Source organism: Arsenicicoccus sp. UBA2120, from assembly GCF_002330965.1.
Lineage (GTDB): Bacteria > Actinomycetota > Actinomycetes > Actinomycetales > Dermatophilaceae > Arsenicicoccus > Arsenicicoccus bolidensis.
The window spans coordinates 113830-171323 of record NZ_DCYC01000073.1; the positions used below are offsets into that span (position 1 = coordinate 113830).

The window sequence follows — 57494 nt, forward strand, 5'->3', positions numbered from 1 at the left end:
GGCGGCGCGGCACATCTGCAGCGCCTCGGTGAAGCTCTCGCGCTGGTCCGGGTCGAGGTCCTTGACCATGTGCGCCTCGAGCTCAGCCACGGGCTCGGCCTGGCGCCGCAGCAGGGCGCGGCCGTCCTCGGTGAGGCTGATCAGGCGGCGGCGCCGGTTGGTCGGGTCCGGGTCGCGCCGGATGAGACCACGACGCTCGAGCCCTCCCACCAGGTCGGCGGCCGACTGGGCCCGCACGAAGGAGTGTCGGGCGAGGTCGGCGGAGGTCATGCCCTCCCGCCGCTCGAGCACCGTCAGTGCGGTGTACTGCAGGGCCGTGACACCGGACTCGCGGACGATCGCGTCCAGGTGCGCGCGCGTGACGAGCTCGAGCTGCTTGACGACGTACAGCAGCGACGGGGCCGGCGAGCGATCACGGTGAGTCACCCCGCCATTCAACCTCATCACGGAGCGCAGAATTCACCGCCGCACCCTTGCGCGCCGCCTGGCCGTCATGTCAGTATCAGGAAACCTGCTATTCAGCGACGAACAGGGAGAGCCCATGAGTTCCGGTGTCGTGCACGACGGTTGCGAGTTCCCAGAGACCCTGTCGCTGCGTCGGGAGGGTGCCGTCGGCATCATCACCCTGAGCCGCCCCGCCAAGCGGAACGCCCTGTCCGACCGCACGATCCTCGGCCTGGAGCGCGTCTTCACCAACCTGGCCCCCGAGGTCCGTGCGATCGTGCTGGACGCCGAGGGCGACCACTTCTGCGCCGGCCTGGACCTCGCCGAGATGGCCGAGCGGGACACCCTGGCGGGCGTGGCGCACTCGCGGATGTGGCACCGCGCCTTCGATACGATCGAGGGCTCCGCCGTCCCCGTCGTCTCCGTGCTCAAGGGCGCGGTCGTCGGCGGCGGCCTCGAGCTCGCTTCGGCCACCCACGTGCGCGTCGCGGAGCGCTCCACCTTCTACGCCCTCCCCGAGGGCCAGCGCGGGCTCTTCGTGGGCGGCGGCGGCTCCGTGCGGATCCCCCGCTTGGTCGGGGCGCACCGCATGGTCGACATGATGCTGACCGGGCGCCGCTACGACGCGGCCGAGGGCCACGCGGTGGGCTTCGCGCAGTATCTCGTCGACGACGGCGTCGGCCTGGACCACGCGCTGGGCCTCGCCGCGCGCATCGCGGACAACGCGCCGCAGACGAACTTCGCCGTCGTGCAGGCACTTCCACGGATCGCGGAGGCCAACCCGCGCGAGGGCTACCTGATGGAGTCGCTCATGGCCGCGATCGCGCAGGGCACCGACGACGCCAAGGGCCGCATGCGCGACTTCCTCGAGGGCCGCGCCGCCAAGGTCACCGAGGACGCGCGATGACCTGGCGCACCTGGGACCCCGGCACCCCCGTCCAGCAGGGCGACATCGTCTGGACACCCCCGGTCGACGTCCTCGAGACGAGCCAGGTCGGGCAATACCTCACCTGGCTGGCCCGCGAGCGCGGCCACCGCTTCACCACGCACGACGAGCTGTGGCGCTGGTCGGTCACCGACCTCGACGGCTTCTGGGGATCGGTGTGGGACTACTTCGAGGTCCAGGCCCGTATGCCGCACCGCGCGGTCCTCGGACGACGCGAGATGCCCGGCGCCGAGTGGTTCCCCGGCGCGACGCTCAGCTATGTCGACCACGCGCTGGGCCGACCCGAGGACGCGAGCACGGTTGCGGTCATGGGGCGTTCGCAGACGCGCAAGGACGTCGACCTGACCTTCGGCGAGCTGCGGGAGCAGGTCGCAGCAGCGCGGGACGCCCTGCAGCGCCTGGGCGTCCGCCGCGGTGACCGGGTCGTCGGCTACGTGCCCAACGTCCCCGAGTCGCTCGTCGCCTTCCTCGCGACGGCGAGCCTCGGCGCCATCTGGGCGAGCTGCGCCACCGAGTTCGGGCCCCGGGCGGTCATCGACCGGTTCGCCCAGGTCGACCCCACCGTCCTGCTCGTCGTCGGCGGCTACCGCTACGGCAGCAAGGACGTCGACCGGTCCGCCGAGGTCGCCGAGATCCGCGCCGCCCTGCCGACGGTGCAGCACGTCGTCGACCTGGAGTACGGCCCGTGGCGCGTCGAGGACGCCCGGTCCTGGCGCGAGCTGCTCGACGCCGCACCGGAGCCCGAGCGCGTCGACGGACTCGCGCAGGTGCCGACGGAGGCCGTCGCCTTCGACCACCCGCTCGTCGTGCTCTTCTCCTCGGGCACCACCGGGCAGCCCAAGGCCATCGTGCACGGGCACGGCGGCATCCTGCTGGAGCACCTCAAGAACCACGCGTTCTCCTGGGACATGCGCCCCGGCGACCGGATGCTGTGGTTCTCCACGACGGCCTGGATGATGTGGAACGCCCTCATCAGCTCGCTGCTCGTGCGCGCCGGGATCGTCATGATCGACGGCAACCCGCTGTGGCCCGACCTGGAGTGGCAGTGGCGGCTCGCGGAGGAGACCGGCGCCACGATCATGGGCGCCAGCCCCGGCTACCTGATGGCCTGCCGCAAGGAGGGGGTCGACCTGCGTGACCGCCGAGACCGCCTGTCGCTGCGCGTGATCGGCTCCGCCGGCGCGCCGCTGCCGCCCGAGGGCTACGCCTGGGTCGCCAAGCAGCTCGGCCCCGACGTGCAGCTCAACGTGGGCTCCGGCGGCACCGACGTGTGCTCCGGCCTCGTGCAGAACTCCCCGCTCGTGCCCGTGTGGGCCGGCGAGATCTCCGCGCGCTGCCTCGGCGCCGACGTCCACGCCTGGTCCGAGACCGGCGAGGATCTCGTCGGCGAGCTCGGCGAGCTGGTCGTCACCTCCCCCATGCCGTCCATGCCGGTCGGGTTCTGGGGCGACGACGACGGCGAGCGCCTGCGCTCGACCTACTTCGACCACTACCCGGGCGTGTGGCGGCACGGCGACTGGATCGTGTTCGCCGACAACGGTTCCTGCCATGTGGCCGGCCGCTCGGACGCCACCCTCAACCGTGGCGGCGTCCGCCTCGGCACCGCCGAGTTCTATCGCGTCGTCGAGGCGCTCCCGGGCGTCGCCGACTCCCTGGTCGTGCACCTGGAGGACCCAGAGGGCGGCAACGGGCACCTGCTGCTGCTCGTGAGCCTCGAGGACGGGGTCGACCTCGACGACGCTCTGCGCGGCACCATCGCCCGGGCGTTGCGAACTGCCTTGTCCCCCAGGCATGTCCCCGACGAGGTCCTCCAGCTTCCCGTCATACCGCGCAATCTCACCGGCAAGAAGCTCGAGCTCCCCGTCAAGCGGATCCTGCAGGGGCAGTCCCTGGAGCAGGTCGCCAGCCGCGACGCCCTCGCGGTGCCGACCTCGCTGGATCCCGTCGTGGCGCTGGCCGACTCGCGCCGCGCCACCGACCCGGAGGAGGGCCGATGAGCCCGTATGTCGCTCCCGGCGCCATCACGCGCGTCGCCGTCGTCGGCGCCGGCGCCATCGGCGCGGCCTGGGCAACCCTGGCCACCGCCCGCGGCCTGGACGTCGTCGTCGCCGACCCCGCGCCGGACGCCGAGGAGCGTCTGCGCAGCACCGTCGACCGCCAGCGCGAGCAGCTCCCGTCACGCGAGACCGGCGGCAGGACAGGCGATCTCACGCTCGTGCGGGAGGTGGCCGAGGCCGTCCGCGACGCCGACCTGGTCATCGAGGCCGGGCCCGAGCGGCTCGACGTCAAGCGCGAGATCTTCGCCGCGGCCGACGCCGCGGCCCGGCCCGACGTGCTCCTCACCAGCAGCTCGTCCGGACTGACCCCCAGCTCCTTCCAGGACGCGTGCACGCACCACCCCGAGCGCGTGCTCGTGGCCCACCCGTTCAACCCGCCGCACCTGGTGCCGCTGATCGAGATCGTCGGTGGCTCAAGGACGGACGCGGCTGCGGTCGACGCGGCCATGGCCACCTTCGCCCACCTCGGCAAGCACCCGATCCGCATCAACGCCGAGCTGCCCGGCCACGTCACCAACCGGCTCCAGGCGGCGCTGTGGCGCGAGGGCTACGACCTCGTCGCCCGGGGCGTCGTCACCGTCGCGGACGTGGACACGGCCATCGCCTCCGGGCCCGGGCTGCGGTGGGCGCTCTACGGCCCTTTCGCCACCCAGCACCTGTCGGGCGGGCCGGGCGGGATCGGCCACGTGCTCGAGCACCTCGGGCCACCGATGCTGGACTGGTGGGCCGACCTGGGGCAGCCCGAGCTCACCCCCGAGCTGTGCCGCACCATCGCCGCCCAGACCGACGACGCGATGGCCGGCCAGGACCTCGACGAGGTGACCCGCCGCCGCGACGAGGCGCTGCAGGCGCTGCTCGCCCTCAAGGCCGCGTCGGGCATCGACGCGCCCGCCGACACCCACCCGGCTGCCGGACCAGCTGCTGGATCAGCTGCCGGGCCAGGTCCCGGATCAGCTGCAGGACAAGGAGGTTCGCATGCGTGACGCCGGCATGGGCTCCTGGGCGCGTCGTCGTGCCCGGATGTCGCCCGACCAGGTCGCCTTCGTCCATCGGGGCGTGCGGACGACATACGGCCAGGTCCAGGACCGCTCCAACCGCCTCGCCCACGGGCTGCGCGCCCTGGGCGTCGAGCGCGGCGACCGGGTCGCCTATCTCGGGCTGAACTCCGTCGAGCTGGTCCTGACCATGCTGGCCACGGCCAAGCTCGGCGCGGTCACCGTGCCGCTCAACACGCGGCTGGCCCCACCCGAGACGGCCTTCGTCCTGCAGGACTCGGCCCCGCGAGTCCTGGTGTGGGACGAGGGTTTCGAGCAGGTCGTCGGCTCCGAGGACGTCGCCTCCCTGGGCGTCCTGACCGTGAGCGTGGCCGGCGCCGAGGGTCACCCGTCGTTCGCCGAGGTCCTCGAGAGCGGCTCGGACGAGGTGCTGGACGAGCCGGTGTCGCTGGACGACCTGTTCATGATCCAGTACACGTCGGGCACGAGCGGGCGCCCCAAGGGCGTGATGATGACGCACGCCAACATCTCCTGGAACGTCTACAACCTGATCGTCGACCTCGACCTCACCTCCCACGAGCGGTGCCTGCTCAGCGCGCCGCTGTTCCACACCGCGGCGCTCAACCAGCTGATGTTCCCCTGCTTCCTCAAGGGCGGCACGAGCTACATCGAGTCCTCGTGGGACGCCGACCGGGCGCTCGAGCTGATCGAGACCGAGGGCATCACCTGGATCTTCGGCGTCACGACCATGCTGCTGTCGCTCCTGCGCCACCCGCAGTGGGAGACCCGCGACCTGTCCAGCCTGCGCATCGTCCAGTCCGGCGGGGCGCCCCTGCCCGAGTCGCTGCTGCAGGCCTACCTCGACCGCGGGCTCATGATCATCCAGGGCTACGGGCTGACCGAGTCCTCCCCCGGCGCGACGATGCTGCGCGCCCACGAGGGCGTCACCCGCATCGGTTCCGCCGGCACGCCGTGCTTCTTCAGCGACGTGCGGGTCGTGACGCCGACCCTCGAGGACGCCGAGACCGGCACCCCCGGCGAGGTCCTCGTGCAGGGACCCAACGTCACCCCGGGCTACTGGCAGCGCGACGACGCCACCGCCGAGACCTTCGTCGACGAGGGCTGGCTGCGCACCGGCGACCTCGGGACGATGGACGACGACGGCTACCTGCGCATCGTCGACCGGCTCAAGGACATGATCATCTCGGGCGGGGAGAACATCTATCCCGCCGAGGTGGAACAGGCGATCTACACCCACCCCGCCGTCGCGGAGGTCGCCGTCATCGGGGTGCCCGACGCGCACTGGGGCGAGGTCGGTCGAGCGGTCGTCAGCCTCCGCGCCGGCCAGTCCGCCTCGGAGGCAGAGCTGCTCGCGCACCTGGACGGCCGGCTCGCGCGCTACAAGATCCCCAAGTCGGTCGTCATCATCGAGGAGCTGCCGCACAACGCCTCCGGCAAGCTCGTCAAGAACCGCGTGAAGGAGCAGTGGGGCCACCATGACTGAGCTCAGCATCGACCTCGACACGATCACCGCGATCGACGTGCACGTCCACGTCGAGTCCGACGGGCACGGTTGCCTGTCGCTCGACCAGGAGCTGATGGACGCCTCGGCGGCGTACTTCCGCTCGTCGGACAACCGCACCCCCACGGTCGAGTTCCTCGCCGACCGCTATCGCGAGCACGCCATGGCCGCCGTGGTGTTCACCGTCGACGCCACGACCAACCTCGGCCACCCGGGGATCTCGAGCGTGGAGCTCTGCGACCGCGCCGCGCATCACCCCGACGTGCTCATCCCCTTCGGCTCGGTCGACCCGCTCCAGGGCGCGGCCGCCGTGGACCTCGCGCGACGGCTGGTCCGCGAGCACGGGGCGCGGGGCTTCAAGTTCCACCCGTCGCTGCAGGGCTTCTCCCCCGACCACGAGGCGTTCTACCCCTTGTGGGAGGCCATCGAGGAGCTCGGCGTGCCCGCGCTGTTCCACACCGGGCAGAACGGCATCGGCGCCGGGCTGCCCGGCGGCCGCGGCATCAAGCTGCGCTACTCCAACCCGATCCTGCTCGACGACGTCGCCGCGGACTTCCCTGCGCTGCAGGTGATCCTGGCGCACCCGTCCGTGCCCTGGCAGGCCGAGGCGATCTCGATGGCCACCCACAAGGCCAACGTCCACATCGACCTGTCGGGCTGGTCGCCGCGCTACTTCCCGCCCGAGCTGGTCAAGGCGGGCGGCGGCATGCTGCGCCGCAAGGTGCTGTTCGGCAGCGACTACCCCCTGATCTCGCCCGAGCGGTGGATCGCCGACGCCGAGCAGCTCGGCCTCAAGCCGGAGGTCATGCCGGGGATCCTCAAGGACAACGCCGCCCGGCTGCTCGGTCTGCGCTGACCCGGCGACCCCGCTTCCGTCATACCGCCGATCCCCCTGGAGGACAACGATGTTCCGGTTGGACGAGGACCACGAGGAGCTGCGGGCCCTGGCCCGCGAGATCGCGACCGAGCAGGTCGCGCCGCACGCCGCAGCGGTGGACGCCGAGGGGCGCTTCCCCCGCGAGTCGGTCGAGGCGCTCACGCGAGCAGGGCTGCACGCCATCGGGATTCCCGAGCAGTATGGCGGTCAGGGTGCGAGCCTGCTCGGGTCCGCGGTCGTGGCCGAGGAGATCGCCCGGGCGTGCACCACGACCCAGCAGGTCATCGGGGGCAACGAGCTGTTCACCTGGCCGCTGCTGCTCGGCGGGTCCGAGGAGGTCAAGCAGCGCTACCTGACGCGGATCGCCGCGGGCGAGTGCCTCGGGGCGTTCGCGCTGTCCGAGCCCGAGGCCGGCAGCGACGTCGCCGCGATGACGACGCAGGCCCGGCGCGAGGGCGACCACTACGTCCTCAAGGGCACCAAGCGCTGGATCACCAACGCGGGCGAGGCGGGGCTCTACGTCGTCTTCGCGGTCACCGACCCGCAGGCGGGGGCGCGCGGCATCTCGGCCTTCGTCCTGGAGGCCACGGACGAGGGCATCGAGCTCGGTGGCCTGGAGCGCAAGATGGGGCTCAAGGGCTCCCCCACCCGCGAGGTCGTGATGCGCGACGTCCGCATCCCCGCCGACCGGATCGTCGGCGAGGAGGGGCAGGGGCTGCGGCTGGCCCTCGGGACGCTGGACCGCACCCGCGCGATCGTCGCCGCGCAGGCCGTCGGCGTGGCCCAGGGCGCGCTCGACGTGGCCGTCCGCTACGCCCGCGAGCGCCGCCAGTTCGGTCGACCGATCGGCGAGTTCCAAGGCGTGGCCTTCATGCTCGCCGACATGGAGATGCGGCTGCGCGCCGCGCGCCTGCTGACCTACGCCGCCGCGGAGGAGGCCGAGGCCGCCGGCCCCGACATGAGCGTCGCGGGCGCCACCGCCAAGTGCTTCGCCTCGGACGCGGCCATGGCCATCACCGTCGACGCGGTCCAGGTGCTGGGCGGGGCGGGCTACACCGCGGACTTCCCCGTCGAGCGGATGATGCGCGACGCCAAGATCACCCAGATCTACGAAGGAACCAACCAGGTCCAGCGGATCGTCGTCTCGCGGGCGCTCCTCGGCGCCCGGTGACAGACTGCACCCACGACCAGCAAGGAGGCTCGTCAATGACCGTCAGCACCACGCCCGTCGCGATCGTCGGGGCAGGACCCGCCGGGCTCATGCTCTCCCACCTGCTCGCCCAGCGCGGGATCGAGTCCGTGGCGATCGACACCCGCACCCGCCAGGAGATCGAGACCACCCACCGTGCGGGGATCCTCGAGGCGGACAGCGCGCGGATGCTCCTCGACGGGGTCTCCGACCGGATCCTGCGCGACGGCTACGAGCACGAAGGGGTCGAGCTGCGGCTGCACGGCCAGGGGCACCGCATCGACTTCCAGGAGCTCGTGGGCGCCTCGGTCTGGCTCTACCCCCAGACGGACGTCTTCATCGACCTGGCCGACGCCCGCGCCCGCGACGGCGGGGACGTGCGGTTCGGGGTCACCGAGGTGGAGGTCGACGGCGTCGAGACCGACTCTCCCACCGTGCGGTTCACCGACGCCGAGGGCGAGCGCCAGGAGCTGCGGGCCACCTACGTCGTCGGCTCGGACGGTTCGCGCAGCCAGTGCCGCCGGCTCGTGCCCGAGGCCCGCCGCACGGTCTACGGCAAGGAGTATCCCTTCGCCTGGTTCGGCATCCTGTGCGAGGCGCCGATGAGCGCCTCCGAGCTGATCTACGCCCAGTCCGACCGGGGCTTCGCCCTGATCAGCCAGCGCACCGACACCGTCCAGCGGATGTACCTGCAGTGCGAGCCCGACGAGGACGTGCACGCGTGGAGCGAGGACCAGATCTGGTCGGAGCTGCAGGCGCGCGTCGCCGGGGACGGCTTCGAGCTCAAGACCGGCCCGATCTTCGAGCGAGCCCGCCTCAACTTCCGCTCCTTCGTGCAGGAGCCGATGAGCCACGGCCGGCTCGTGCTGGCCGGGGACGCCGCGCACACCGTGCCGCCCACCGGCGCCAAGGGCCTCAACCTCGCCCTGGCCGACGTCAAGGTGCTGGCGGAGGTGCTCGAGCAGGCCCTCGACACCCAGGACGTCCAGGTGCTCGAGACCTACGGCCCGCGGGCCCTCGCGCGCGTATGGCGCTCGCAGAACTTCTCCTACTGGATGACCCAGATGCTGCACACGCCGCCCGGTGCGGACGCGTTCGACGTGCGCCGCCAGATGGGCGAGCTCGAGACCGTGACCTCGACCAAGCAGGGCCGCGCCTACGTCGCCGAGTGCTACACCGGCTGGCCCAACCACCCCATCGGAGGATGACGAGACGATGACGAGCGCGACGACGCCCTGGGAGGGCAAGGTCTGGTCCGGCGGCTGGGTCGACGGCTCCGGCCGGCCCGCCGACGTGACCGACAAGGCGACCGGCGAGACCCTCGGGCAGGTCGGGACCGCCACCACCGAGGACCTCGGCCGTGCCGTCGAGCAGGCCCGGGACGCCCAGCGAGAGTGGGCGGCGCTGCCCTATCCCGCGCGAGCCGCCGTGATGCACAAGGCCGCTCAGCTCCTCGAGGCGGCGCCGGACCGGCTCGCGCCGTGGCTGGTGCGCGAGGCGGGGTCGGGTCAGGGCAAGGCGGCCTTCGAGGTCGGGCTCGTCGTCGCCGAGCTCCAGGAGGCCGCCGCGACGGCCGCGGCGCCCTACGGCGAGGGGCTGCGCTCGGCCAAGCCCCGCCTGTCGATCGCCCGCTACGTCCCCTACGGCGTCGTCGGGGTCGTGTCACCGTTCAACTTCCCGGCGATCCTGTCGATGCGCTCGGTCGCACCCGCCCTCGCCCTCGGCAACGCCGTGGTCCTCAAGCCCGACCCGCGCACCACGGTCGCCGGCGGTATGGCGCTCGCCCAGCTCTTCGCCGACGCCGGTCTCCCGGCGGGCGTGCTGCACGTGCTGCCCGGCGGTGGCGACCTCGGTGAGGCCCTCGTGGCGCACCCGGACGTGCCGTGCCTGTCGTTCACCGGCTCGACGGCCGTGGGCCGCCGGATCGGCGCGACGGCGGGCGGACTGCTCAAGCAGGTGCACCTCGAGCTGGGCGGCAACAACGCCCTGCTGGTGCTGCCCGACGCCGACGTCGAGGCCGCCGCCTCGGCCGGCGCGTGGGGATCCTTCCTGCACCAGGGCCAGATCTGCATGACGACCGGGCGGCACCTCGTGCCCGCGTCCCTGGCCGAGGACTACGCCCGGGCCCTCGCCACCCGCGCCGAGCGGCTGACCATCGGCGACCCGACCGACCCGTCCAACGCGCTGGGGCCGATCATCGACGAGCGCCAGCGCGACCGCGTGCACGACGTGGTCACGCGCGCGGTCGACGCCGGCGCGCGGCTGGACGCCGGCGGCACCTACGACGGGCTCTTCTACCGCCCCACCGTCCTGTCGGGGGTGGCGGCGCAGAGCCCGGCGTTCACCGACGAGATCTTCGGCCCGGTCGCCCCGATCACGACCTACGAGTCCGTGCACGAGGCGATCGACCTGATCAATGCGAGCGAGTACGGCCTGTCGGTGGGCGTCCTCACGGGTGACGCGCTGGCGGCATACGAGCTCTCCGACCGCATCGAGACCGGCATGCTGCACATCAACGACCAGACGGTCGACGACGAGGCGGTGATCCCCTTCGGCGGGGTCAAGGCCTCCGGCAGCGGCGGCCACTTCGGCGGCGCCCGGGCCAACCTCGAGACCTTCTGCCACCTGCAGTGGGTGACCCTGCAGAGCCGGATCGCGACCTACCCCTTCTGACCGCGCTGGACGTGGTGGATCCGGCTGCGCCAAGCGCGCCACCCCCGCGCTCCCAGCGCGCACCCTGCACACTCCCCACCCATCCCCGTGCCACCCCCGCGCTCCCAGCGCGCACCCTGCACACCGGGTCGCCGCGCGGGCCCTGCTCGGCAGCAGCGAGCCCCGGCCTGCCGCTCAGCCCGCCGCTCAGCCGCTGCGCCATCGGCCGAGCACCGTGCGGCGGTCGGAGTCGCGCAGCAGTCGGCGAGCCACCTCGGGGTCGGCCACCTCGGGGTGGGGCGGGTCCAGCGCTGCGTCCACGGCGATCAGCTCGGGCGAGTGCTCGCGCACCAGAGCGTCGGTCACGAGGTAGCCGTGCCGCTCGAGCACCATCTGCTCCCCCGGCGTGAACGCGTCGAGGTCGGTGCGGATCGCGTTGACGAGCTCGACCACGTCGGGTGGATAGCCCACGACCTCGTCCAGCGCCCAGGTGGCGCCGGCGAGCTCGCCCGCGCTCATCGAGGAGTGCAGCCACCGCAGCCGCACCGAGGTGCCCCCGTCCGACGCGATTGACATGGTGCGCAGCATCTGGCCGAGCGGGGTGCGGGTCGTGCGGGCGCGGAAGACGCCGCCGCCGTCCGAGACGAGGACGGCGGCGTGGTCCTTCCACACCGGCTCGAGCCCGAGGTTGTCGTAGACGCCGCCGTCGGACAGCGGGATGCTGCGGCGGATCGCGTCGCGGGTCTCGGCCGCCTCGCGCCCCGCCACCCCGCCGCGCAGGTCGAGCCCGCGCCCGTCGAGGCGCCACGGCCCGAAGACGGGCGGGAACGCGCAGGACGTCGCCACCACGTCCGCCACCCGCAACCAGGGCGGAGGCGGGCCGAAGCCGAGCCGGTAGTCGCCCATCCAGCCCGCCGGGCGCACCGCGGTGGGGTCGTAGAACCGCCAGTCCACGCCGTAGGCCACGTCGGTCGCCCCCGTCACCGTCGAGGCGCCGACGACGCCCAGGTCACGCAGCGGCGTTGCCCACCAGTCGATCTCGCGCGCGAACCCGTCGGCCATGGCGCGCACGGCCCCGTCCTGGACCAGCCACCGGTCGGGCCGCAGCCGACTCAGCAGCGCGGGCGTGCGCACGTTGGTCGAGGCCAGCCGGCGCGCCGGTCCGGCCACCAGCTCCTCGAAGCCCTCGATGCGCGTGGCCCCGCCGTCCCCGCCGGCCCCGCTCGGCCACCCGAGCCGCGGGTCGCACAGCAGGTTGGCGATGATCGAGCCCCCGGACACCCCGGACACGGTGCGAAGGCGCCCGAGGATGCCCAGCTCGTCCAGCCGCCGCGTCGACCCGAGGTGGAACATCGCAGCCCGGAAGCCGCCGCCCGACAGGCACAGGCCCGTGCCGTGACGGTCGGCCCAGGGCACCTCGACGGGCTTGCCGAGGTCGATGCCCGGCCGCTGGTGCTTGCCCGCGTCGAGCTGGTCGGAGGCGGCGCGACCGGCCTGCGGTGGCGGGTCGAGGGGCGTGCGCCACGAGGAGGATTCGTTCACGGGCCCACCCCATCACAGACCACCGACAGACCGTGCCAGGCGCCGCCCTCGCGGCCACGGCCGAGCGGACGCTACCGCTCCCCTCACCGCCGGCGGGCGGTCACCAGCACGTATGGCGTGCTCCACCGCACCGCGCCGTCACCGTCGAGGTGCTCGGTGAAGGCATCGACGAAGCGACCCCGCAGGGCGGCCCGCTCGGCGGGCGCCAGCCCCTCCACGACGGCCACGTGCAGCGGCGACACGTGCAGGACCCAGTCCGCCGCACCGCGCGCCGACGCGAACTCCCAGTCGTGGCGCCGGTGCTCGACCCGGACGTCGTCGAAGAAGGGGGCCAGCCGAGACTCGGCGACCTGCTCGTCCGCCCAGGCGAACGGCATACGCTCCGGGGAGCACACCGACACGTAGGGGGCCAGGGGGCGGCCGAAGGGGTCGTCCGGCCACCGCTCCCAGGCGGTGTAGGCGAACAGCCCGCCGGAGCGGAGCATCTGCGCGATGGCGGCCGTGCAGGCCGCGGTGTCGGGCACGAAGGCGTGGCCGGCGCACGACGCGACCACGTCGGCGGGCCCCCGTGACGTGGCGCGGTCGGCCGTCGCCGGGTCCGCGAGATCCCCTGCCACCCAGTCGATCTGGTGGCCGGCGCGATCCGCGCGATCGGCGGCGAGCGCCAGCAGCTCGGGTGTGAGGTCGACACCGGTGACGGTGGCGCCGCGGGCCGCCGCCTGCAGGGCGACGTTGCCCACCCCGCAGGCGGCGTCCACGAGACGCGTGGCGGTCAGCCCACCGACCGCACGTTCGCACGCATCCAGCAGCGCCGCCCCCATCGGCAGCAGCCGCTCCCCCACCTGCGTGTAGTCGCCTCGTGCCCACATGCTGACGACCCTAGGCCAATTTGATAATAATTCTCAAACGAGGCCGAGCGGCAGGCCCGTCGCGTACTCGCCATCGACCACCGGACCGAGGTCGTCCTCGATCCCCAGCCGGCGGGCGAGACCGGTGAGCGAGGGCCCCAGCGGCGCATCCAGCTGCCAGGTCGCCTGGTCGTCCCCACGGGTGCGACCCCGGGTGATGATGCCGACGGGCAGCCCGAGCGCGTCCGCCCGCCGCACGAACCGGTAGCCGCTCATCACCTGCAGGCTCGACCCGAGCACGAGCAGCGCCGAGGCGGCCTCGACCCGGCGATAGGCCTCGTCGACCCGCTCCCGCGGCACGGACTCGCCGAAGAAGACGACGTCGGGCTTGAGCGCGTCCGACCCGCACACGACGCAGTGGGCCAGGTGGAACCGCTGGACGACGTCGTCGGGCAGGGCGATGTCCCCGTCCGGACGCACCTCGTCGCTGTGGACCTGGAAGTCGGGGTTGGCCTCGGCGAGGCGGCGCTGCACCTCCTCGCGGGAGGTGCGGTCCTCGCAGGTCAGGCAGCGCACGACCGTGAGGGTGCCGTGCAGCTCGAGCACGTCCCGGGTGCCCGCCTCCTGGTGCAGCCCGTCGACGTTCTGGGTGATCACGCCGTCCACCAGACCGGCCCGCTGCAGCGCGGCCAGCGCCCGGTGGCCGGCGTTGGGGCTGGCGCCGGTGAACCGCTCCCAGCCGACGTACGCCCGCGCCCAGTAGCGACGCCGCGCCTCGGGACCGCTCAGCAGCTCGGAGTACTGCATCGGCTGGACCCGCCGACGCCCGTCCGGCCCGCGATAGTCCGGGATCCCCGACTCGGTGCTCATCCCGGCACCCGTGAGGGCGACGACGCCGCCGTCGTGGACGAGCCGGGCGAGCTGGTCGAGGATCATGGACTGCACCCACCAAGTATGACGTCCGGCCCCGCCGCACGAGCCATAGGCGAAGCCGTACCAACCTCGACATTCAATAACATCAGGTTATAGGATGAGCCCATGATCGACGCCGCTGGACTCCGTGTCATGAAGGCCATCGCCGACGAGGGCAGCTTCACCGGGGCCGCTGCCGCGCTCGGCTACACCCAGCCCGCCATCTCGCAGATGGTGCGGCGCCTCGAGCAGCGCACCGGCACCGTCCTGATCGACCGCGTGGGCCGACAGGTGCGCCTGACCGAGGCCGGGCAGGTGCTCGCGCGCCACGCCGGTGGCGTTCTGGCCGCGCTCGACGCCGCCGAGGAGGAGGTCGCCGCCATCGCCGGGCTGCGCGCCGGCCGGGTGCGGATCATGTCCTTCCCGTCCGCGACCGCGACGATCGTGCCGCCCGCCCTCGCGGCGCTGCACCGCCAGCACCCCGACCTGACGGTGACCTTCAGCGAGAACGAGCCCCCCGAGGCCATCGCCGCCCTGCGCGAGGGCGAGTGCGACCTGGTCGTCGGCTTCTCCTACGAGAGCGGCTCGACGCCGACCGACGAGACCGACCTCGACCTGCTCGTCACCACTCCCCTGCTCGTCGACGAGGTGCGCCTGGCCCTGCCGGTCGACCACCCGCTGGCCGCGCACGAGACCGTGAGCATGGCCGACCTCGCCACCGAGGCCTGGGTCGCGGGCTGCCCCCGGTGCCGCGTCCACATGGTTGGGCTGGCGGCGGACTCGGGCTTCGTCCCCAACCTGGCCTTCGAGACCGAGGACTATGTCGCCCAGCTCGGCCTGGTCGGCGCCGGCCTCGGCGTCGCCCTCATCCCCGACCTGATGCTGCGCCGAGCGGTCAACCCGCACACCGCGATCCGCGACATCACGCCGTGGTCGCGACGCCACATCGTGGCCGTCACCACCCCCGACCTGCAGAAGGTCCCCGCCGTGCAGGCCACCATCGACGCACTCAAGACCAGCGCGTGCGAGTTCAAGCAGTCCTGACCCAGGTCACCGGCCCCGACGGGCGACCCGCAGCTCGGCGCCGTGGCCGAGCACGGCGAGATCACCGGACTCGTCCGTGCGCTCGATGTGAAACCCGTTGCGCTGCAGCGTGGTCAGCGCGGATGCCGCCGGCTGGCCGTAGTCGTTGTCGAGCCCCACGCTGATCAGCGCCAACGGGGCGTCGAGGTCGGCGAGCAGGTGGGGGTCCTGCTTGGCCGACCCGTGGTGGGCGACCTTGAGGACGTCGACCTGCGGGTGGACGGCCAAGCGGGACAGCGTCGTTCGCGCGTCGGCCGCGAGCTCGGGCTCGGCGTCGCCGGTCAGCAGCGCGGTGGTGCCGCCCACGTCGGCGAGCAGCACCAGGCTCGCGTTGTTGGGCACCGACCCGTCGCGGATCTCCCGCGTCGGGGCGACGACCTCGGCGCTCACCTCGCCGTAGGCCAGCCGGTCCCCCGCCACCAGGGTCTGCGGTCGCAGGTGATGGTCGGACGAGAGCCGGTCGACCCTGGTGGCCTGCGCGGCGGGGTCGCGCGTGGCGGTGACCAGCACGGCGCCCACCGGCCAGCCGTCCAGCACCTCCTCGAGCCCACCGACGTGGTCGTCGTGGAAGTGGGACAGGACGACGGCGTCGATCCGGTCGATCCCCAGGCGGGACAGACAGGGTCGTATGCCGGGGTCGGCCGGCCCGACGTCGACGACGACCGCTCGCCCGGGTCCGGACGACAGGGCGATCCCGTCGCCCTGACCGACGTCGCAGACCACGATCCGCCACCCGGCCACCGGCCACGCGGCCGAGCCGACGGGCACGACGAGGGAGAGGGCGAGGACCACGACCGCGAGCGCCGCCAGGGGGCGGGCCCGGGTCCACCACGCCAGGCGCGGGCCGCTGACCACGAGGACCAGGGTGAGCATGGCGAGCAGCAGGGCACCGCGTCCTCCGTCGGGCCAGGGCATCGCGCCGTAGGGCACGTCAGCCGCCACACGCGCCACGCGGGCGATGAGCCAGGCCGGCACGGCGGCCGCCCACGCGACCAGGTGAGCCACCGGCACGCTCACGACGGCGACCGCCGCCGTGACGATCCCGAGCACGGTGGTCGGTCCCACGAAGGGAGCCGCCGCGAGGTTGGCGGGGACCCCGACCAGGCTCACCGACGGTTGGAGCATGATCGTCACGGGTCCGCAGGCCACCTGCGCGGCGACCGGGATCGCGAGCGCCGGCCCCCACGAACGGATCCGGTGCGGCAGCACCCTGCCGATGCGCTCGCCCCACGGCGTCGCGAACAGCAGCAGCCCGAGCGTCGCGAGCGAGGACAGCGCAAAGCCGTAGGACCGCGCGAGCCACGGGTCGTAGCAGAGCAGCACGACGATCGCGGCGCCGAGCGCGGGCAGGGCCGACCGGCGCCGCGAGGTGGAGACGCCGAGCAGGCCCACGGCCCCCATCACGGCGGCCCGGATGACGTTGGGCTCGGGGCGGGCCAGCACGACGAAGCCGGCCAGCCCGATCAGCGCCACCACGGGCCGCAGGCGGCGCGGCAGACCGAGCAGGGAGCACAGGCCGATCAGCGCAGCCAGGACGATGCTGACGTTGGACCCGGACACCGCACTGAGGTGGCTCATCTGCACCTCGGTCATGTCGGCCGTGAGGTCCGTCGGCGTCAGGCTCGTGTCCCCGATGACGAGTCCCGGCACCAGCCCTGCTGCGTCCTCCGGCACCCCGTCGACCGCGGCACGGAGGGCGACGCGCACGTGCTCGGCTCCGGCGAGCACCGGGTCCGGCTGACCGACCACGCGTGGCGGGCCGCGGACCGTGACGGAGGCGACGACGTCGCCGCCCGGCTCACCGGGCTTGAGCCTGCCGGCCAGCTCGAGCCGCTGGCCCCACCGCACCTGGGTCCAGCGCTCGTCTCCGAAGACGAGGATCGGCGCGGAGACCCGACTGACCGAGCCGCGGCCCTGCACGGTGAGCACCCGCAACCGCACCATCGTCGCGGGCGCTCGCTCGGCCCCACCGCCCACCACCCGCGGGTCGGACACCACCTCTGCGGTGAGGCGGACGCTCGCGCGCTGCGCCGCCAGCTCGTCCATCGTGCCCGCACCGCGCAGCCCCCGGTGCCCCACGAGCGCCGTCAGCGTCAGGGCGATCACCACCCCGGTGATCCCGACGACGGGCACCCACGACCGACCGGACCGTCGACCAGGACGTGCCCGACGCACCGACCACCGGGCCGACGCCACGGTCAGCACGACGCCAGTGGAGGCGACCAGCCCCAGGAGCCAGGTCGGGCGGTCCAGCAGGGTCGCGGTCAGGGCCCACGCGACGCAGGCCGGCAGGAGGAGGCGCACGTCCGAGGGCGTCTGCGGGCGGATGTCGTCGAGCCACCGCGACGGTCGTCTCGCGCTGCCCCGACGACTGCCCGAGCCCGAGCAGTCGTCGGGCCTGGTCCTGGCGCTCGCGGCGGCGGGCGGCCTGAAGCTCCCGTGTCCCGGACACCTCCTCCGCGCCGGAGCCGCGAGCGCCCCGTCGATCGTGCGCCCCCGCTCCACCGGGGCCGGACGCCTCGGGGGGATCGGGAGAGCCGGGGGTCGTCATACGCGCACCTGGGCCCGGAGTCGCTCGAGCAGCTTGGGCCCGATCCCCTGGACCTCGCCGAGCTCGTCGATGCTGCTGAACCGCCCGTGCTGCGTGCGCCACTCCATGATGCGACCCGCGATCGCCGGACCGACGCCGGGCAGGGTGTCCAGCTGCTCCACGGTCGCCGTGTTGAGGTCGACCGGGGCACCCGGGGCCGCGGTCCCCGCCGCACCGCCACCGCTGGGCGACGTACCTCCCGGGGGCGACACCCCGCCTGGCGACCCGGACTGGACCGGCGCCTTCTCACCGGGGCGCGGCACGTAGACCTGCTCGCCGTCGACGAGGACCCGAGCCTGGTTGAGGCCCCCGAGGTCGGCCCCGGGCAAGGCCCCACCCGCGGCCGCGAGCGCGTCCACCACCCGGGCCCCAGGAGCGAGTCGGACCACGCCGTGGCGCCGCACCTGACCGCCGACGTCCACGATCACCCCGGTCGACGCCGGGGAGGGCGTCGCGGATGCGGGGCCGGTCCCACCGCCCCGACCCGGAGACGCGGCCGCCACGCTCGATCCGCCACGCTTGACCCCGTCGCCCGCCTCGCGGTCGGCAGCCGCCGAGGGGACCGGCTCAGGCTCCCCCTGGCTGCGCGCCATGGCCACGCGGACGCCGAAGGCGACGCCCGCGAGCACCAGCACCAGGAGCAGGGCGAGCACCGCGGTCCAGCGGGGCTGCCAGGTGGCGCCGACCAACCGGGTCGGCAGCGACACGACTGCTGGCGCCGGTGGACGATGCCGCCCGGAGCCCTCGGGCGGGGACGGCGACAGCCGCCCACGACGCTCCAGCGCGTCCGGGCCATAGACGCGCTCCACGACGTTGTCGGGCAGGTCGTCCAGCGACTCGACCGCTCCCGATCGGGGCAGCTCCATCCGCCACGAGGGGTCGCCCTCGCGCGTCTCGGTCGCGGTGATCCGCGCGAGCCGCTCCAGGTCCGGTGGTGGTGGTCGACGTGCCATGAGCGCGACGCTAGGTCCGCGCGCCCGGGCCTGGCAGGGCACGCGCCGCGCCTGTGGACAGTCGTCCCCGCGTCGCGTCAGGGTGTGGACAAGTCGGTGAACAGACGGGTTCCGCCACGTCGTCGATGAGCATCTCGAGCGAGAGCTCGGCTGACCAACCGATCCCGACGATCGGGCAGGGATGCTCACCGAGCGGGGCGGGCCGCTGCGAGCTCGGCGACCAGGTCATCGACGACCACGCCGCCGTCGCTCAGCACCACCTCGAGCGCCGATGCGGCAGACCGGAGGGAGGCCACCTGGACGTCACGGTCCATGGGGGTCGGGATGAACCACCCCACCGTGACCCCGTGCCGCGTCGCCATGCCCACCTCCCGATGTGTATCCGTGTGCACACCCTAGGGGCGCGGGGAGACGACGACCGCGGTCGTGCCGGGTCCGACGTGGCAGGCGGCCACGGGACCGAGGGGATACACGTCGATGGGGGTTCCCTCGGGGCAGCGGACGCGCAGCGCCTCGACCACCTCGTCGGCGCGCAGCTCGGCGTCGAGCTGGTGGACGGCGATGTCGCAGCCGGCCTCGCCGCACGCCTCGGCCGCGGCGACGGACCGGTCGACCATCTCCTTGACCGCGCGCGTCGACGTGCGGACCTTGGCGACCGGCTCGATGTGGCCGTCGTCGATGCCGAGCAGCGGCTTGATCGCCAGGGCGGTGCCGAAGAACGCGGCGGCCCCCCCGATGCGGCCGCCCTTGCGCAGGTAGTCCAACGACTCGACGCAGAAGGTCAGGGTCGCGTCCTCGGCCCGGCGCCGTGCGGCGGCCCCGGCCTCGGCGGCGGACGCCCCGTCCTCGACCATCGCGGCGGCGGTGAGCACGCCGAAGCCCATCGCCATACCGATGGAGCGGGAGTCCACGACCTCGACCGGGATCGGCGAGCGGGTCGCGGCGAGGACCGCGGCCTCGACCGTGCCGGACAGCTCCGAGGACAGGTGGACGGACAGGACCTCCTCGCAGCCTCGCTCGGCGGCCCGGCGATAGGCCAGCAGGAAGTCGGCGGGCGAGGGGCGCGAGGTGCCGAGCTTCTTGGCGCGGCGCAGGATGCCGGGGACCTGGTCCTGCGGCAGCTCGCCCTCGATGCGCTGCTCCCCGTCGGCGACGAGCACGAGCGGCACGACGTCGATGCCGTGGCGGGACACCGACTCGGCGGGCAGGTAGCCCGTCGAGTCGGTGACCAGCCCGACGGAGGGGAACAGGGTCGTCATCGATCAGCCGGCGACGATGTTGACCAGCTTGGGCGCGCGCACGATGACCTTGCGGATCGTCTTGCCCTCGAGCAGCCCCTGGATGCGCTCGCTGGCGAGGGCCGCGGCCTCCAGGTCCGCGTCGCTGATGTCGGCGGCCACCTCGAGGCGGTCGCGCACCTTGCCGAGGACCTGCACGACGCACGTGACGGTGTCGTCGACCAGGAGCGCGGGGTCGGCGGCGGGGAACGGCTCGTGCACCACCGAGGACTCGTGACCCAGGCGGGACCACAGCTCCTCGGCGATGTGCGGCGCGACCGGCGCCACCATGAGGACCAGCGCCTCGGCGGCGGCGCGCGGCACGACCGGCAGCTTGGTCAGCGCGTTGTTGAGCTCGATGAGCCGGGCGATGGCGGTGTTGAACCGCAGCCCGTCGTAGTCGCGGGCGACCTGGTCGATCGTCTTGTGCAGCAGGCGGCTGGTGGCGTCGTCCATCGCGTCGTCGCCGACCCGCACCTCGCCCGTCTGCTCGTCGACCACGTTGCGCCACAGCCGCTGCAGGAAGCGCTGCGACCCGACGACGGCGCGCGTCTCCCACGGCTTGCTCAGCTCGAGCGGACCCATGGCCATCTCGTAGACGCGGAAGGTGTCGGCGCCGTACTCGTCGTACATCTCGTCCGGGGACACGACGTTCTTGAGCGACTTGCCGATCTTGCCGAACTCACGGTGCACGACCGAGCCCTGCCAGGTGAAGACGCCGTCGGCGCTCTCCTCGACCTCGGCGGCGGGGACCGGCTGACCCCGGTCGTCGCGGTAGGCGGCGGCCTGGATGTAGCCCTGGGAGAAGTACGTGCGGAAGGGCTCCTCGGAGGTCAGGTGGCCGAGGTCGTGCAGCACCTTGACCCAGAACCGGGCGTAGAGCAGGTGCAGCACGGCGTGCTCGACGCCGCCGACGTAGAGGTCCACGCCACCGGGGTCGGTCGCCCCGGCCGGAGCCCCGGCGACCGTCGTGGTCTGCGGGCCCATCCAGTAGCGCTCGACCTCCGGGTCCACCAGGGCCGTCCCGTTGGCGGGGTCGAGGTAGCGCAGGAAGTACCAGCACGACCCCGCCCAGTTGGGCATGGTGTTGGTCTCGCGGCGGTAGCGCTGCACGCCGCGTCCGTCACCGAGGTCCAGCTCGACCTCGACCCAGTCGCCGGCGCGGGACAGCGGCGGCTCCGGCTCGGACGAGTCGTCGTCGGGGTCGAAGGTCTTGGGCGCGTAGTCCGGGATCTCGGGCAGCTCCAGCGGCAGCATCGACTCGGGCAGCGCGTGCGCGACCCCGTCCTCGTCGAAGACGATCGGGAACGGCTCGCCCCAGTAGCGCTGCCGGCTGAACAGCCAGTCGCGCAGGCGGTAGGTCACGGTGCCCTGACCCCGGCCGGTGCGCTCCAGCCACTCGATCATCGTGGCCCTGGCCTCGTCGAGCGCCATGCCGTCCAGCGACACCTCGTCGTTGCGGGAGTTGACGGCGACCCCGGGTGCGACATACGCCTCGCCGCTGTTGACCGACCCGGGCCACGACGAGTCTCCCTGCGGCGCAACGACGTCCAGGATCGGGATCATGAACTCCGTGGCGAACTCGAAGTCGCGGGCGTCGTGCGCCGGGACGGCCATGATCGCCCCCGTGCCGTAGCCCATGAGGACGTAGTCGGCGATGAACACCGGGACCTCGCGGCCGTCGACCGGGTTGGTCGCGTAGGCGCCGGTGAACACGCCCGTCTTGGTCTTGTCCTCTATCTGGCGCTCGACGTCGCTCTTGCGGGAGGCCGCGAGCTGGTATGCCGCGACCGCCTCGCTGGGGGTGTCGGCGCCACCGGTCCAGTGCATCGGGATGTCGCTCGGCCAGGCGTCGGTGACCAGCTCGTCGACGAGCGGGTGCTCCGGCGCGAGCACCATGAAGGTCGCCCCGAAGAGCGTGTCGGGACGCGTGGTGAACACGTCGATCGGCTCCCCGGCCGGCCCGGTGAAGGTCACGCGGGCGCCGTGCGAGCGGCCGATCCAGTTGCGCTGCATGGTCTTGACCTTGTCCGGCCAGTCCACGCGGTCGAGGTCGTCGGCGAGGCGGTCGGCGTAGGCCGTGATCCGCATCTTCCACTGGCGCAGGGCCTTGCGGAAGACGGGGAAGTTGCCGCGCTCGGAGCGGCCGTCGTTGGTGACCTCCTCGTTGGAGAGGACCGTGCCGAGGCCGGGCGCCCAGTTGACCGGAGCCTCGTCGGCGTAGGCCAGGCGGTGGCCGTCGATGACGGTGGCCTGCTCGGTGGCGCTGAGGTCGCTCCAGCTGCGACCGGCCCACTCCCCCGTGAGCGCGCGAGAGCCGTCGGCCAGCTGCGTGACCAGCTCGGCGATCGGCCGCGCGCGACCGAGTCCCCCGTCGGGGCGGGGGGCGCTCTCGTCATACCAGCTGTTGAAGATCTGCAGGAAGATCCACTGGGTCCAGCGGTAGTAGTCCGGGTCGATGGTGCGGATCGCACGCCGGTCGTCGTGGCCGAGGCCGAGGCGGCGCAGCTGGCGCGCCATGATCACGATGTTGTCCTCGGTGGTCGTGCGCGGGTGCTGACCGGTCTGGACCGCGTACTGCTCCGCCGGCAGGCCGAACGCGTCGTAGCCGAGACAGTGCAGGACGTTCTTGCCGGTCATGCGGTGGTAGCGCGCGTAGACGTCGGTCGCGATGTAGCCCAGCGGGTGCCCGACGTGCAGGCCGGCGCCGCTCGGGTAGGGGAACATGTCGAGGACCAGGAGCTTCTGCGCCTGGGTCAGCGGGTTGTCCGGCTCGGCCCACGGGCCGGCGGGGGTGGGCGCGTGGTAGGTGCCCTGCTGCTCCCAGCGGTCCTGCCAGCTGGTCTCGATCTGCCCGGCCAGCGCGGCGGTGTAGCGGTAGGGGTGCTCGTCGCGCGTCTCGGTGGCCGTGTCCGTCATCGTCTGTCTCCCTGGGTCCTCGGTGTGGCTCGCTGCTGCTGCGGACTCGCATGCCTCCAGACACACGAACGCCCCTCACGCAGAGGGGCAGCCGCGCTGATGTCCGACGTGCTCAGCGCGGCCCGACAAGGAGCTGCTGGTGGGCCACCTCACCAGGCTACCGCAGGGTTATCCCGGGCTCGACGACCAGGCCGTATGCCGAACCGCCCGCGACCGATGGCCGCCCCGTGACCGGGCGGCGCGTGACGGCGGCGCGGCGCCATACGATCGAGTCCTCCCCGCCGTCGCCCACGAGAGGTGCCCCATGCCTGCCCGCCCCTGGACCACGATCGCCCCCGGCCCGCACGACGTGCGACTCGTGGTCGCCGACATGGACGGGACGCTGCTGGACGAGTCCGGCGCCGTGCCCGCGGGCTTCTGGGGGCTGCTGTCACTGATGGGTGAGCGCGGGATCACGTTCGTGCCCGCCAGCGGGCGCCAGCTGGCGACCCTGCAGCGGGTGTTCGAGCGCGCACCGCAGGGGCTGTCCTACATCGCCGAGAACGGCATGCTCGTGGTCCACGACGACGAGGTCGTCTCGACGACCACCGTCTCGGCGGACATCACGCGCGAGGTGGTCGACACGGTGCGCGTCGCCGCCCGCGAGCACGACCTGGGGCTCGTGGTGTGCGGCGTGCGCAGCGCCTACGTCGAGCGCAACGACCCGGCCTTCCTGGCCGAGTGCGAGAAGTACTACGCCAGGCTGGAGGTCGTCGGGGACCTGCACGCCGTCGAGGACGACGTGCTCAAGCTCGCTGTCTACGACTTCGAGGACGCGGAGCGTCACGTGGACGCGATCTTCGGCGAGGTCGCGCGCACCCAACAGGTCGTCCTGTCCGGCCAGCACTGGATCGACATCATGGCCCCGGGGGTCCACAAGGGCCACGGGGTGCGGGCGCTGCAGTCGCGGCTGGGCGTGACGTCCGCGCAGACGGTCGTGCTCGGCGACTACCTCAACGACCTGCAGATGCTGGACACCGCCACCTGGTCGTTCGCGATGGCCAACGCCCACCCCGACCTGATCGAGAGCGCCGCCTATCTCGCGCCCCGCAACACCGAGGACGGCGTCGTCCGGGTCCTGACCCACCTGCTCGGGGCCTGACGGACGTCGTCCAGACCGTCCTCAGCGGGTCGTGCACGTCCCGACGATGCACCGGCGTCACGACGACGACGAGCAGTCGGTCATCCTCGACGGTGTAGAGGAGGCGATGGCTCCCGACACGGATGCGTCGTCCCGCCCGACCGCGAAGCGCTCAGACATACAAAGGGACGGCGTCCCTGGCCGTCACGGTCGAGCATCCCTCTCGCCCATCGATCGGCTTCCGCCTACCGGGGGCTGGGCGCATCTCTGCTGACCTCGTCAAGCCCACCTCGGACACGCCCGCGCTGAAGCCGCTGGACTGCTCTTCATCCCACCGCGACCAGACCGGTCTCGAAGGCCGTGACGACGAGCTGCGCGCGATCTCGGGCGCCCAGCTTGAGGAAGAGCCGGGAGACGTGGGTCTTGGCGGTCAGGGGCGACAGGACCAGGTGCGTGGCGATCTCGGTGTTGGACATCCCCCGCCCCACCAGCGCCAGGATCTCGCGCTCGCGCGGGGTCAGCGAATCCAGCCGACCGTCGGGTTCGGCCGTCGCCGCGGGGGTGGCGGGCCGGTCTGCCGCGCGGGTCTCTCCCTCCACGAACGCGGCGATCAGTCGCTTGGTCACCTGAGGGGCGAGCAGCGCCTGACCGTCGTGCACCAGATGGACCGCCTCGATCAGCGAGGTCGGCTCGATGTCCTTGAGCAGGAAGCCGGAGGCGCCCGCCCGCAGCGTGCCGAAGAAGTACTCGTCCAGCTCGAAGGTCGTCAGGACCACGACCTTGGTGGCCGCCAGACGCTGGTCGCCGGTGATCCTGCGGGTGGCCCCCAGGCCGTCCAGGATCGGCATACGCACGTCCATCAGCACCACGTCGGGCCTGGTCAGCAGCGCCGTCCGCACCGCCTCGGCGCCGTCCGCGGCCTCGCCGACGACCTGCACGTCCGCCTCGGACTCCAGCAACGCCCGGAACCCGGCCCGCACGAGCGCCTGGTCGTCGGCGATCAGGACCCGGATCATGGCGCCCACCGCCCGCCGGCACCGGTGACCGCGCGCGGGGACAGGTCGCGGTCCCCGCTGCCGTCCGTGGGCAGACGAGCCAGCACCCGCCACCCTCCACCGGGCCGGGGACCCGCCTCGAGCGAACCGCCGACGGCGGCGGCCCGCTCGCGCATCCCCCGCACCCCGAGGCCCGCGCCCTGCACGGAGGCGTGGTCCCCCGGCCTGCGCCCGTCGTCCTCGACGAGGATCAGCACGCCGTCCTCGACCCGGGTGATGCGCACCCGCGCGGTGGTAGGACCGGCGTGGCGCATCACGTTCGTGATGGCCTCCTGGACGATGCGGTAGCCGGTGGCGCGGACCGGGACCGGCAGCCAGCCGACCTCAGGATCGATCTGGGCGTCCAGCTCGACCCCCGCCGACGTGACGCTGCCATAGAGGTCGTCGAGGTCCGGCAGTCCCAGGACGGGGGCCAGCGGGGCGCCGGCGGACCCGTCGTCGTCCCGCAGGGTGCCCAGCATGGAACGCAGGTCGGCCAGGGCGTCCCCGCTGACCTTCTTGATGTCGCGCAACGTGGCGCGCGCCCGACCCGGGTCACGCTCCAGCAGGTGGGCACCCACCCCCGCCTGCACGTTGATGGCCACCATGGCGTGGGCGACGACGTCATGGACGTCGCGGGCGATCCGGAGCCGCTCCTCCCCCACGCGGCGCCGGGCCTCCTCCTCCCGCGACCGCTCGGCGATCGCGACCCGGTCCAGCAGGACCGCCGTGTAACGACGGCGGTCGTGGGCGGCGACACCGAGAGCCAGCGGCAGGGCCACCAGGCCCAGGTTCTTGGCCGTGTCCCATTCGAGCACCGAGTGCGGGCTGAAGGTCTGCAGGATCAGCAGCACCGCGGGCAGGGCGACGGCCCCGGCCAGCACCGCCGTGCGCCGGCCACGACGGGACGCGACCTCGTAGGTGCAGATGACCGCGGGGATGACCACCGAGTTGTAGGTCTTGGTGGTCGACAGCACCCCGACGACCCCCACGAGGGCGAGCCCCAGCGCCACGAGCGGCAACGGCCGCCGCACCAGCAGCGGCAGCGCCGCGAGCACCGTTGCGACAGCCCCGATCCCGCTGGGGCGGGCCGTGTCGAGCACCTGCGCCTCGACGCCCATCGCCACCACGGAGACGATGACGAGCACCACGTCGACGACGACGGGACGATCGCGCAACCAGGTCACCCTCTGACGCTAGACCCGCAGGCCCCCGCCCCGCGTCCTCCCTGGGGAGTATTCGCGGGGCGGGGGCCTGCGGGCGATGGCTACTCGGCGAGGCCGATCCGGTCGTGCAGCCTCCGCAACCCCATGGGCGCCCACCAGGTCCACTTGCCCATCACCCCCATCAGGGCGGGGACGAGGAAGGAGCGGACGACGAAGGCGTCCAGCAGGACACCCATGGCCGTGGCGATCCCGATCTGCTGCATGAAGGAGATGGAGCTGGTGCTGAACGCCCCGATCGCGACGGCCAGCAGGATGGCCGCGGCCGTCACCACGCTCCCCGTCCGCCCGAGCCCCTGAGCGACCGCCTCCTTGTCGGCGGAGCCGGCATCGCGCGCCTCGCGGATCCGACCGAAGAGGAAGACCCCGTAGTCGGTGGACAACGCGAACACGAGGGCTGCAGCCACGAGGAAGTTGGCCGGTTCGACGCCCCCGTTCGGGGTGTAGCCGAGCAGGTCCGTCAGCCTTCCCGCCTGGTAGACGAAGGTGATGGCGCCGAGCGCCACCCCGACGGTCAGGGCATTCATCACGACCGCCATCAGGGGCAGGACGACCGATCCGGTCATCAGCCACAGCACCAGCACGGTCAGCACCACCAGCAGGGCTGCGGCGGCCGGCAGAGCTCCGGCGATCGCCGACTGCTGGTCGACGAACTCAGCCGCCGGGCCCGCCACCAACGCGTCGGTGCCGCTGTCGGCCGCTGCCGCCCGGATGTCCTCGACCAGACGTCGTGCCGTCTCGCCCGCAGGGTCGCCGGTGGCGCGCAGGTCGACCTGCCAGGTGTCGCTGCCCAGGTCCCGCACCTCAGCCGGTCCGACGAGCCCGGGCAGGTCCGAGGCCCGCTGCGCCAGCGCAGAGACGGCGCCGGCGTCGGAGCTGCTGACGGCGACCGTGACCGGGGATCCCCCGGCGCCGCCATAGCTCGTGGCGAGGGTGTCGGTGACGACCCGAGCGCTGACGTGCCTCGGCACCACGGTGCCGTCGACCGGTGTCCACACAGCGCCGAGCGCCGGGACCGCGAGCACGGCCATCACGGCCGCGGTGGCGAGCGCGATGAGACCGGGCCGCCTCATGACGGCGTGCGCGAAGCGATACCAACGCCCCTCGCCCCTGCCGTGCGACCTGCGCCGCCGGGCCAGCTTGCCGCCCCACAGCCCGATCACCGCGGGGGTGATCAGCAGCGCCATCGCCCCGGAGACCATGGCCACCACGGCGCCCGCGATGCCCATCGACTTCAGGAACCCGACGGGAAACACGATGAGGGTGGCCAGGGCCACGGCAACGGTGACGGCGGAGAACACGACGGTCCGGCCTGCGGTGCGCATGGTGGTCATCAGCGCCTCGGCGGTGGGGCCCTGTCGCTCCAGCTCCTCGCGGTAGCGGCTGAGGAGGAACAGGGTGTAGTCGACGGCCAGCCCGAGACCGAGCCCGATGACGAGGTTCAGGGCGAAGACGCTCAGGCCGTACACCTGGTTGATGCCCGCGAGGGCGAGGAAGGTCCCCGCGATCGTCGCGATGCCGACGGCCAGCGGGAGGATCGCGGCCCTGCCGCCGAAGATCAGGATGGACAGCAGCGCCAGCACGGGGAAGGCGAGCAGCTCGGCCCGGCTGAGGTCCTTGCCGACCTCTTGCCCGAGCTGGGTGCTGGCGACGGCCTGGCCGCCCACCGTGACGTCCTGGGATCCGTCGAACGCCGCGATCACGGCCGTCGCGACGTCGCGCTTGTCCGCGTCGGCGTCTAGCGTGCCCACGACCAGCGCCGAGCTGCCGTCCTCGGCCCTGCCCGCGGGAGCGGCAGCGGCAATGCCGTCGATGGCGGCGAGCGCGGCGACCTGGGTGCCGACCGCTGTGGCGGGTGAGCCCGCAGGGGTGTCGACGACGAGCACGACGCCCGGTGACGGGCTCCGGCCGGTCGCCGCCTCGATCCGCTCGACGGCCCGGGCAGAGTCAGAGCTGGACGCCGTGAAGCCGCCGTCAGCCTGCAGAGACCCGACGACGGGCCCCCCGAAGACACCGGCGAGGACGACGAAGACGAGGGCGGCCAGCAGCGACCGTCTGGGACGGGAGTGGAGGGACGCGACGAGCCGGTCCGGCAAGGACCGCCTGGGGCGGGAGTGGAGTGAGGTCACGAGCCTGTCCAGCAGTGATGTGGTCATGACTCGACCCTCACGGAGCACGACGCGCGAGGCGTCGTGCCCAGGGGGCAGGTTCTCGCCCCTGCGGGCCGCCCCTACCCCGGGCGGCCTACACCCTCCGGCGTACCGGACGGTCCTGGTTGCCCGCGCGTCCACGACGACGAGCATTCTTGGAGACCAGCGCCCGGCTGGTCAGCCTGCGGAGGGCGAAGCCGTGGACCCGCGAGGGATCAGGGTCGGTGCGTAGGTGAGCGTCCGAGTGCCCACGTCGTCGCTGTCCAGCAGGAGCGAGAGCGCCCCCGCCGCGATCTGGGCGAAGGGCACGCGCACCGTGGTGAGCGGGACGGGGAGCTTGGCCACCACCGGGATGTCGTTGTAGCCGACGACCGAGAGGTCCTGCGGGACACTCAGGCCCAGTCGGGCGGCCACCGACAGGACACCGATGGCCACGTGGTCGTTGACCGCGAAGATCGCGGTCGGGCGGTCCGGCCTGGCGAGCAGGGTCAGCCCGGCCGCTTCGCCGTCCTCGACCGCGAACCCACCTCCCACCATGAGGGATTCGTCAACGCCCACCCCCGCGTCCGTCAGGGCGTCGAGGTAGCCCTGGCGGCGTCCGGCGGCGCTCGTCGCGTAGTCGGGTCCGCCCACCAGGGCGATCCGGCGATGGCCCAGGTCCACGAGGTGCCGCGTGGCGAGACGACCTCCCAGCCCGTCGTCACCGACAGCAGCCGAGAGCACACCGTCGCCACGGATGGCGAGCACCTGTCGCACGCTCCGACCCTCGGCCTCGTCGAGCCGGGAGTCGGTGCGGGCCGTCGTCCGGATGATCCCGTCCACCCTGCGGCGGAGGAGCGACTGGACCGCGAGTCGTTCGCGGTCCGGCTGGTCGTGCGTGCTCGCCACCACCGCGAACATCCCGCGGGCGGTGGCCGCGTCAGCGATCTCTTCGTACAGCAGGGCCATGACCGTGTCGGTGAGTCGGGGAACGACGACGCCGATGGTGCTGGTCCCCGCCCGTCGCAGCGCGGAGGCCAGGGGGTCGCGCACGTAGCCGAGCTCCGTCGCCACCTGACGAACGCGACCGGCGGCCGCGGTCTGCGACCGGGGAAGCCGCTCGTCCAGCACCCGCGATGCCGTCGACGTGCTCACGCCCGCAGCCCGCGCCACGTCTTTGAGTGTCACCACTGATGTCTCCTCGTCCTCGACCGCTCACCTGCCAGCCTCCCCCATCGTGCCCGCGTGGGCCGCGCTGGCCGGGGGCGACACCCAGCGGATGGGGAAGTTCATGACGGGCGCGGAGGGCGCGAGATGCGAGGTGCGGACGCAGCAGACGGCCCCCGCCGACGAGGGCGGGGGCCGTCTGAAGCTGGGCAGGATGGTCCGGGTCAGACCATCGCGGGGATCTGCGCCTTGCCCAGTCCCGCCTTGTCGAGGGCGGCAGCGATCTCCTCGTGCGCCCCCTCGGCGAGGGGCAGGAGGGGCGAGCGGACCGTGGCGTGCTCGAGGACGCCGCGGTGGACCAGCGCCTCCTTGAGGCACACGGTGCCCTCCATGTGCGACCCGCGGTGGTAGACGTTCTGCGTCACGGGGAACATCTGGTCGTGAGCCGCCTTCGCGGCCGGCCAGTCCTGGGCCTTGCCGGCGGCGATGAGCTCGAGCAGCAGCTCGGGGGCGATGTTGCCGTAGCCGACCAGCAGACCGTCGACGTCCATGATGGTGTGCAGCAGGTACTCGTCGTGGCACGACAGGATCGTGAGGTCGGGGTGCGCCTCGCGCAGCGCGGGGATCTCGGTGTCCCAGCGCTTCATGTTGCGGACGCCGTTCTTGGTCCAGTAGACGCCGTCCTGACCGGCGATCTCGAGCTGCGTGTCGAGGTCGTAGGTGGCCTTGGTGGCGTCGGGGTACTGGAACAGGATGCAGTCGAGCCCGGCCTCCTGGTAGATCGCCTTGTAGCGGTCCTGCGGCGCGCCCTTCTGGAAGCCGAAGCGCAGCCAGCCGTGGGACGGGTAGATCAGGCCGGCCTTGGCCCCGGCGGCCACCGCGCGCTTGGACTCCTCGACGGCGACCTTGGTGCCCTCCGCGGTGATGCCGGCGATGACGGGCACGCGGCCGTCGGTCGATGCGACGAACTCCTCGATCACCTGCACCTGCTCGTCGGCCGTGCAGAAGGTGCCCTCGCCCGCGTGGCCGAGGACGACGAGGCCCTTGACCCCGTCGAAGGACCCGAGCCACGAGCCGAGGCGGTGGATGGCGTCCACGTCGATGTCGCCATCGCGGGTGAACGGGGTGACGGGTGCGGGGACGAGTCCTCGTAGGTCGATCGGCATGTCGTAACTCCTCTTCGAGTGGGATCAAGAAACGTTCCCGGGAACGTTCCCACCATGCGCTCCGGTGCCGGGCGGTGTCAAGGGATCGGGCGAACCCAATCGCTCCAGCCTCCTCGGAGCGCTCCAGCTACCACCCTCTTGACACGGGCGCAGTTGCAGACTCAAACTCAAACGATCCCGGGAACGATTGCATATAGACAGAGCGATGCCCCCGGCATCGTCCGGAACGGAGACCAATGGAGGTCTGCACATGTCCGCACGTCAGTCGACGCATGATGGCCCGATGGATGCCAGGGCGTCCGACGCCCCCCACCCAACCGCAGGACGCCGCTCCCGCTGGCGCCTCCTGGCCATGGCCGGACCGGCCTTCGTGGTCGGCTGCTGGGGGTTCGGCCCCGGCAACCTGACCACCTCGATCCAGGCAGGCTCCGGCTTCGGATACGCACTGACCTGGGTGGCGGTCGCCTCGACGGTGCTGATGCTGTGCCTCGCCGACATGAGCGTGCGCATCGGCATCCAGTCCCCGGTCTCCCTGCTCACGGCCGTCAAGGAGCACCTCGGTTCGTGGGTGGGCTACGTGGCGGGTGGCGCGATCTTCGTCATCACCCTCATGTTCTCCGTCGGCAATGCCGTGGGGTCCGGTCTGGCCCTCTCGATGCTGGCCGGCGGGCCCCCGCTGATGTGGACCATCATCTGCACCATCCTCGTCGCGACGCTGCTCGTGTTCCGCAACGTCTACTCCGTGATGGAGAAGATCATGGTCGTCGCGATGGCCCTCATGGCGCTGGCGTTCGTGACCAGCGTGGTCGTCGCCAGGCCCGACTGGTGGCGGGCCGCCGAGGGCGTCATACCGACGATCCCGGACGGGTCCATGACGGTCGTCATCGCCCTGATCGGCACGTGCTTGTCCGCCAACGCCGCGTTCTTCACGTCATACGGCACCCAGGAGCGCCGGCGCACCCCGGCCCAGTATCGCGATGTCACCATCGCCGACACCATCCCGGGCATCGCGGCCCCCGGCATCATGACCGCGTTCGTCATCCTGGTGGCCGCCAAGGTGTTCGACGGCCCCCTCGGCGCCGGCGGGATGGTCTCGACCATCGGTGGCCTGGCCAAGGTCTTCGAACCGGTCGCGGGTCCGGTCGGCACCTGGATCTTCTCGCTCGGCTACTTCGCAGCAGCCCTCTCAGCGATGATCGCCAACGCGACCGCCGGCGGCACCATGCTCTCCGACGCGCTCGGGCGTGGAGCGTCGCCGAGCACGAAGACCGCTCGCATCTTCTCCGGGATCATCCTCACCTGGGGCGTCGTCATCACCGCCGTCTTCGGCGGCAAGTCGCCGGTCCAGCTCATCGTGCTCGCCCAGTCCCTCACGGTCCTGACGGCACCGGTTCTGGCGTTCCTGCTCGTCTACCTGTCGTCGCGAGGCACCTTCATGGGCGACCTCCGCAACCGCTGGTGGCAGCTGGCGCTCGGCGCGTGCGCCTTCGCCGTGGTCACGTGGTTCTGGATCCAGCTGATCATCGGCTTCTTCGCCTGACGCCGACGTGTGTCGTGCCCTGCCCGTTCCGCCGGATACCTGCAGACAGCGCCGCGCCCAGACATGACGAATGCCCCGCCTCGAGGAGGCGGGGCATCTGTCGTGCGGACGTCGGTGGAGCTGAGGGGACTCGAACCCCTGACCCCCTCCATGCCATGGAGGTGCGCTACCAGCTGCGCTACAGCCCCTCACGGGACGGATCCCGTGGGTTGTCGTGACGGACCGTGGCCCGCTGCGACTGGATTACTTTAGCCAGAGTTCATCGCTGCGACCAAATCGGCGTGTGCCGTGCCGGTCGCCCGGCCTCAGCGCTCCGTCGGCCAGGAGGCGCCCTCGTCGGCGTCGGGGGCGCCGAGGTTCCAGGTCTCGATGCGCCAGGCGCCCGAGGGCATCTGCGCGAGCTCGGCCCAGTGGCAGTTGCGCAGTCCGCCCAGGACGAGCCAGGCCTGCTTCTGCGGAAGGCCGACGAGCTCGGCGGCGAGGGCTCGTGCGGCGACCCCGTGCGAGACGACCACGGCGAGGCCGTCCTGCGGCATACGACCCACCAGGTCGAGCGCACCGGCCAGGGCGCGCGTCGCCACGTCGGCCACCGACTCCCCGTGCCCGCCGCGCTTGAAGTCCTCGCCGGTCAGCATGCGCTCGGCGTCGGCGGGATACTCCGCGCGCACCTCGGCGCCCGAGCGGCCCTGCCACTCCCCCGCATGGATCTCGCGGAAGCGCTCGTCGCGCTGCACCTCGACGCCCAGCAGGCCCCCGAGCGCGTCGGCGGTCGCCGCGGCACGCAGCAGGTCGGAGCTGACGATCACGTCAGGACGACGAGCCGCGAGGTGCGGGGCGGCCGCAGTCGCCTGCGCCAGCCCGGTCTCGGACAGCGCGATGTCGAGCTGCCCCTGCCAGATGCCGGCGGCGTTGTGCGCGGTCTCGCCGTGCCGCCACAGGATCAGTCGCTTGCGCATGGGGGTCAGTCGCGCAGACCCGGCCACCCGGTCGTGCGGGCGGGCGCGTCGGCATACGGGTCGTCCTCGTCCTGGCGACCGGTGGGGTCCGGCAGGTCCAGGTCCACCGTCGGGCAGTCCTTCCACAGCCGCTCGAGGCCGTAGAACTCGCGCTCGTCGCTGTGCTGGACGTGCACGACGATGTCGACGAAGTCGATGAGGACCCAGCGACCGTCCTTCTCGCCCTCGCGACGCACGGGCTTGGCGCCGAGGTCGCGCAGGCGGTCCTCCACCTCGTCCACGATGGCCCGGACCTGGCGGTCGTTGGGCGCGGACGCGAGGACGAAGATGTCGGTCAGGGCGAGCTGGTCGCTGACGTCGAGCGCGGTGATGTCGCGGGCTCGCTTGTCGTCCGCCGCGAGGGCGGCGGCCTTGGCGAGCTCGATGGCACGCGGGGTGGCGGTCACGCAGGATCCTTTGGGGTGGTGGTCGATGACGGCGCGGGCGCCGGCGAGGTGGGGTTGTCCTGTGCTGGGTCGGTGGCGACGAGGCCACCGTTGACGGTGACGCCCGACAGCGCCGGGTCGGTCGAGACGACGGGCGCGGACGCGGCATACAGCCGATATTTGTTGATGTGCTGCACGACGCCGTCGGGCACGAGGTACCAGACCGGCTTGCCCTCGGCGACGCGCTCACGGCAGTCGGTGGAGCTGATCGCCATGGCCGGCACCTCGGTGAGGGTCACGCCGTCCGCCGGCAGCCCGGACTCCGACAGGTGGTAGCCGGGCCGGGTGACGCCGATGAAGTGCGCCAGGTCCCACAGCTCGTCGACGTCCTTCCACGACAGGATCCGCGACAAGGCATCCGCGCCGGTGATGAAGAACAGTTCCGCGTCGGGGTTGAGCCGCCGCAGGTCGCGCAGCGTGTCGATCGTGTAGGTCGGCCCGTCGCGGTCGATGTCGACCCGGGACACCGAGAACCTCGGGTTGGAGGCCGTCGCGATCACCGTCATCAGGTAGCGGTGCTCCCCCGGCGACACGCTCGCCGCGGCCTTCTGCCAGGGCTGCCCGGTCGGCACGAAGACGACCTCGTCGAGGTCGAACAGTGCTTGGACCTCGCTGGCGGCGACCAGGTGACCGTGGTGGATGGGGTCGAAGGTCCCACCCATCACGCCGATCCGCTGTCTCAGTGCCCGCTCCCGGGCGCGCTGTGCGAGCCGTGCGACGCGTCGTTGGCGCCCTGGGCGGGGGCCAGCTTGGCGGCGGTGTTGCGGAACGCGAACGTGATCGCCAGCAGCGTCATGAACGCGGCGAGCGCGATGACCCCGAACCAGAAGTCGGCGAACGGCAGCGTCATCGCGTGCTCGGAGTGGTGCTCGCCCTCGGCGAGGATCAAGGCGGCAGAAGTCATGCGGTCATGCTACCTGCTCGGTGCGGGGCCGCCCCCGATGCCGCTGTCGGGGGTGTAACGGCACAGCCGACGCACAGCACCCCCTGCGGCCATTGCTAACGTCGCGGACCTAGGCTGGCACGCATGGTCCCTGAGCTGTCCGTCGTCATCCCCATGTACAACGAGGAGCAGGTGCTCCCGCTGCTGGTGCAGCGGCTGCGCCCGGTGCTCGACGGTCTCGGGACGAGCTACGAGGTCGTCGCGGTCGACGACGGCTCCAAGGACCAGACCGCCGTGCTGCTGCAGCGCTACCGCCGCGAGTGGGAGCAGCTGCGCGTGGTGCGGCTGCGCGCGAACTCCGGCCACCAGGCAGCGATCTCGGCCGGCCTGGTGTCCGCGCACGGCGACTTCGTCGTCACCTTGGACGCCGACCTGCAGGACCCGCCCGAGACGATCGCCGACATGCTGCGCGCGGCCCACGAGGAGGGCGTCGACGTGGTCTACGGCGTCCGCTCGGACCGTTCCACCGATTCCTTCTTCAAGCGCGAGACCGCCAAGGCCTTCTACTCCGTCCACTCCCGCCTGACCGGGATGGAGACCGCGGGCAACGCGGGCGACTTCCGCCTCATGTCGCGGGCCACCGTCGACGCGGTCAACGCCCTGCCCGAGCACGGACGGGTGCTGCGCTTCGTCGTCCCCGCGCTGAACTTCCCGTCAGCGAGCGTGTCCTACAAGCGCGAGGAGCGGGCGGCCGGCGAGTCGAAGTACCCCTTCATGAAGATGGTGATGCTGTCGGTCGACTCGATCATCGGCTTCAGCCTCAAGCCGCTGCGGCTGGCCACGTGGTTAGGCTTCGGGGGCTTCATCGCCTCGCTGCTCCTGATCGCGTATGCCGTGATCGGCCGCTTCACGGGCCATGCCATCGCCGGCTGGGCCTCGACCGTGGGCATGATCGCGCTCGTGGGCGGCCTGCAGCTGCTCTGCCTCGGCATCCTCGGCGAGTACCTCGGCCGCATGTACCAGCAGCTCCAGGAGCGACCCAGCTACTTCATCGCCTACGACTCCGCGCGGGACCGTGACGACCACCGGTTCGCCATACCGCGCAGTGCTCGTATGGCGACCGGCCAGCCCGCCGGCGCCACGGCGGCACGGCCCGCGGTCACCCTGCAGGCAGGGTCCGTGGAGGCCGGGGCGGGCCCGCGAGTTGCCGACCCGACGCCGCGGGGGACAGACACGAGCGAAGGCACCCTGGACGCCCACGGCCTGGCGGGCGAACCCATCGACCGCTGACCTACCGGGGGTAGGGGCATCGACCGGGCTTCGTCCCCCAGGCTGATGATCCCGCCGGGGGTAGGGGCAATCAGCCGGGCTTCGTCCTCCCAGGCTGATGATCCCGCCGGGGGTAGGGGCAATCAGCCGGGCTTCGTCCCCCAGGCTGATGATCCCGCCGGGGGTAGGGGCATCAGCGCCGGCGCGCGACGACGAACTCGCTGACGCCCGGCAGATCCTTGACCGGCAGGTAGCGCTCCACCGTGATGACCGCCCGCAGCGCCGCGTTGACCGCCCAGTGCGTGTCCTGCAGGTCGCTGCCCTGGCTCGTGCGGCGGCGCATCGACACGACCGGCCGCAGCAGGACGTTCCAGGCGAAGCGTCGCTCGATCTCGAAACCGTTGCGCTGCAGCAGGTCCAGGATCTCGGCACGGTGATAGCGCCGCACGTGACCCACCGCGACGTCGTGGTCGGACCAGAGCTTGGGGTCGACGGGCACGGCCACGAGGAACGGGGCGCCCGGCTTGAGCACCCGGTGCACCTCTTGCACGCAGGCGTCGTGCTCCACCAGGTGCTCGAGCAGGTCGAAGGCCATGACCAGGTCCAGCGAGCCGGTCTGCACCGGCAGGTTCGTCGCGTCAGCCCGCATCACCGGCACCGAGCGCTCGTCAGCAGCCAGCGCGCCGTCCTGGGTGTACTCCAGCGCCACGGCCTGCCACCCGTGCTCGATCAGCACGCGGGTGTTGCCTCCCCCGGCGGCCCCGATGTCCAGGGCCCGGCCGGGCGTCATACCGGAGATCAGGCGAGCGAGGATGTGCCTCCGCTCGCGGTACCACCAGTGCGCGTCCTCCAGCCTGGCCAGCTTGCGGACCTCGTGACCCTCCACGTACGGCACGTCCTCTCATCGTCGAATGGCACCAACCTAGAGGAACGTTGGCGCCCAGGCGTGCAGATCGCGCCGTCAGACGCGGACCTGTCCGTCGCCCTCCACGACCCACTTGGTGCTCGTCAGCTCCTCGAGGGCCATCGGGCCGCGGGCGTGGAGCTTCTGGGTGGAGATGCCGATCTCGGCGCCGAAGCCCAGCTCAGCGCCGTCGGTGAACCTCGTGCTGGCGTTGACCATGACCGCGGCCGAGTCCACCTCGTCGACGAATCTCCGTGCCGCAGAGCGGTCGTCGGTGACGATCGCATCCGTGTGACCGCTCGACCAGCGGCGCACGTGCTCGATCGCCTCCTCGAGGGAGGGCACGACGCGGACCGCCATGTCCAACGAGAGGTACTCCACCGCCCAGTCCTCGTCGGTCGCCTCCACCCAGCGCGCCCCCGCCTGCTCGGTCACGTCCTTGAGAGCCGGGTCGGCGTGGATGACGACGCCCTCCTGTCCAAGGGATCGCAGGATCCGGGGCAGGGCCTGGTCGGCGACGGCCTCGTGCACCAGCAGCGACTCGGCTGAGTTGCAGACGCTGGTGCGGTGGGTCTTGGAGTTGAGGGTGATGCGTTCCGCCATCGCTAGGTCGGCGCCGGCGTCGACATACACGTGGCAGTTGCCCACCCCCGTCTCGATCGTGGGGACGGTCGACTCGGTCACGACGGTCTGGATCAGACCCGCTCCCCCGCGCGGGATGAGGAGGTCGACCTCCCCGCGGGCGGTTATCAGGGCGCGCACGGCGTCGTGGCCGGGCGCGTCGAGCAGCTGGACGGCGTCGGGGTTGAGCCCGAGGGTGCGCAGGGTCTCGCGGAGGATCTCGACGAGGACGCGGTTGGTGTGCTCCGCCGCGCTGCCGCCGCGCAGGATGGCCGCGTTGCCGGACTTGAGCGCCAGGCCGGCGGCGTCGACGGTGACGTTGGGGCGCGCCTCGTAGATCATGCCCACGACACCCATCGGCACGCGAACCTGCCTGACCTGCAACCCGGTCGGCGTGGTGCTGCCGCGGACGACGTCGCCGACGGGGTCGGGCAGGCCGGCGACGTCGCGCAGGCCCTGGGCGGCCGCGGCGACCCGGGCTTCGGTGAGGGTGAGGCGGTCCAGCAGGTTGGCCCGGGTGCCCGCCGCGGACTCGCGCTCGACGTCGATGGTGTTGGCCTCGACGATGCGGTCGGTGGCGGCGACGAGCGCGTCGGCCATGGTGCGCAGCGCCTCGTCCTTGCGGCCGCGCGGCAGCAGCGCCAGCTCGCGGGCGGCGGCGCGGGCACGTGCGGCGAGCCCCGAGACGAGCTCGCGGGCACCGGGATCGATGGACGTGGCGGGCTGGGCTGTCATGGCTCCATCAAACCGCACCGGCTCGTATGACGCCGCCGCCGTCTCGTCCAACCCGGGTCGATGCGCCTACCTGAGGTAGGTGCATCAGCCGGGGGAACGAAGGCCGGTCGATGCCTTTACCGGCGGCAGAGGCATCAGCCTGGGGAACGAAGGCCGGTCGATGCCTTTACCGGCGGCGGGTCAGAGGAGGGCGAGGTCGTCGCGGTGGATGACCTCGCGACGGTACTGCTCCCCCAGCTCGTCGCCGAGGTCGTGGGTGCTGCGGCCGAGCATCGCGGGCAGCTCGGACGACGCGTAGTTGACCAGCCCGCGCCCCACCACGCGCCCGTCCGGCGCGACCAGGTCGACCGCGTCGCCCTCGTCGAAGCTGCCGCTCACGCCCACGATCCCGGCCGGAAGCAACGAGCGGCGGTGGCTCACCACGGCGTCCACGGCCCCCGCGTCCAGCTCGAGCCGGCCCCGCGCCGTCGACGCGTGCCGGAGCCACAGCAGGCGGCCCCGCGGACGCACCTCCGGCGCCTCGAAGACCGTCCCCACGTCCTCGCCGCCCAGCGCCTCCGCCGCCAGGGCGGCCGACGTCACCAGCGCGGGGATGCCCGCACCCGTCGCGATGCGGGCGGCCTCGATCTTGGTCGTCATGCCGCCGGTGCCGACCTTGCTGCCGGAGCCACGGATGACGACGTCCGCCAAGTCTGCCTCGCCGCGCACCACCGGGATCCGGCGGGCGCCGGGGCGCGACGGCGGTCCGTCATACAGCGCGTCGACGTCGGAGAGCAGCACCAGGGCGTCGGCCTTGACCAGGTGCGCGACGAGGGCCGCGAGCCGGTCGTTGTCGCCGAAGCGGATCTCCTGCGTGGCGACGGAGTCGTTCTCGTTGACGACGGGCACGACGCCGAGGTGCAGCAGCCGCACCAGGGTGCGTCGCGCGTTGACGTAGTGCGAGCGCCGCGTCACGTCCATCTCGGTCAGCAGCACCTGCCCGACGCGGGCCCCGTGCCGCCCGAAACTCGTGGTGTAGGCCGCCATCAGGGCGCCCTGCCCCACCGCCGCGGCGGCCTGCTGGGTGGCCAGGTCGCGGGGGCGCTTGGGCAGCGCGAGCGGGTTGAGCCCGGCGGCGATGGCCCCCGACGAGACGAGCACGACCTGCGCGCCGTCGCGCCAGCGTCGGGCCAGCGCGTCCACCAGCCGGCCGATGGCCAGGTCGTCCAGGTCTCCGTCCCCGCCGGTCAGCGAGGACGACCCCACCTTGACGACGATCCGCTCGGCGTCGGCGATCCGCTCGCGGGTGCCGCCGCTCCCAGCGCTCTCGGCCACGTCAGGTCAGTCCTCGTCGCGCAGCGTCGCCCAGTGGCCCGAGCGTCGCTCGGCGTCCAGCTCGGCGGCGGTCTTGCGGCGGGCGGCCTTGAGGTCGGCGAGCTCGTCGCGCTTCTCGGCGCGGGTGGCCCGGCGGGCCCCCTCGGCCTGCTCGAGCCGCAGGTCGGTGCCGCGGCGGCCGAGCAGCTCGGCGCCGGCGGCCAGCGTCGGCTCCCAGTCGAAGACGACCGCGTCGTCCTCGGCGCCGATCACGACCGTGTCGCCGGCGACCGCGCCGACCTTGAACAGCTGCTCCTCGACACCCAGCCGGCCCAGCCGGTCGGCGAGGTAGCCGACGGCCTCGTCGTTGCTGAAGTCGGTCTGACGGACCCAGCGCGCGGGCCGGTCGCCGACGACGCGATAGATGACCCCGTCGGAGGTGTTCTCCTTGCGGACGACGAAGCCGGTGTCGTCGACGGCCTTGGGGCGTATGACGACGCGCCGGGTCTCGACCTGCTCCACCTCGGCGCGGGCCGCCTCGACGTGGCGCGCCAGGGCGTAGGTCAGCTCCTTGAGACCGGTGCGGGCCACCGCGGAGACGACATGCACCTCGAGGCCGCGAGCCTCCAGGTCGGGCTTGACGAACTCGGCGAGCTCCTCGGCCTCGGGGACGTCGGCCTTGTTGAGCACGACGATGCGGGTGCGCTCGGTCAGGGGCTTGCCACCGAGCGTCTCGTCGGGGACGTAGAGGCTGAGCTCGCGCTCGATCGCCTCGAGGTCGGACATCGGGTCGCGGTCGGGCTCGAGGGTGGCGCAGTCCACGACGTGCACCAGCACCGAGCAGCGCTCGACGTGGCGCAGGAACTCCAGGCCGAGGCCCTTGCCCTCGTGCGCCCCGGGGATCAGCCCGGGCACGTCGGCGACCGTGTAGCGCGCGGAGCCCGCCGTCACGACGCCGAGGTTGGGCACCAGCGTCGTGAACGGGTAGTCCGCGATCTTGGGGCGGGCGCTGGACAGGACGGAGACCAGCGAGGACTTGCCCGCGGACGGGAAGCCGATCAGCGCGACGTCGGCGAGCGTCTTGAGCTCCAGCACGACGTCGTGCTCGTCGCCGGGCTCACCCAGCAGGGCGAAGCCGGGAGCCTTGCGCCGGGTGGACGCCAGCGCCTTGTTGCCCAGACCGCCGCGTCCGCCCTGGGCGACGACATACTCCCCGCCCATCTCGACGAGGTCGGCGAGCAGCCGGCCCTGCTTGTCCTTGACGACGGTGCCCTGCGGCACGCCCAGCACCAGGTCGTCGCCGTCGGCACCGTTGCGCTCGGCACCCTCGCCCGGCTTGCCGTTGCCGGCCTTGCGGTGCGGGGTGTGGTGGTAGTCCAGGAGCGTGGTCTTCTGCGGGTCGACCCGCAGCACGACCGATCCGCCGCGACCGCCGTTGCCGCCGTCGGGGCCACCGAGCGGCTTGAACTTCTCGCGGTGGACGGAGGCCACGCCGTGACCACCGTTGCCCGCCTGCACGTGCAGCGTCACCCGGTCGACGAAGCTCGCCATGTCCCTGGTCCTTCTCTCGTCAGCAGTGAAACCACGCGAGGGTGCAGGCTCGTGGCCTGCACCCTCGCGCAAACATGTCTGTGTGCTGAGCAGACGCTCAGCGGTGCGTCACTCGCCGGCGACGATGTTGACGACCTTGCGGCCGCGCTTGGTGCCGAACTCGACGGCACCGGCAGCGAGGGCGAACAGCGTGTCGTCCTTGCCGCGGCCGACGTTGGCGCCGGGGTGGAAGTGCGTGCCGCGCTGGCGGACGATGATCTCGCCGGCATTGACCTCCTGGCCGCCGAAGCGCTTGACGCCGAGGCGCTGAGCGTTCGAGTCGCGACCGTTCTTGGAGCTGGATGCACCCTTCTTGTGTGCCATGACTAAGCCTGCCTTCGTCGAATCGTGAGCTGGGGGTGCGAGGAGGCTCAGGCCTCGATCGCGGTGACCTTGATCTGGGTGGTCGGCTGACGGTGACCCTGGCGCTTGCGGTAGCCCGTCTTGTTCTTGTACTTCATGATCGTGATCTTGGGGCCCTTGGTCGCCTTGACGACCTCGGCCGTGACCTTGACCTGGGCAAGCTTGGCTGCGTCACTGGTGACGGTGGAGCCGTCAACGAGGAGCAGGGGCTGGAGCTGGATGGACTCGCCGGGCTTGTCGTTCACCTTGTCGATGATGAGGACGTCGCCCACGGAGACCTTCTCCTGGCGCCCGCCTGCGCGAACAATCGCGTACACGTTGCAGACTCGCTCTCTTGATGAGGATGTGAAACCGGTCGTCGCTTCGTGACCGGCCTCCGATCGCGCCTGGCACTTCGCCTGGGCAACGCGGGGGACGGTGGACGCACCGACGTATCAGGCTACCGGGGCGGGGGCGCTGCGGCCAAATCCTGGCCTCGCTCCCCCGCCCCGGCGGTTCGTGCTGCTGGTCCCGCTGCCGGCCCCGTCCGAGGGCCGTGGCGGGTCAGGCCTGCGGAGTCCCCTCGGAGGCCTCGGTGCTCGGGGCCCCAGTGCTCTCTGGGTCGCCGGTGTCCTCCCCGCGGCCGACCGGCTCGTATGCCGAACCGCCCGTCTCGAGGGGCTTCGGCGGACCCGCGGGGGCGACCACGCGACCGCGGCGTCGCCGGGGGCGCTTCTCGGGCTCGGGCGTGACCTCTGCCTCGGCGGGCGACTCGTGGGCCGCCTCGGGCAGGGACGTCACCGCCGCGATCGCCTCGACCGGGGCGTCGACGTCGCCGACGACGCTGTCCGAGCCCCACCCGGCGCCGGAGGTGCCGGCTCCGGACCTGCCGGGGTCGGAGCCACCGGTGTCGGAGGTGTCCTCGGGACCCCAGCCGAGGCCGGGGTGGTCGGTGCTCGCCGCGACGTCGTCGGCGGCGTTGGCGGCCGACTCTGCGTCGGGTCCGGGAGCGGCCTGGTCGCCGGCGTCGGGCTCCGCTGCCGGGTTGGCGGCGGAGCCGGCCTCGGCGCGGGTCGATGCCGGCACGGGTGCCGGAGCGGGCGCGCCGGCAGCGGCCTTGGAGGCGCGGCCCTTGCGGGCGGAGCGGCGGCCACGGGCGGGGCGCTCCTCCTCAGGGGCGCCGGTGGCGTCACTGGCGCTGGTTGCGTCGCTGGCGTCGACCGGAGCGGCAGCCGCGTCCGGCTCGTCGCCCAGGACCGAGGCCATGGCGTCGTCGATCGCCCGCGCGACCTCGTCGGGCGAGGCCGGCTGCTCGTCGTCGACGACGGCCTTGGAGGCCGCCATCGCCGCTGCGTGCGCAGCGGCCGCGATCTGGGCCGGGGTCGGGCCGGAGTCCTCGGCCTTGGCCGCGTCGTCCCGTCCCCGTCCGTTGCCGTTGGACCCGTTGGACCCGCCGTTGCCGGACCCGCCGTTGCCGGACCCGCCGTTGCCAGAACCGTTGGACCCGTTGCCGCCGGACCCGTTCGAGCCACCGTTGCCGGAGCCGCCGTTGCCGGACCCGTTGCCGCCCTTGCCCTTGCGACCACGGCGTCCACCCTGGTCGTGGGAGTGGTCGACACCGGACTCGGTGCCGGGCGCGACCGGCGTGGACGAGATGAGGATCCCGCGGCCGTTGCAGTGCTCGCAGGTGGTGGAGAAGGACTCGATGAGCCCGGTCCCGACCCGCTTGCGGGTCATCTGGACCAGCCCGAGCGAGGTGACCTCGGCGACCTGGTGCTTGGTGCGGTCGCGACCCAGGCACTCGACCAGTCGACGCACGACCAGGTCGCGGTTGGACTCCAGCACCATGTCGATGAAGTCGACGACGATGATGCCGCCGATGTCGCGCAGCCGCAGCTGGCGCACGATCTCCTCGGCCGCCTCGATGTTGTTCTTGGTGACGGTCTCCTCGAGGTTGCCGCCCTGACCGACGAACTTGCCGGTGTTGACGTCGACCACGGTCATCGCCTCGGTGCGGTCGATGACCAGGGACCCGCCGGACGGCAGCCAGACCTTGCGGTCCATCGCCTTGGCGAGCTGCTCGTCGACGCGGTGCTCGACGAAGACGTCCTTGTCACCGGTCCAGCGCGTGAGGCGCGGGGCGAGGTCGGGGGCCACGGACTCGACATACGAGCTCACGGTCTCCCAGACCTCGGGGCCGGACACGACCAGCGAGCTGAAGTCCTCGTTGAAGACGTCGCGGATCACCCGGACGGTGAGGTCCGGCTCGCCGTGGAGCAGCGCGGGGGCGTTGGTGCCGCGGGCGCCGGCCTTGGTCTGGATGTCGTCCCACATCGCGGTCAGGCGGGCAACGTCGGCGCGCAGCTCCTGCTCGCTGGCCCCCTCGGCGGCGGTGCGGACGATCACGCCGGCGTCGGCTGGCATGACGTCCTTGAGGATCCGCTTGAGGCGGGCCCGCTCGGTGTCGGGCAGCTTGCGGCTGATGCCGGTCATCGAGCTGCCGGGCACGAAGACCAGGTAGCGGCCGGGCAGCGAGATCTGCGAGGTCAGGCGGGCGCCCTTGTGACCCATCGGGTCCTTGGTCGCCTGGACCAGGACGGTCTGGCCGGACTTGAGGGCGTTCTCGATGCGGCGCGGCTGGCCGTTCTCCAGACCGGCGGCGTCCCAGTTGACCTCGCCGGCGTAGAGGACGGCGTTGCGGCCCTTGCCGATGTCGACGAAGGCGGCCTCCATCGACGGCAGGACGTTCTGCACGCGCCCGAGATAGATGTTGCCCGCGATGCTGGTCGAGCTGGCCGACTGCTCCCGCGAGACGTAGTGCTCCACGAGGACGCCGTCCTCGAGCACCGCGATCTGGGTGCGGTCGCCGCTGTCACGGACGACCATCGTGCGCTCGACGCTCTCGCGGCGGGCGAGGAACTCGGCCTCGGTGATGATCGTGCGGCGACGCCCGGCCTCACGGCCCTCGCGACGGCGCTGCTTCTTGGCCTCCAGGCGGGTCGACCCCTTGATGCCCGTGGCGGACTCGGAGCGGCGCGACTCGCGGACCTTGGTCACGGTGCCGGGCGGGTCGTCGTCGCCACCGCCGGAGCCGGAGCGACGACGGCGGCGACGCCGACGCGAGGAGCTCGACGAGTCGTCGTCGTCCTCGCCCTGGTCGTCCCGGCCGTTGCGGGAGCTGCGGCCGTCGCGGCCTTCATCGGAGTCGTCCGACTCGTCGTCACCCTTGTCGTCGCTGCGGTCGTCGCCGTCGGAGTCCGCGCGTCCGCCGGAGCGACCACGGCCGCGGCGGCGGCGCGAGCGGCGGGAGCCCCCGGACTGCTCGCCGTCGTCGTCAGTGTCGTCAGTGTCGTCTGCGTCGGTCGTGTCGGTCGTGTCGGTCGTGTTGGTCGTGTCGTCGTCGACCTGGCGGTCGTCACGGTCGCCGGGGCGACCTCGGCCGCCGCGGTCAGCGCTGTCGTCGTCGCCGTCGGCCTGCTCGTCAGAGGCGCCCCGGTCGTCGCCGCGGTCGTCGGAGCCCGAGCGACCGCGACGGCCCTTGCCGCCGCGACGGCGACGGCGCGGACCCTGGTCGTCGTCCTGCTCGTCCCGCTCGGCACGGTCGTCGTCGCCCTGAACACCACGCCCGCCCTGCACATCGGCGTCGTCCTGCAGGTCGCGGCCACGGGAGTCCCGGCCACGCAGGTCCCGCTCGTCCCGCGAGCGCGAGACGCGGCCACGAGGCCGGCCGTAGCCCGAGTCGTCGAGGTCGTCGGTGTCGTCCTGCGCACCCTGTGCGTCGTCGGACTCGTCGCGCTGGATGGTGGAGGGGTCGACGCTCGGCGAGGTGGCGCGCCGCGAGCGGCGGGCCACCGTGGGGTCCGGCGCCTGGAACAGCAGGCCGAACGGCGACACGGTCGGCTCGGCGGAGTCGTCGGCGGAGCGGACTGGCAGCTCGTTGATGAGGTCGTTGAGGTGGTCCTGGTCGAGCACGGCCAGGGCGATGTCGACGACCTCCTCGTCGCTGTCGTCGGCGTCCACGTCAGCCGCTGCGGCGGCGACCTCGGGGGCCTGCTCGACGGCGTCCGCCTGGGCGGCGGCGCGCTCGGCGGCGTGGTCCGGGACCCCGGAGGTGAGGCCGGGCGCGTCATACGCGTCGTCGTCGGCGTCGGTGCCGGTGCCGGCGACGGACTCGGTGACGGAGGGGGCCGAGGCCTTCTTGGTGGCCCGGCGGGTGCGCTTGGCGGCCTTCTTGGCCGGCGCGGCAGCGGTGACGGCGTCGACGGCGGCGCGGGCGTCGCCCTCCTCGGCATCGGTGCCGGGGGTGCCGAGCAGGTCGTCGGCGTCGCTGATGCTGGGGCGGTGCGCCTGGCCGGCGACGTCGGCGGGCGCCTCGGCGCTGGCCTCGCTGGAGTCGTTGTCGCCGGAGTCGCTGTCGCTGGGGGCGGCGGCCGCGGCGGGCGCCTTCTTGGCGGCCTTGCGGGGCGCGCGCTTGGTGGCGGCGGCCTTGCGGGCGCGGGTGGCCTTCTTGGCGGGCGCCGCAGCCTCGGTGGTCTCAACAGACGCCGCGGTCTCGGTGGTCTCCGCAGACGCCGTGGTGTCGGCAGGCTCGGCGGCCTGCTCGGACGGCGAGGTCTCTGCGCCCTCGGTGGCCCCAGCGGCCTCGGCGGCGTTGTCGGCGGGGAAGGTGTCGTTGTCGGGTGCCATCGGAGGCGTTCCCTTCTCGACCACGAGGCCACGCCCACTGCCGGCGCGATGCGCCTCGTCGCCGCGTGGTGCGCGGTCGTCGTCGTCACCGGAGCAGGTTGCCCCGACGACGGAAGTCGTCTGCTGCACCGCGCGGCTCGCGCCAGGCGCGTCACTCACGTGGTGCCGCCGCCATCACGTCGACGGAGCCGGTCGGCTCGGTCGTCGGGCGAGACGGGCGACCAGATCGGTCGCGACGCCGCACGTCGCCGTGATGTCGTCGGGTCAGCGGCACGAAGTGGGTCGCACCGTGACCTCTAGCAGTATCGCACAGCGCGCCCGCCCCACCTCTCAGGTGGCCCGGGGACCGCCCACCGGGCGTGGCGGGGTCGGCCCTCAGCGCAGCGGGTCGCCGACCGTGGCGTCCGCCTCTGACCAGGGGCCTTGCACCAGGCGGGTCATCAGCGGGGTGGCCTGCGGCAGGCCCTCCCCCGTCGCGGCGAGCGCCGTGATGACGTCGTCGGGTCGCACCGTCGGGGTCGTATGACGCAGCAGCACCCGCAGCAGCTGGGCATCCGTGCTGACGGTGACCCCGCTGGCTGCGGCCCGCCCCGCAGCACCCTGCAGGTCGAGGGCGAGCACCGCCGAGCGGACGTCGAAGGTGCGGTTCCCGCTCTTCGTCATACGGCTGATCTCGACCGTCTCGGCCGCCAGGAAGGCCGACACGGTCCGCTCGACCTGAGCGCGCTGGTCGGCGTCGAGCCCACGGAGCTCGACGATCCACTCCGAGGCCTGCAGCCGGTCGGCGAGCGACCCGGGCAGCGCGTCGGCGGCCTCGAGGACGTCGATGCCGTCCGGGAGGGCCTCGTCGAGGGCGGCGGCGACCCGGGAGGGCTCGACCGGCTCGGTCACGGAGATCTCGAAGTACTCCGCCTCGCTGGCGGTGCCCGTCGGCGCGGCGTTGGCATAGCTGATCTTGGGGTGCGGGTGGAAGCCTGCGGAGTAGGCCATCGGGACGCCGGCCCGCCGCAGCGCCCGCTCGAGCGCCCGCTGGAAGTCGCGGGTCGAGGAGAAGCGCAGCCGCCCGCGCTTGGCGTAGCGCAGCCGGATCTTCTGCACCGCGGGAGGCGGAGGGGGACCTTCGGGGGTGCGCTGACGAGCCATGAGGCCCAAGGTTACGGGAGTCCTCCGCCCCGCTGGTCCCCCCGTGGTCCCACTGGCCCCTCCGGTGGGTCCTCCGGCTCAGACCCCGGTATGACGAAAGGTCGGCACCGTGGTCCGACGCCCGCGACACGGCGCCTTCGGGATGGTCGACGGCATGAACCTCACCACCTCCCCACGCGCCGAGACCCACCATCCCGAGAGCCGCAAGAGCACCGGGAGCCCCGAGAGCAGCGAGAGCCCCGAGGCGGCGCTCGTCGGCCGGGCGCTCGTCAAGACCTACGGACCCACGCGGGACGAGGCGCCACCCGCCCTGGCCGGCGTCGACCTCGCCATCGCGCCGGGATCGTCCGTCGCCGTCATGGGACCCTCCGGCTCCGGCAAGACGACCCTGCTGCACCTGCTCGCCGGGGTCGTCACCCCGACCTCGGGCACCGTCTCGTGGCGGGGGAAGGACCTCGCCCGGCTCGGCGACGCGGCCCGCAGCCGGTTGCGGCGCAGCGACTTCGGCTTCGTCTTCCAGTCCGGGCAGCTGCTGCCCGAGCTCCCCGCCATCGAGAACGTCGCCCTGCCCCTCATGCTCGCGGGGACCGCGCGGCGCCAGGCCGAGGTGCGGGCCCGGGACTGGTTCGCGCCACTGGGGCTGCAGGGACTCGAGCGCCGCCGCCCGGGCGAGCTGTCCGGCGGCCAGGCCCAGCGCGTGGCGATCGCGCGGGCCCTCGTCGGGTCGCCGGGGGTCGTCTTCGCCGACGAGCCGACCGGCGCGCTCGACCAGACCACCGGCCAGGAGGTCATGCACCTGCTGACGACGGCATGCGCGGCGCAGGGGGCGGCGCTCGTGGTCGTCACCCACGACCCGGACGTCGCCGGCTGGTGCCGACGCGTCGTGCGGCTGCGCGACGGACGCGTCGAGAGCGACGAGGTGACCCGATGAGCGCGCGCCGCAGGAGTGCGCAGCGGGCAGGCGCGAGCACGTCGGGCGTGGGGTCGCTGCGCACCGTGTGGACGATCTCCCGGATGGTCGCGCGCGGGCGCCAGGCCCAGGACTCGCTGACGGGGGTGCTGTCGGTCCTGGCCTTCGCCGTCGCGACCGCCGCGCTGCTCGTGACGGCGGGCGGGCTGCAGGCCTTCGCGCGGCGGGCGGGCGGCCTGGACCCGGAGGTCGGCGACCCCGCCGCGATCTACGTCGTGCTCGCCGTCGTGGCGACGGCCCTGCTGGTCGTGCCGATCCTGACCCTCGGAGGCGTTGCCGCCCGGCTGGCCCTCGCGCGCCGCGACCAGCGCCTGGCCGCGCTGCGCCTGGCGGGAGCCACGTCGGGCCAGGTCACCGCGCTGACTCTCCTCGAGGCGGGGATGCAGGCCGCCGTCGGTGCCGGTGCAGGCGTGGCCGCCTATGCCGTCGCCCTGGTCCCGGTCGGGCTGCTCCGCTTCGACGGAAGGGCGCTCGGGGCGGGGGACCTGTGGCTGGGCGTCCCGATCGTCCTCGCCGTCGCGCTGGGCGTGGTCCTGCTCGCCCTGGGCGCCGCCGGGTCGACCCTGGCTCGCGTCGTCGTGACGCCGTTGGGCGTGGCGGCCCGGCATACCCCTCGGGCGCAGTCGGTCCTGCGACTCGTCCTCGCCCTCGTGGTGGCAGCGGTCTGGACGCTGGGCTTCCAGCTGCTCGGGCAGGCCGGCACCGGGGTGCTTGTGCTCGCGATGGTCGCCATGGTCGCGACGGTCAACGTCGTCGGGCCGTGGTTCGTGCAGGTCAGCGCCCGGATCGCGGCCCGAGCGGCCCGCCGCCCCACGACCCTGCTCGCCGCCAGGCGCATCGCCGACGACCCCCAGACGACGTGGCGCTCGGTGGGCGCGCTCTGCCTCGGAGTCATCGTGGCGGCGTGCGGCGGCGCGATGGCCTCGGCGTTCTCCGCCCGTCCGGACCCGGCCACGCCCCACCTCGCCGACGATCTCGTCACGGGGTGCGCCGTCGCCCTGACGATCCTCGCGCTCGTCGCCGTGACGTCCAGCGGCGTCGTCCACGCGACCCGCGTCTACGACCAGCGCGGCACCCTGCAGGCGCAGGCCCTCGCCGGCACTCCCCTGTCGCAGCTGCGGGCCGTGCGCCGCCGCGAGGTCACGCTGCCGCTCACCGTGGGCGTCGGGCTGGCCACGCTGCAGGGCGGCCTGCTGATGGCGCCGGCCGCCGCCACGGCCTTCAACGCCGGGGCGCTGGTGCTGTTCGCGGCATCGATCGTCGGGTCCTTCGTCGTGGCCCTGGCGTCCGTCCGCGCCAGCGACGGCCTGGTGCGCGAGGCCGTGGCCATGGCCTGATCCCGCTGGCCGCCGCCGGCCCGGGTCGGCTGCCTGCCGCGACTCGCACGCACAACGGGCCCGATCGATGAGGCGACCTGCGCCGATGCGTCGTTGTGCATGTGAGTTCACGGCCCGCGCGCCTCGCCGCCGCGCAGCACCACGACGAGACGCCGGGCGGTCGGCATACCGGATCGTCCCCTCGCGCCCTAGGGTCAGGGGCATGCTCAGCGCACTGGCGGCGGGGCCGCGCACCGACCTGGAGATCCTGCTGCTCCAGGGGTCGCGGATCGAGGTGGGCGCGGACCACCTCGTCGTGCGCTCGCCGCACAACCCCGACTTCCACTGGGGCAACTACGTGCACGTGACGACCGGCGACCCCGACGACGCGGGGCGCTGGCTCGAGGTGTTCGCCAGGGCGTTCCCCCAGGCCGGGCACGTGGCGCTCGGGCTGCCGCGGCTCCCCCACCCCGCTGCCTATGCCGTGCACGGGCTGGAGGTCGGCACCGACGCCGTCCTCACGACGACCGAGCTGCCGGAGCAGCGGCCGCTGGCCGAGGGGTATGCCGTCCGGGCGCTGCTGCCAGACGACTGGGCCCAGGTGCGCCGGGCCGCCGCCGACGAGAACGCCCGCACCGGGGACTACGACCCGCGCGAGCACGACGCGTTCACGCTGGCGCAGATCGCCGCGCGACGACGCCTGGCGGCAGCGGGGAGCGCGGCCTTCTTCGGCGCCTTCACGGACGACGGGCTGCTGGCGGCGGACCTCGGGATCGTGGCGCTGGGGCGGCGGGCGCGCTACCAGTCGGTGGGGACGGTGGCCGAGCACCGGCGGCGCGGCCTGGCGGGGCACCTGCTGGGGGTGGCGGCACGCTGGGCGGCGGAGCGCGGGGCGCGCGAGTGGGTGATCGTCACCGAGTCGACCAACGACGCCGGTCGGCTCTATCGCTCCGTGGGGTTCCGGGACGACGTGCGGGTGGTTGCGGCATACCGCAAACCAGATCGTGAGACATAATCCGAAGTTATTGACCCCATAAGCGTTGCCGCCCTAGTCTCCTCGCATGCCGCCCTCCCCGAGGACCACGCCATGCACCTGACACGCGTCGTGCGCCGGCACGTGGACCTGCAGCGGGTTGCCAGTCAGCTCTGTCGCTGACCCGCTCCCGCCCCTCGTCCACCGCACGTCTCAGGAGCCCCCGCATGCCCTCCATCATCATCCTCGCGATCGTCGGTCTCATCGCCCAGCTCATCGACGGCAGCCTCGGCATGGCCTATGGCGTGACGTCGTCGACGCTGCTGCTGGCCGCCGGCACCAACCCCGCCTCCGCCTCGGCCACCGTGCACCTCGCCGAGATCGGCACGACCCTCGCCTCCGGCGTCAGCCACTGGAAGTTCGGCAACATCGACTGGAAGGTCGTCGGCCGCATCGGCATCCCCGGCGCGATCGGAGCCTTCCTCGGCGCGACGGTGCTGTCCTGGCTGTCGACCGAGGTCGCCGCCCCGATCATGTCGCTCGTGCTGCTGGCGCTCGGCGTCTACATCCTCGTGCGGTTCACGGTCCAGAGCGTGACGACCCAGCACCTCGGCAAGCCGCTGCGCCGCCGGTTCCTGTCACCGCTCGGCTTCGTCGCCGGCTTCGTCGACGCCACCGGTGGCGGTGGCTGGGGCCCCGTCGGCACGCCGGCCATCCTCGCCAGCGGTCGCCTCGAGCCGCGCAAGGTCATCGGGTCGATCGACGCCTCGGAGTTCCTCGTGGCCATCGCGGCGTCGATCGGCTTCTTCCTCGGCCTCGGCGGCGGCGCGATCGTGCCCGGCATGGCCTTCGCCCTGCTGATCGGCGGCCTGATCGCCGCCCCCATCGCCGCCTGGCTGGTCCGGCACCTGCCACCGCGCCTCCTCGGCTCGGCCGTCGGCGGCCTGATCGTGCTCACCAACGCGCGGACCCTGCTGCGCAGCGACTGGATCGACGCCTCCGGCGCCGTGCAGAACCTCTCGTATGCCGCCATCGTCGCCGTCTGGATCGGCGCCGTCGCGTGGTCGCTGCGCGAGCACCGGCGCGAGCAGCGCGAGCTCGTCGAGGCTGACGTGCGACGGGCCGAGGCGCTCGACCCGGCCTGACCCGCCGGACCCACCTGACGGATCTCCCTGCCGGATCTACCTGAGGTAGTCACATCGACCTGGCGTGCGAAGTCGGGCGAATGTGACTACCTGAGATAGGTCAGGCGAGGCCGCGGCGGTCCAGCTCCGCCTCGATCTCCACCGCCAGGGCCGCCCAGGCGGGCGACCGTCCGCGTTGAAGCTCCGCACCAGCGCATAGGCCGCCGCGCCGTGCTCGACCTCCACCTGGTCGGCCTCCAGCCAGCCCTGCCGCTGCAGGTGGTCGACGTTGCGCACGGCCACCTCGCGGATCCTCGGGTCGTCGGGCGGCCAGTCGTACATCGTGTCGGTGACGAAGTAGAGGTCGCGGAACTGCGGGTCGTCCAGCTGGTCCACGCTGATCCGCAGCCAGTGGGACACGAGCTGCGGGTAGAGCACCTGCATGAGCACCCACCCGTCGCGCTCCAGCCGGACCATCCGCTCGGACACCCCCAGCGTGCGGACCTTGTCCAGGTAGGCCTGGACGGCCGGGTCGAGCGGATCGCCCGATGCGAGCCTCCGCAACCGGCGCCGGGTGCCCTGCAGGTCGCGGATGCGCCGCCCCAGCTCGTGGTCGATCTCGTCGAGCGCCGCCCTGGTCTCGTCAGGCGGAGCGTCCTGCAGCTCCTTGACCCGGGACAGCGGCACGCCTGCCTCGGCCAGGGTGCGGATGCGGGTCAGGTCGACGACGGCCTGCCCGTCATACCGCCGATAGCCCGAGTGGTCCCGGCCCGGCTCGGGGAGCAGACCCAGCCGGTGATAGTGCCGTATGGCGCGCTGGGTCACCCCCACGTAGTCAGCGAGCTGCCCGATCGTCAGCACGCGTCGTCTCCCCCTCCGGTGTGGCCGGCGGCAGCACGAACGACCGCAGCCCTGGCGCCAGGATCCCGTAGGCCGCGGCCGGGATCCACGCGACCAGCATCGCCCAGCCGGCCGCCTCCAGGGGCTGGAAGCGCAGCAGCACGGCCATCAGGCCGAGACCCAGGGGCGAGGCGACCAGCGCGAGGGCGTTGAGCAGCCCGAACACCCGCCCGCGGACCGCGTCGTGGACGTGCTCGGTCATCGCCACCATCGAGATCGGCCCCATGAGGCCGCTGCCGATCCCGGCCGCCGCCATGCCGGCCGCGACGAGCCAGAAGCCGACGAGCGGTGCGATGAGCAGGAAGGACCCGGTGAACAGCGCGATCGAGAGCACCCAGGTCAGCCAGCGGCGCCCGGACAGGGCCACCGCGTAGAGGACGGCACCGACCATCGACCCGATCGCGAACGCCGAGGTCGCGAGGCCGAGCTGCTCCGGCGCGCCGAGACCCTGGAAGTGCGCGGGCAGGACGACGGCGAGCAGGGGCGCGACGACCAGGGCGGAGGCGAAGGACAGCACGATGACCGCGACCAGGGCGGGGCTGCGGCGGACCACGGCCCAACCGCTGCGGGGCGAGTCGTCGTCCTGCGCGGGGGCGGGTGCCGGGGCGAGCCGCATCGCCAGGGTCGCGAGGGCGGCGAGGGCCGAGCAGGCCGCGGTCAGCCACACCACGCGGATGGGGTCGAGGACCGCGAGGAGCGTGCCCGCGAGCGCCGGCCCGGCCAGGAAGCTCACCCCGAACACCGCCTGCCGGTAGCCCGCGACCTTGTCGAGCGGCACGCCGCCGGCCGTGGCGACGTTGGCCATGAGGGTCTCGCGGGCCGTCATACCGGGCACGTCGAAGACCGCGCCGAGCACCCCGAGGACCACGAACCACGCCACGGTGAGGCCGGTGAGGTGGTCGACGACGGCGAGTCCGGCGACGGCGACGGCGGAGCCGAGGTCGGCGAGGACGCTCATCCGGCGGCGCCCGACCCTGTCGATGAGCCAGCCGCCGACGAGGGCGGCCGCGACGGACGGTATGCCGGAGGCCGCGGCGACCAGGCCGGTGACGGAGGCGTCGCCGGTGCGCGACAGGACCAGCCAGGGCAGGACGATCCCGATCGCGGCGTTGCCGAAGAGCGAGAGCGCCTCGGCGGTGAGGAAGAGCCAGAGCGAGGATCGTGAGGTGATGCCGACATCGTGGAGGGTTGACCCTGCGTCAAGGTCAAGCAGCCGCGGCGCACGATCCCGACGCAGGAATCGGTGCCGGTGCCGGTGCCGGTCGACGTGGACGCTCCAGACCTACCGCGGGCAGGATCATCAGCCTGGGGAACGAAGGCCGGTCGATGCCTCTACCGGGGGTAGGTCGCGAGGAGGGTGGCGAGATGCACGCCCTCGCGCCGCGCGAGGTCGTCGAGCTGGGTGCGGCAGCTGAACCCGTCGGCCAGCACCACCGCGTCGGGCCCCGCCTCCCGCACCGCCGGCAGGAGCTGCTGCTCGGCCACCGCCACCGACACGTCGTAGTGCCCCTGCTCGACCCCGAAGTTGCCGGCCAGGCCGCAGCATCCGCCCAGCCGGACCACCTCGGCCCCCGAGCGCTCCAGCAGGGCCGCGTCCGCGCCCCAGCCGAGGATGGAGGCGTGGTGGCAGTGCGGCTGCGCGACGACCTCGACGCCGGTCAGGTCCGGCGGGGTCCAGCCCTCGGTGCGGTCGAGCAGCTCGGCGAGCGTCAGCACTCCCCCGGCGACGCGGCGCGACGCGTCCGTGCCGAGCAGGTCGACCACGTCGTGGCGCAGCGCCGCCGTGCAGCTGGGCTCCAGGCCGACGATCGGGATGCCTTGCACGACATACGGATCGAGCTCGCGGACCGCCTTGGTCAGGATCCGCCGGGCGCTGTCGAGCTGGCCCGTCGAGATCCACGTGAGGCCGCAGCAGACCTGGCGCCCGGTGACGATCGGCGTGTAGCCGGCGGCCCGCAGCACGGTCACCGCGTCGATCCCGACCTGGGGCGAGAAGTGCTCCACGAAGCTGTCGACGAAGATCACGACCGGCCGACCCGGCGATCCCTCGGCGGACGGGTCGGCGCCGTGCTCGGCGAACCACCCGCGGAAGGTCTGCTCGGCGAACCGCGGCAGCGAACGACGCGGGTCCACGCCGGCGGCCTTCATGCCGACCTTGGCCACGCCGGGAGCACCCATGAGCGCGTTGGTGATCCGCGGGCTCTTGCTCGCCAGTCGCGACCACGCGGGCAGCCACCCCAGCGCGTAGTGCGACGGCGGGCGCAGCCGCCCGCGGTAGGTCTGGTGCAGCACCTCGGCCTTGTAGGTCGCCATGTCGATGCCGGTCGGGCAGTCCGAGGCGCAGCCCTTGCAGGACAGGCACAGGTCGAGGGCCTCGTGCACCTCGGGCGCGCGCCAGTCCTTGATCGCCGAGAACGGGCTCAGCATCTCCTGCAGGGCGCGGGCGCGGCCGCGGGTGGAGTCCTTCTCCTCCCGGGTCGCGAGGTATGACGGGCACATCACCGACACGGCGCCCGGCGCGTGGTCCGCGCGGCACTTGCCGACGCCCGTGCAGCGGTGCACGGCCTGCGTGAAGTCCCCTGCGTCAGCGGGATAGTGGAAGGCCAGCCGGTCGCGGCTCGTCGAGACCGCCTGCGCCGCAGCGACTCTCACGTGGGCGTCGACCGGGTCCGGGTCGACGAGCACCCCGGGGTTGAGCAGGTCGTCCGGGTCCAGGGCGCCCTTGAGGCCGCGGAACAGGTCGATGGCGCCGGGTGAGTACATCCGGGGCAGCAGCTCGGAGCGAGCCCGCCCGTCGCCGTGCTCGCCGGACACCGATCCGCCGTAGCGGGCCACGAGATCGGCCGAGGCGTGGAGGAACTCGCGGAACCGGTCGGTGCCTCCGGGCCGCTCGAGGTCGAAGTCCAACCGGATGTGCAGGCATCCGTCGCCGAAGTGGCCGTAGGGCAGACCGGTGAGGTCGTGCTGCTCGAGCAGCGCGTCGAACTCGCGCAGGTAGGCGCCGAAGGACTCCGGGGGCACCGCCGCGTCCTCCCACCCCGCGTGGCCCGGACGGTCGCGCGGGGTGCGTCCGGCGAGCCCGGCGCCGTCCTCGCGGATCCGCCACAGCGCCCGCCCCTCCACCGGGTCCTCGACGACCCGGTGCGAGCGCGCCCCGACGGCGCCGACGAGATCGGCCACCCGCGAACGCAGCTCGTCGACCGAGTCCGCCACCGGCTCGACGAACAGCCAGGCGTTGCCCTCGGGCAGGTCGGGAACGGCGTTGTCGCCCAGTCGTGCTCGCACCACGTCGACGATGCGGCGGTCGATCCCCTCGGAGGCCACGGCCCCCAGCTGCTTCATCAGGGGCGCCACGTCGCCGGCGGCGTAGATGTCGTCGAACCCCAGCACCACCAGTGTCTTCTCGGGCGGGTCGGTGACCAGCCGCACGGTGGCCTCGGTGACGACGGCGAGCGTGCCCTCGGAGCCCACCAGGGCCCGCCCCAGGTCGAATCCCCGCTCGGGCAAGAGGTGCTCGCAGGCATAACCGGACACCTGGCGGCCGAACCGGCCCATCTCGGTGCGGATCGTCGCGAGGTTGGCGCCGACGAGCGAGCGCACCGCCTCGACCTGCTCGGCGCCACCTGCCCCGGTCGTCGACACGGTCGGCGCGTCACCGAGCACCCCTGTCGTCAGGCGCAGCTCGTGCCCGGGGCCCGTCAGCGCGACCATCCCGGCGATGTTGTCCGACGTGCGGCCGTAGCCCAGCGCGCGGTTGCCGCACGCGTTGTTGCCGATCATGCCCCCGACCGTGCAGCGGGTGTGGCTCGACGGGTCGGGACCGAAGCGCACGCCGTGCGGCACCGCCGCGCGCTGCAGGGTCGCGTGGATCGCTCCGGGCTCGACCACCGCTGTGCGGGCCTCGGGGTCGATCGACAGCACCCGCCCCATGTGCCGCGAGAAGTCCAGGACGACGCCCGGGCCCACGGCGTTGCCCGCGCAGCTCGTTCCCGCGCCCCGGCTCGTGAGCGGCACCCCCGTGCGGCGGCACACGTCGAGCACGGCCGCGACCTCGGCGGCGTCGTGCGGGCAGACGACGACCTGCGGGACCACCCGATAGAGCGACGCGTCGGTGGAGTACATCCCCCGCGTCAGCGCGTCCGCACGGATGTCCCGCACCCCCGCGCGTTCCAGCTCCGGCACCAGGTCAAGGGCGGTCGTCATACCGGCATCCTCCCCGATCACCAGGCGAGACGACACCGGCGGGTCGCGCTCTGGGACAGTTAGCGTCGGACCATGCCGAGCGCCGAAGGAAACCTGACCTGGCTCCCCCTCGCTGACCGCGCCGACCTCGTCGCACCGCCCGTCGCGGCCGCGGCGCACCTGGTCCCGGGCGCCCGCGTCGCCGAGATCGACCCGCACCTGGCGGACACCGCGACCTTCTGCGAGACGTATGACGTCGCGCCCGACGCCTCCGCCAACTGTGTGGTCGTCGCGGGCCGCCGCGGCGACGAGGTCACCTACGCCGCCGTCATGATCCTGGCCACCGACCGCGCCGACATCAACAAGGTCGTGCGCAAGGAGCTGGGGGTGCGCAAGGTGTCCTTCGCCGACCAGGAGGACGCCGAGACGCGGACCGCGATGATCCAGGGCGGCATCACGCCGATCGGCCTGCCCGAGGACTGGCTGATCCTCGTGGACGAGGCCGTCGTCGCGGCGGGTCCCGTCGTGATCGGGGGTGGCCTGCGCGGGGCCAAGATCCTGGTCGAGGGGTCGGCTCTTGCCTCCCTGCCCGGCGCCCGGGCCCTGCCGCTCGCCCTCCCCCGCGCCTGACCCCGCTCCCCGTCGACTGGTCTGGCACGGCCCGTCAACGAGGGATCCCGTCGTCGTCATAACCGATGATCTCGTCCCCCGTCCTGCTGTCGAGCACGGGGCGTCGACGGCCGCGGTCGACGTACTCCAAGAGACCACCCAGACCGGCCCGGAGGTCGCCCGCCTGCGCGATCCGGTCGTCCTCGATGTGCAGCCCCATGGATCGAGCGTCGCAGCGTGGCTCCCGGCGGGACAACCCCGTTCCTGGACGACCCGCCCTCCGGCGACTCGGACTCAGCGCAGCGGGAGGAGCATGAGCTCGTCGGCC

General features: G+C 72.8%; 48 protein-coding genes and 1 tRNA gene (1 of these 49 running past the window's edge). 17 read left to right on the forward strand and 32 right to left on the reverse strand.

Annotated features, from left to right (window positions below; translation table 11 throughout):
• The coding region (locus B2P18_RS11830) for a MarR family winged helix-turn-helix transcriptional regulator (protein ID WP_286959818.1) at window positions 1-426 on the reverse strand (426 nt) is incomplete at its 3' end.
• 115 nt (window positions 427-541) lie between these two features.
• Here B2P18_RS11830 and B2P18_RS11835 point away from each other — a divergent pair.
• From B2P18_RS11835 to B2P18_RS11870, 8 genes are read left to right on the forward strand one after another with little or no spacing between them, the layout of a single operon-like run.
• Window positions 542-1351: a crotonase/enoyl-CoA hydratase family protein gene (locus B2P18_RS11835; RefSeq protein WP_286959824.1), complete on the forward strand. Its 810-nt coding sequence runs from the start codon at window positions 542-544 to the stop codon at window positions 1349-1351.
• Complete coding sequence (locus tag B2P18_RS11840; protein WP_286959828.1) at window positions 1348-3387, forward strand: acetoacetate--CoA ligase; 2040 nt, start codon at window positions 1348-1350, stop codon at window positions 3385-3387. Before B2P18_RS11835 ends, B2P18_RS11840 begins: the two co-directional genes overlap by 4 nt.
• The gene (locus tag B2P18_RS11845; RefSeq protein WP_286959831.1) at window positions 3384-4430 is read left to right on the forward strand and encodes a 3-hydroxyacyl-CoA dehydrogenase NAD-binding domain-containing protein; all 1047 of its coding nucleotides are present in this window, start codon (window positions 3384-3386) and stop codon (window positions 4428-4430) included. Before B2P18_RS11840 ends, B2P18_RS11845 begins: the two co-directional genes overlap by 4 nt.
• Window positions 4423-5946, forward strand: coding sequence for an acyl-CoA synthetase (locus tag B2P18_RS11850; RefSeq protein WP_029211687.1), 1524 nt, complete (start codon window positions 4423-4425; stop codon window positions 5944-5946). Before B2P18_RS11845 ends, B2P18_RS11850 begins: the two co-directional genes overlap by 8 nt.
• Window positions 5939-6820, forward strand: a complete 882-nt coding sequence (locus B2P18_RS11855) for an amidohydrolase family protein (protein ID WP_286959838.1) — start codon at window positions 5939-5941, stop codon at window positions 6818-6820. The genes B2P18_RS11850 and B2P18_RS11855 overlap by 8 nt, the downstream gene beginning before the upstream one ends.
• A 49-nt stretch (window positions 6821-6869) precedes the next feature.
• Window positions 6870-8012 (forward strand): acyl-CoA dehydrogenase family protein, encoded by a 1143-nt coding sequence (locus B2P18_RS11860; protein ID WP_286959847.1) that lies wholly within the window; start codon window positions 6870-6872, stop codon window positions 8010-8012.
• A 35-nt stretch (window positions 8013-8047) separates the two neighbouring features.
• On the forward strand, window positions 8048-9238 hold the full coding sequence (locus B2P18_RS11865) for a 4-hydroxybenzoate 3-monooxygenase (protein ID WP_286959849.1): 1191 nt from the start codon (window positions 8048-8050) through the stop codon (window positions 9236-9238).
• Between the two features lie 7 nt (window positions 9239-9245).
• Window positions 9246-10703, forward strand: a complete 1458-nt coding sequence (locus tag B2P18_RS11870) for an aldehyde dehydrogenase family protein (RefSeq protein WP_286959851.1) — start codon at window positions 9246-9248, stop codon at window positions 10701-10703.
• A 186-nt stretch (window positions 10704-10889) separates the two neighbouring features.
• Here B2P18_RS11870 and B2P18_RS11875 read toward each other — a convergent pair whose 3' ends face one another.
• The 3 genes from B2P18_RS11875 to B2P18_RS11885 form a co-directional block, all read right to left on the reverse strand.
• Window positions 10890-12224 (reverse strand): patatin-like phospholipase family protein, encoded by a 1335-nt coding sequence (locus B2P18_RS11875; RefSeq protein ID WP_029211692.1) that lies wholly within the window; start codon window positions 12222-12224, stop codon window positions 10890-10892.
• An 83-nt stretch (window positions 12225-12307) separates the two neighbouring features.
• Window positions 12308-13093, reverse strand: a complete 786-nt coding sequence (locus B2P18_RS11880; protein ID WP_286959859.1) for a class I SAM-dependent methyltransferase — start codon at window positions 13091-13093, stop codon at window positions 12308-12310.
• Window positions 13094-13126: 33 nt separating this feature from the next.
• Window positions 13127-14008: an NAD-dependent protein deacetylase gene (locus B2P18_RS11885; protein WP_286960051.1), complete on the reverse strand. Its 882-nt coding sequence runs from the start codon at window positions 14006-14008 to the stop codon at window positions 13127-13129.
• Between the two features lie 102 nt (window positions 14009-14110).
• Here B2P18_RS11885 and B2P18_RS11890 point away from each other — a divergent pair, with 102 nt between their 5' ends.
• Window positions 14111-15028: a LysR family transcriptional regulator gene (locus tag B2P18_RS11890; protein WP_029211695.1), complete on the forward strand. Its 918-nt coding sequence runs from the start codon at window positions 14111-14113 to the stop codon at window positions 15026-15028.
• A gap of 6 nt (window positions 15029-15034) precedes the next feature.
• On the opposite strand, the gene B2P18_RS11895 is transcribed toward B2P18_RS11890, so the two are convergent.
• The 5 genes from B2P18_RS11895 to leuS all read right to left on the reverse strand — a co-directional run bounded on the left by B2P18_RS11895 (window position 15035) and on the right by leuS (window position 22806).
• Complete coding sequence (locus B2P18_RS11895; RefSeq protein ID WP_286959864.1) at window positions 15035-17371, reverse strand: ComEC/Rec2 family competence protein; 2337 nt, start codon at window positions 17369-17371, stop codon at window positions 15035-15037.
• A gap of 243 nt (window positions 17372-17614) precedes the next feature.
• Window positions 17615-18610, reverse strand: coding sequence for a helix-hairpin-helix domain-containing protein (locus tag B2P18_RS11900; protein WP_286959871.1), 996 nt, complete (start codon window positions 18608-18610; stop codon window positions 17615-17617).
• Between the two features lie 185 nt (window positions 18611-18795).
• The gene (locus tag B2P18_RS11905) at window positions 18796-18972 is read right to left on the reverse strand and encodes a hypothetical protein (protein ID WP_156911339.1); all 177 of its coding nucleotides are present in this window, start codon (window positions 18970-18972) and stop codon (window positions 18796-18798) included.
• 33 nt (window positions 18973-19005) lie between these two features.
• Entirely contained in the window at window positions 19006-19869 is an 864-nt protein-coding gene (locus B2P18_RS11910) for a DegV family protein (RefSeq protein ID WP_286959878.1), read from the reverse strand.
• Window positions 19870-19872: 3 nt separating this feature from the next.
• A complete protein-coding gene (gene leuS / locus B2P18_RS11915; protein ID WP_286959881.1) occupies window positions 19873-22806 on the reverse strand; it encodes a leucine--tRNA ligase in 2934 nt (977 codons plus the stop codon).
• A 304-nt stretch (window positions 22807-23110) separates the two neighbouring features.
• Here leuS and B2P18_RS11920 point away from each other — a divergent pair, with 304 nt between their 5' ends.
• Window positions 23111-23947: a Cof-type HAD-IIB family hydrolase gene (locus B2P18_RS11920; protein ID WP_286959882.1), complete on the forward strand. Its 837-nt coding sequence runs from the start codon at window positions 23111-23113 to the stop codon at window positions 23945-23947.
• A gap of 305 nt (window positions 23948-24252) precedes the next feature.
• Here B2P18_RS11920 and B2P18_RS11925 read toward each other — a convergent pair whose 3' ends face one another.
• The 5 genes from B2P18_RS11925 to B2P18_RS11945 form a co-directional block, all read right to left on the reverse strand.
• Complete coding sequence (locus tag B2P18_RS11925; protein ID WP_286959883.1) at window positions 24253-24942, reverse strand: response regulator transcription factor; 690 nt, start codon at window positions 24940-24942, stop codon at window positions 24253-24255.
• On the reverse strand, window positions 24939-26147 hold the full coding sequence (locus tag B2P18_RS11930; protein WP_286959887.1) for a sensor histidine kinase: 1209 nt from the start codon (window positions 26145-26147) through the stop codon (window positions 24939-24941). Before B2P18_RS11930 ends, B2P18_RS11925 begins: the two co-directional genes overlap by 4 nt.
• 80 nt (window positions 26148-26227) lie before the next feature.
• Window positions 26228-28312 (reverse strand): MMPL family transporter, encoded by a 2085-nt coding sequence (locus tag B2P18_RS11935; protein WP_286959890.1) that lies wholly within the window; start codon window positions 28310-28312, stop codon window positions 26228-26230.
• Between the two features lie 198 nt (window positions 28313-28510).
• Window positions 28511-29503, reverse strand: a complete 993-nt coding sequence (locus B2P18_RS11940; protein ID WP_029211703.1) for a LacI family DNA-binding transcriptional regulator — start codon at window positions 29501-29503, stop codon at window positions 28511-28513.
• 200 nt (window positions 29504-29703) lie between these two features.
• Window positions 29704-30645, reverse strand: coding sequence for a dihydrodipicolinate synthase family protein (locus tag B2P18_RS11945; RefSeq protein WP_029211704.1), 942 nt, complete (start codon window positions 30643-30645; stop codon window positions 29704-29706).
• 283 nt (window positions 30646-30928) lie between these two features.
• On the opposite strand from B2P18_RS11945, the gene B2P18_RS11950 reads away from it, so the two are divergent.
• Entirely contained in the window at window positions 30929-32185 is a 1257-nt protein-coding gene (locus tag B2P18_RS11950; RefSeq protein ID WP_286959906.1) for an Nramp family divalent metal transporter, read from the forward strand.
• Between the two features lie 115 nt (window positions 32186-32300).
• Here B2P18_RS11950 and B2P18_RS11955 read toward each other — a convergent pair.
• The 5 genes from B2P18_RS11955 to B2P18_RS11975 all read right to left on the reverse strand — a co-directional run bounded on the left by B2P18_RS11955 (window position 32301) and on the right by B2P18_RS11975 (window position 34530).
• Window positions 32301-32373 (reverse strand) — tRNA-Ala (locus tag B2P18_RS11955).
• A gap of 117 nt (window positions 32374-32490) precedes the next feature.
• Window positions 32491-33141 carry a histidine phosphatase family protein gene (locus B2P18_RS11960; protein WP_286959923.1) on the reverse strand — a complete coding sequence of 217 codons (651 nt, stop codon included), beginning with the start codon at window positions 33139-33141 and terminating at the stop codon, window positions 32491-32493.
• A gap of 5 nt (window positions 33142-33146) precedes the next feature.
• The gene (gene rsfS / locus B2P18_RS11965) at window positions 33147-33587 is read right to left on the reverse strand and encodes a ribosome silencing factor (RefSeq protein WP_019284291.1); all 441 of its coding nucleotides are present in this window, start codon (window positions 33585-33587) and stop codon (window positions 33147-33149) included.
• On the reverse strand, window positions 33584-34288 hold the full coding sequence (nadD, locus tag B2P18_RS11970) for a nicotinate-nucleotide adenylyltransferase (protein WP_376783699.1): 705 nt from the start codon (window positions 34286-34288) through the stop codon (window positions 33584-33586). The genes rsfS and nadD overlap by 4 nt, the downstream gene beginning before the upstream one ends.
• Window positions 34289-34305: 17 nt before the next feature.
• Complete coding sequence (locus B2P18_RS11975) at window positions 34306-34530, reverse strand: hypothetical protein (RefSeq protein WP_239262499.1); 225 nt, start codon at window positions 34528-34530, stop codon at window positions 34306-34308.
• Between the two features lie 123 nt (window positions 34531-34653).
• Here B2P18_RS11975 and B2P18_RS11980 point away from each other — a divergent pair, with 123 nt between their 5' ends.
• Window positions 34654-35799, forward strand: a complete 1146-nt coding sequence (locus B2P18_RS11980) for a glycosyltransferase family 2 protein (RefSeq protein ID WP_286959930.1) — start codon at window positions 34654-34656, stop codon at window positions 35797-35799.
• A gap of 172 nt (window positions 35800-35971) precedes the next feature.
• On the opposite strand, the gene B2P18_RS11985 is transcribed toward B2P18_RS11980, so the two are convergent.
• The 8 genes from B2P18_RS11985 to B2P18_RS12020 form a co-directional block, all read right to left on the reverse strand.
• On the reverse strand, window positions 35972-36673 hold the full coding sequence (locus tag B2P18_RS11985; protein WP_239262495.1) for a class I SAM-dependent methyltransferase: 702 nt from the start codon (window positions 36671-36673) through the stop codon (window positions 35972-35974).
• A 66-nt stretch (window positions 36674-36739) separates the two neighbouring features.
• Window positions 36740-38038 (reverse strand): glutamate-5-semialdehyde dehydrogenase, encoded by a 1299-nt coding sequence (locus tag B2P18_RS11990; protein ID WP_286959936.1) that lies wholly within the window; start codon window positions 38036-38038, stop codon window positions 36740-36742.
• Window positions 38039-38218: 180 nt separating this feature from the next.
• A complete protein-coding gene (gene proB, locus B2P18_RS11995; protein ID WP_029211247.1) occupies window positions 38219-39352 on the reverse strand; it encodes a glutamate 5-kinase in 1134 nt (377 codons plus the stop codon).
• 6 nt (window positions 39353-39358) lie between these two features.
• Entirely contained in the window at window positions 39359-40882 is a 1524-nt protein-coding gene (obgE, locus tag B2P18_RS12000) for a GTPase ObgE (protein WP_286959948.1), read from the reverse strand.
• A 108-nt stretch (window positions 40883-40990) separates the two neighbouring features.
• Complete coding sequence (gene rpmA / locus B2P18_RS12005) at window positions 40991-41245, reverse strand: 50S ribosomal protein L27 (RefSeq protein ID WP_019284283.1); 255 nt, start codon at window positions 41243-41245, stop codon at window positions 40991-40993.
• Between the two features lie 47 nt (window positions 41246-41292).
• Window positions 41293-41601 (reverse strand): 50S ribosomal protein L21, encoded by a 309-nt coding sequence (gene rplU, locus B2P18_RS12010; protein WP_037210518.1) that lies wholly within the window; start codon window positions 41599-41601, stop codon window positions 41293-41295.
• A gap of 226 nt (window positions 41602-41827) precedes the next feature.
• On the reverse strand, window positions 41828-45115 hold the full coding sequence (locus B2P18_RS12015) for a ribonuclease E/G (RefSeq protein WP_414630888.1): 3288 nt from the start codon (window positions 45113-45115) through the stop codon (window positions 41828-41830).
• 1209 nt (window positions 45116-46324) lie between these two features.
• A complete protein-coding gene (locus B2P18_RS12020; protein WP_084412603.1) occupies window positions 46325-47092 on the reverse strand; it encodes a TIGR03936 family radical SAM-associated protein in 768 nt (255 codons plus the stop codon).
• A gap of 154 nt (window positions 47093-47246) precedes the next feature.
• Between B2P18_RS12020 and B2P18_RS12025 the strand changes: the two genes are divergently transcribed.
• The 4 genes from B2P18_RS12025 to B2P18_RS12040 all read left to right on the forward strand — a co-directional run bounded on the left by B2P18_RS12025 (window position 47247) and on the right by B2P18_RS12040 (window position 51496).
• Window positions 47247-48023 carry an ABC transporter ATP-binding protein gene (locus B2P18_RS12025; RefSeq protein WP_084412615.1) on the forward strand — a complete coding sequence of 259 codons (777 nt, stop codon included), beginning with the start codon at window positions 47247-47249 and terminating at the stop codon, window positions 48021-48023.
• Entirely contained in the window at window positions 48020-49399 is a 1380-nt protein-coding gene (locus B2P18_RS12030) for a hypothetical protein (protein ID WP_156911244.1), read from the forward strand. The genes B2P18_RS12025 and B2P18_RS12030 overlap by 4 nt, the downstream gene beginning before the upstream one ends.
• Before the next feature lie 202 nt (window positions 49400-49601).
• Window positions 49602-50393 (forward strand): GNAT family N-acetyltransferase, encoded by a 792-nt coding sequence (locus tag B2P18_RS12035; RefSeq protein WP_286959977.1) that lies wholly within the window; start codon window positions 49602-49604, stop codon window positions 50391-50393.
• Between the two features lie 185 nt (window positions 50394-50578).
• Window positions 50579-51496, forward strand: a complete 918-nt coding sequence (locus tag B2P18_RS12040) for a sulfite exporter TauE/SafE family protein (RefSeq protein ID WP_286959979.1) — start codon at window positions 50579-50581, stop codon at window positions 51494-51496.
• Window positions 51497-51532: 36 nt separating this feature from the next.
• Here the strand turns inward: B2P18_RS12040 and B2P18_RS12045 are convergent, their stop codons facing one another.
• From B2P18_RS12045 to B2P18_RS12055, 3 genes are all read right to left on the reverse strand, one after another.
• Entirely contained in the window at window positions 51533-52336 is an 804-nt protein-coding gene (locus B2P18_RS12045; RefSeq protein WP_286959982.1) for a MerR family transcriptional regulator, read from the reverse strand.
• Window positions 52311-53612, reverse strand: a complete 1302-nt coding sequence (locus tag B2P18_RS12050) for an MFS transporter (protein ID WP_349677483.1) — start codon at window positions 53610-53612, stop codon at window positions 52311-52313. The genes B2P18_RS12045 and B2P18_RS12050 overlap by 26 nt, the downstream gene beginning before the upstream one ends.
• A gap of 95 nt (window positions 53613-53707) precedes the next feature.
• On the reverse strand, window positions 53708-56578 hold the full coding sequence (locus B2P18_RS12055) for an FAD-binding and (Fe-S)-binding domain-containing protein (protein ID WP_286959988.1): 2871 nt from the start codon (window positions 56576-56578) through the stop codon (window positions 53708-53710).
• Window positions 56579-56650: 72 nt separating this feature from the next.
• Here B2P18_RS12055 and B2P18_RS12060 point away from each other — a divergent pair, with 72 nt between their 5' ends.
• Window positions 56651-57187: a YbaK/EbsC family protein gene (locus B2P18_RS12060; RefSeq protein ID WP_029211236.1), complete on the forward strand. Its 537-nt coding sequence runs from the start codon at window positions 56651-56653 to the stop codon at window positions 57185-57187.
• Between the two features lie 34 nt (window positions 57188-57221).
• Here the strand turns inward: B2P18_RS12060 and B2P18_RS12065 are convergent, their stop codons facing one another.
• Together B2P18_RS12065 and B2P18_RS12070 are read right to left on the reverse strand one after the other, a co-directional pair.
• A complete protein-coding gene (locus tag B2P18_RS12065; RefSeq protein WP_169516831.1) occupies window positions 57222-57386 on the reverse strand; it encodes a hypothetical protein in 165 nt (54 codons plus the stop codon).
• A gap of 74 nt (window positions 57387-57460) precedes the next feature.
• Window positions 57461-57494, reverse strand: partial view of a GNAT family N-acetyltransferase gene (locus B2P18_RS12070; RefSeq protein ID WP_029211235.1) — the final stretch only. The gene runs 428 nt beyond the window's last position; the window shows 34 of its 462 coding nt (coding positions 429-462); its start codon lies beyond the right edge, outside the window; the stop codon is at window positions 57461-57463.

What these genes read in the sequence shown, in the direction of transcription:
- nadD (WP_376783699.1), bottom strand. Translation starts at nt 34,288, where the DNA reads ATGGGTGGGACCTTCGACCCCATCCACCACGGTCACCTGGTCGCCGCC.
- B2P18_RS11920 (WP_286959882.1), top strand. Translation starts at nt 23,111, where the DNA reads ATGCCTGCCCGCCCCTGGACCACGATCGCCCCCGGCCCGCACGACGTG.
- B2P18_RS11990 (WP_286959936.1), bottom strand. Translation starts at nt 38,038, where the DNA reads ATGACAGCCCAGCCCGCCACGTCCATCGATCCCGGTGCCCGCGAGCTC.
- B2P18_RS11910 (WP_286959878.1), bottom strand. Translation starts at nt 19,869, where the DNA reads ATGACGACCCTGTTCCCCTCCGTCGGGCTGGTCACCGACTCGACGGGC.
- B2P18_RS11870 (WP_286959851.1), top strand. Translation starts at nt 9,246, where the DNA reads ATGACGAGCGCGACGACGCCCTGGGAGGGCAAGGTCTGGTCCGGCGGC.
- B2P18_RS11845 (WP_286959831.1), top strand. Translation starts at nt 3,384, where the DNA reads ATGAGCCCGTATGTCGCTCCCGGCGCCATCACGCGCGTCGCCGTCGTC.
- leuS (WP_286959881.1), bottom strand. Translation starts at nt 22,806, where the DNA reads ATGACGGACACGGCCACCGAGACGCGCGACGAGCACCCCTACCGCTAC.
- B2P18_RS11950 (WP_286959906.1), top strand. Translation starts at nt 30,929, where the DNA reads ATGGATGCCAGGGCGTCCGACGCCCCCCACCCAACCGCAGGACGCCGC.
- B2P18_RS11865 (WP_286959849.1), top strand. Translation starts at nt 8,048, where the DNA reads ATGACCGTCAGCACCACGCCCGTCGCGATCGTCGGGGCAGGACCCGCC.
- B2P18_RS11960 (WP_286959923.1), bottom strand. Translation starts at nt 33,141, where the DNA reads ATGCGCAAGCGACTGATCCTGTGGCGGCACGGCGAGACCGCGCACAAC.
- B2P18_RS12060 (WP_029211236.1), top strand. Translation starts at nt 56,651, where the DNA reads ATGCCGAGCGCCGAAGGAAACCTGACCTGGCTCCCCCTCGCTGACCGC.
- B2P18_RS12040 (WP_286959979.1), top strand. Translation starts at nt 50,579, where the DNA reads ATGCCCTCCATCATCATCCTCGCGATCGTCGGTCTCATCGCCCAGCTC.
- obgE (WP_286959948.1), bottom strand. Translation starts at nt 40,882, where the DNA reads ATGGCGAGCTTCGTCGACCGGGTGACGCTGCACGTGCAGGCGGGCAAC.
- B2P18_RS11860 (WP_286959847.1), top strand. Translation starts at nt 6,870, where the DNA reads ATGTTCCGGTTGGACGAGGACCACGAGGAGCTGCGGGCCCTGGCCCGC.
- B2P18_RS11945 (WP_029211704.1), bottom strand. Translation starts at nt 30,645, where the DNA reads ATGCCGATCGACCTACGAGGACTCGTCCCCGCACCCGTCACCCCGTTC.
- B2P18_RS11840 (WP_286959828.1), top strand. Translation starts at nt 1,348, where the DNA reads ATGACCTGGCGCACCTGGGACCCCGGCACCCCCGTCCAGCAGGGCGAC.
- B2P18_RS11850 (WP_029211687.1), top strand. Translation starts at nt 4,423, where the DNA reads ATGCGTGACGCCGGCATGGGCTCCTGGGCGCGTCGTCGTGCCCGGATG.
- B2P18_RS12020 (WP_084412603.1), bottom strand. Translation starts at nt 47,092, where the DNA reads ATGGCTCGTCAGCGCACCCCCGAAGGTCCCCCTCCGCCTCCCGCGGTG.
- B2P18_RS12030 (WP_156911244.1), top strand. Translation starts at nt 48,020, where the DNA reads ATGAGCGCGCGCCGCAGGAGTGCGCAGCGGGCAGGCGCGAGCACGTCG.
- B2P18_RS12025 (WP_084412615.1), top strand. Translation starts at nt 47,247, where the DNA reads ATGAACCTCACCACCTCCCCACGCGCCGAGACCCACCATCCCGAGAGC.
- B2P18_RS12035 (WP_286959977.1), top strand. Translation starts at nt 49,602, where the DNA reads ATGCTCAGCGCACTGGCGGCGGGGCCGCGCACCGACCTGGAGATCCTG.
- B2P18_RS11880 (WP_286959859.1), bottom strand. Translation starts at nt 13,093, where the DNA reads ATGTGGGCACGAGGCGACTACACGCAGGTGGGGGAGCGGCTGCTGCCG.
- B2P18_RS12065 (WP_169516831.1), bottom strand. Translation starts at nt 57,386, where the DNA reads ATGGGGCTGCACATCGAGGACGACCGGATCGCGCAGGCGGGCGACCTC.
- B2P18_RS11900 (WP_286959871.1), bottom strand. Translation starts at nt 18,610, where the DNA reads ATGGCACGTCGACCACCACCACCGGACCTGGAGCGGCTCGCGCGGATC.
- B2P18_RS11980 (WP_286959930.1), top strand. Translation starts at nt 34,654, where the DNA reads ATGGTCCCTGAGCTGTCCGTCGTCATCCCCATGTACAACGAGGAGCAG.
- rpmA (WP_019284283.1), bottom strand. Translation starts at nt 41,245, where the DNA reads ATGGCACACAAGAAGGGTGCATCCAGCTCCAAGAACGGTCGCGACTCG.
- B2P18_RS11975 (WP_239262499.1), bottom strand. Translation starts at nt 34,530, where the DNA reads ATGACTTCTGCCGCCTTGATCCTCGCCGAGGGCGAGCACCACTCCGAG.
- B2P18_RS11905 (WP_156911339.1), bottom strand. Translation starts at nt 18,972, where the DNA reads ATGGCGACGCGGCACGGGGTCACGGTGGGGTGGTTCATCCCGACCCCC.
- B2P18_RS11890 (WP_029211695.1), top strand. Translation starts at nt 14,111, where the DNA reads ATGATCGACGCCGCTGGACTCCGTGTCATGAAGGCCATCGCCGACGAG.
- B2P18_RS11885 (WP_286960051.1), bottom strand. Translation starts at nt 14,008, where the DNA reads ATGATCCTCGACCAGCTCGCCCGGCTCGTCCACGACGGCGGCGTCGTC.
- B2P18_RS12055 (WP_286959988.1), bottom strand. Translation starts at nt 56,578, where the DNA reads ATGACGACCGCCCTTGACCTGGTGCCGGAGCTGGAACGCGCGGGGGTG.
- B2P18_RS11855 (WP_286959838.1), top strand. Translation starts at nt 5,939, where the DNA reads ATGACTGAGCTCAGCATCGACCTCGACACGATCACCGCGATCGACGTG.
- B2P18_RS11835 (WP_286959824.1), top strand. Translation starts at nt 542, where the DNA reads ATGAGTTCCGGTGTCGTGCACGACGGTTGCGAGTTCCCAGAGACCCTG.
- B2P18_RS11925 (WP_286959883.1), bottom strand. Translation starts at nt 24,942, where the DNA reads ATGATCCGGGTCCTGATCGCCGACGACCAGGCGCTCGTGCGGGCCGGG.